This window comes from Pedobacter sp. AK013 (assembly GCF_014205835.1).
GTDB lineage: Bacteria > Bacteroidota > Bacteroidia > Sphingobacteriales > Sphingobacteriaceae > Pedobacter.
Window position 1 is genome coordinate 1 of sequence record NZ_JACHCQ010000002.1, and the last position, 57,671, is coordinate 57,671.

The 57,671-nt window shown below is 36.4% G+C and carries 56 protein-coding genes (1 of these 56 running past the window's edge); 27 read left to right on the plus strand and 29 right to left on the minus strand.

Going from position 1 to position 57,671, the window contains the following annotated elements:
• Positions 1-219 precede the first annotated feature (219 nt).
• From HDC90_RS01260 to HDC90_RS01270, 3 genes are all read left to right on the plus strand, one after another.
• Complete coding sequence (locus tag HDC90_RS01260; protein WP_184463075.1) at positions 220-918, plus strand: DUF1826 domain-containing protein; 699 nt, start codon at positions 220-222, stop codon at positions 916-918.
• Between the two features lie 133 nt (positions 919-1,051).
• Positions 1,052-1,768: a DUF92 domain-containing protein gene (locus HDC90_RS01265; protein ID WP_184463078.1), complete on the plus strand. Its 717-nt coding sequence runs from the start codon at positions 1,052-1,054 to the stop codon at positions 1,766-1,768.
• Between the two features lie 118 nt (positions 1,769-1,886).
• Entirely contained in the window at positions 1,887-2,273 is a 387-nt protein-coding gene (locus tag HDC90_RS01270) for a hypothetical protein (RefSeq protein ID WP_184463080.1), read from the plus strand.
• A 211-nt stretch (positions 2,274-2,484) separates the two neighbouring features.
• Here HDC90_RS01270 and HDC90_RS01275 read toward each other — a convergent pair whose 3' ends face one another.
• From HDC90_RS01275 to HDC90_RS01285, 3 genes are all read right to left on the minus strand, one after another.
• The gene (locus HDC90_RS01275; RefSeq protein ID WP_184463082.1) at positions 2,485-2,847 is read right to left on the minus strand and encodes a nuclear transport factor 2 family protein; all 363 of its coding nucleotides are present in this window, start codon (positions 2,845-2,847) and stop codon (positions 2,485-2,487) included.
• Positions 2,848-3,049: 202 nt separating this feature from the next.
• A complete protein-coding gene (locus HDC90_RS01280) occupies positions 3,050-3,739 on the minus strand; it encodes a phosphonatase-like hydrolase (protein WP_221451771.1) in 690 nt (229 codons plus the stop codon).
• 349 nt (positions 3,740-4,088) lie between these two features.
• Positions 4,089-4,547 carry a MaoC family dehydratase gene (locus HDC90_RS01285; RefSeq protein ID WP_184463084.1) on the minus strand — a complete coding sequence of 153 codons (459 nt, stop codon included), beginning with the start codon at positions 4,545-4,547 and terminating at the stop codon, positions 4,089-4,091.
• Positions 4,548-5,082: 535 nt separating this feature from the next.
• Between HDC90_RS01285 and HDC90_RS01290 the strand changes: the two genes are divergently transcribed.
• The 5 genes from HDC90_RS01290 to HDC90_RS01310 all read left to right on the plus strand — a co-directional run bounded on the left by HDC90_RS01290 (position 5,083) and on the right by HDC90_RS01310 (position 13,924).
• A complete protein-coding gene (locus HDC90_RS01290) occupies positions 5,083-7,539 on the plus strand; it encodes a TonB-dependent receptor (RefSeq protein ID WP_184463086.1) in 2,457 nt (818 codons plus the stop codon).
• A 768-nt stretch (positions 7,540-8,307) separates the two neighbouring features.
• On the plus strand, positions 8,308-8,748 hold the full coding sequence (locus tag HDC90_RS01295; protein ID WP_184463088.1) for a PaaI family thioesterase: 441 nt from the start codon (positions 8,308-8,310) through the stop codon (positions 8,746-8,748).
• Between the two features lie 163 nt (positions 8,749-8,911).
• A complete protein-coding gene (locus HDC90_RS01300) occupies positions 8,912-9,091 on the plus strand; it encodes a hypothetical protein (RefSeq protein ID WP_184463090.1) in 180 nt (59 codons plus the stop codon).
• Between the two features lie 187 nt (positions 9,092-9,278).
• Positions 9,279-12,449, plus strand: a complete 3,171-nt coding sequence (locus HDC90_RS01305) for a TonB-dependent receptor (protein WP_184463092.1) — start codon at positions 9,279-9,281, stop codon at positions 12,447-12,449.
• Between the two features lie 17 nt (positions 12,450-12,466).
• Positions 12,467-13,924: a RagB/SusD family nutrient uptake outer membrane protein gene (locus tag HDC90_RS01310; RefSeq protein ID WP_184463094.1), complete on the plus strand. Its 1,458-nt coding sequence runs from the start codon at positions 12,467-12,469 to the stop codon at positions 13,922-13,924.
• A 242-nt stretch (positions 13,925-14,166) separates the two neighbouring features.
• Here the strand turns inward: HDC90_RS01310 and HDC90_RS01315 are convergent, their stop codons facing one another.
• The 8 genes from HDC90_RS01315 to HDC90_RS01350 form a co-directional block, all read right to left on the minus strand.
• Positions 14,167-15,438: a nucleoside recognition domain-containing protein gene (locus HDC90_RS01315; protein WP_184463096.1), complete on the minus strand. Its 1,272-nt coding sequence runs from the start codon at positions 15,436-15,438 to the stop codon at positions 14,167-14,169.
• A gap of 219 nt (positions 15,439-15,657) precedes the next feature.
• Positions 15,658-18,516 (minus strand): prolyl oligopeptidase family serine peptidase, encoded by a 2,859-nt coding sequence (locus HDC90_RS01320; RefSeq protein ID WP_184463098.1) that lies wholly within the window; start codon positions 18,514-18,516, stop codon positions 15,658-15,660.
• Positions 18,517-18,737: 221 nt separating this feature from the next.
• Positions 18,738-20,528, minus strand: coding sequence for a membrane protein insertase YidC (gene yidC / locus HDC90_RS01325; protein WP_184463100.1), 1,791 nt, complete (start codon positions 20,526-20,528; stop codon positions 18,738-18,740).
• A gap of 20 nt (positions 20,529-20,548) precedes the next feature.
• Complete coding sequence (locus tag HDC90_RS01330; protein WP_184463101.1) at positions 20,549-22,165, minus strand: CTP synthase; 1,617 nt, start codon at positions 22,163-22,165, stop codon at positions 20,549-20,551.
• A 162-nt stretch (positions 22,166-22,327) separates the two neighbouring features.
• On the minus strand, positions 22,328-23,092 hold the full coding sequence (locus tag HDC90_RS01335) for a GLPGLI family protein (protein ID WP_255497439.1): 765 nt from the start codon (positions 23,090-23,092) through the stop codon (positions 22,328-22,330).
• Positions 23,093-23,095: 3 nt separating this feature from the next.
• On the minus strand, positions 23,096-25,873 hold the full coding sequence (locus HDC90_RS01340) for an outer membrane beta-barrel protein (protein WP_184463103.1): 2,778 nt from the start codon (positions 25,871-25,873) through the stop codon (positions 23,096-23,098).
• Positions 25,874-26,220: 347 nt separating this feature from the next.
• Positions 26,221-26,697, minus strand: coding sequence for a DinB family protein (locus HDC90_RS01345; protein WP_184463105.1), 477 nt, complete (start codon positions 26,695-26,697; stop codon positions 26,221-26,223).
• Positions 26,698-26,719: 22 nt separating this feature from the next.
• Entirely contained in the window at positions 26,720-27,262 is a 543-nt protein-coding gene (locus tag HDC90_RS01350) for a hypothetical protein (RefSeq protein WP_184463107.1), read from the minus strand.
• Positions 27,263-27,514: 252 nt separating this feature from the next.
• Between HDC90_RS01350 and HDC90_RS01355 the strand changes: the two genes are divergently transcribed.
• Positions 27,515-29,707 (plus strand): S41 family peptidase, encoded by a 2,193-nt coding sequence (locus HDC90_RS01355; protein ID WP_184463109.1) that lies wholly within the window; start codon positions 27,515-27,517, stop codon positions 29,705-29,707.
• Positions 29,708-29,744: 37 nt separating this feature from the next.
• On the opposite strand, the gene kdsB is transcribed toward HDC90_RS01355, so the two are convergent.
• From kdsB to trpS, 4 genes are all read right to left on the minus strand, one after another.
• On the minus strand, positions 29,745-30,533 hold the full coding sequence (kdsB, locus tag HDC90_RS01360; protein ID WP_184463112.1) for a 3-deoxy-manno-octulosonate cytidylyltransferase: 789 nt from the start codon (positions 30,531-30,533) through the stop codon (positions 29,745-29,747).
• Positions 30,530-30,733, minus strand: a complete 204-nt coding sequence (locus tag HDC90_RS25290) for a DUF5808 domain-containing protein (RefSeq protein WP_221451772.1) — start codon at positions 30,731-30,733, stop codon at positions 30,530-30,532. Before HDC90_RS25290 ends, kdsB begins: the two co-directional genes overlap by 4 nt.
• A gap of 62 nt (positions 30,734-30,795) precedes the next feature.
• On the minus strand, positions 30,796-31,410 hold the full coding sequence (locus HDC90_RS01365) for a deoxynucleoside kinase (protein WP_025144984.1): 615 nt from the start codon (positions 31,408-31,410) through the stop codon (positions 30,796-30,798).
• 90 nt (positions 31,411-31,500) lie between these two features.
• Positions 31,501-32,499, minus strand: a complete 999-nt coding sequence (gene trpS, locus HDC90_RS01370) for a tryptophan--tRNA ligase (protein ID WP_184463114.1) — start codon at positions 32,497-32,499, stop codon at positions 31,501-31,503.
• A 240-nt stretch (positions 32,500-32,739) separates the two neighbouring features.
• Here trpS and HDC90_RS01375 point away from each other — a divergent pair, with 240 nt between their 5' ends.
• The 6 genes from HDC90_RS01375 to HDC90_RS01400 all read left to right on the plus strand — a co-directional run bounded on the left by HDC90_RS01375 (position 32,740) and on the right by HDC90_RS01400 (position 35,854).
• Positions 32,740-33,435, plus strand: coding sequence for a lysophospholipid acyltransferase family protein (locus HDC90_RS01375; protein WP_370576563.1), 696 nt, complete (start codon positions 32,740-32,742; stop codon positions 33,433-33,435).
• A 3-nt stretch (positions 33,436-33,438) separates the two neighbouring features.
• Positions 33,439-33,729 (plus strand): Asp-tRNA(Asn)/Glu-tRNA(Gln) amidotransferase subunit GatC, encoded by a 291-nt coding sequence (gene gatC / locus HDC90_RS01380; RefSeq protein ID WP_121283301.1) that lies wholly within the window; start codon positions 33,439-33,441, stop codon positions 33,727-33,729.
• A gap of 126 nt (positions 33,730-33,855) precedes the next feature.
• Positions 33,856-34,614, plus strand: coding sequence for an ABC transporter ATP-binding protein (locus HDC90_RS01385; protein ID WP_184463118.1), 759 nt, complete (start codon positions 33,856-33,858; stop codon positions 34,612-34,614).
• Positions 34,615-34,678: 64 nt separating this feature from the next.
• A complete protein-coding gene (locus tag HDC90_RS01390; protein ID WP_184463120.1) occupies positions 34,679-35,227 on the plus strand; it encodes a cob(I)yrinic acid a,c-diamide adenosyltransferase in 549 nt (182 codons plus the stop codon).
• Positions 35,228-35,312: 85 nt separating this feature from the next.
• Positions 35,313-35,534, plus strand: coding sequence for a DUF2795 domain-containing protein (locus HDC90_RS01395; RefSeq protein ID WP_010603503.1), 222 nt, complete (start codon positions 35,313-35,315; stop codon positions 35,532-35,534).
• A 161-nt stretch (positions 35,535-35,695) separates the two neighbouring features.
• Positions 35,696-35,854: a lmo0937 family membrane protein gene (locus HDC90_RS01400; protein WP_139180130.1), complete on the plus strand. Its 159-nt coding sequence runs from the start codon at positions 35,696-35,698 to the stop codon at positions 35,852-35,854.
• Between the two features lie 321 nt (positions 35,855-36,175).
• Here HDC90_RS01400 and HDC90_RS01405 read toward each other — a convergent pair whose 3' ends face one another.
• Together HDC90_RS01405 and queA are read right to left on the minus strand one after the other, a co-directional pair.
• On the minus strand, positions 36,176-36,841 hold the full coding sequence (locus tag HDC90_RS01405; protein ID WP_184463122.1) for a 2-C-methyl-D-erythritol 4-phosphate cytidylyltransferase: 666 nt from the start codon (positions 36,839-36,841) through the stop codon (positions 36,176-36,178).
• A 58-nt stretch (positions 36,842-36,899) separates the two neighbouring features.
• Positions 36,900-37,949 carry a tRNA preQ1(34) S-adenosylmethionine ribosyltransferase-isomerase QueA gene (gene queA, locus HDC90_RS01410; protein WP_167294072.1) on the minus strand — a complete coding sequence of 350 codons (1,050 nt, stop codon included), beginning with the start codon at positions 37,947-37,949 and terminating at the stop codon, positions 36,900-36,902.
• A 200-nt stretch (positions 37,950-38,149) separates the two neighbouring features.
• On the opposite strand from queA, the gene HDC90_RS01415 reads away from it, so the two are divergent.
• Positions 38,150-39,394 carry an ABC transporter permease gene (locus HDC90_RS01415; RefSeq protein ID WP_184463124.1) on the plus strand — a complete coding sequence of 415 codons (1,245 nt, stop codon included), beginning with the start codon at positions 38,150-38,152 and terminating at the stop codon, positions 39,392-39,394.
• Positions 39,395-39,728: 334 nt separating this feature from the next.
• Here HDC90_RS01415 and HDC90_RS01420 read toward each other — a convergent pair whose 3' ends face one another.
• On the minus strand, positions 39,729-40,925 hold the full coding sequence (locus HDC90_RS01420) for a pyridoxal phosphate-dependent aminotransferase (RefSeq protein ID WP_184463127.1): 1,197 nt from the start codon (positions 40,923-40,925) through the stop codon (positions 39,729-39,731).
• Positions 40,926-41,039: 114 nt separating this feature from the next.
• Here HDC90_RS01420 and HDC90_RS01425 point away from each other — a divergent pair, with 114 nt between their 5' ends.
• Genes HDC90_RS01425 through bioA form a run of 3 tightly spaced genes read left to right on the plus strand, consistent with a single transcriptional unit; the run spans position 41,040 to position 43,772 of the window.
• On the plus strand, positions 41,040-42,026 hold the full coding sequence (locus HDC90_RS01425; protein ID WP_184463582.1) for a cation diffusion facilitator family transporter: 987 nt from the start codon (positions 41,040-41,042) through the stop codon (positions 42,024-42,026).
• Positions 42,013-42,465: an NUDIX domain-containing protein gene (locus tag HDC90_RS01430; protein WP_184463130.1), complete on the plus strand. Its 453-nt coding sequence runs from the start codon at positions 42,013-42,015 to the stop codon at positions 42,463-42,465. Before HDC90_RS01425 ends, HDC90_RS01430 begins: the two co-directional genes overlap by 14 nt.
• A gap of 2 nt (positions 42,466-42,467) precedes the next feature.
• Complete coding sequence (gene bioA / locus HDC90_RS01435) at positions 42,468-43,772, plus strand: adenosylmethionine--8-amino-7-oxononanoate transaminase (RefSeq protein WP_255497440.1); 1,305 nt, start codon at positions 42,468-42,470, stop codon at positions 43,770-43,772.
• A 206-nt stretch (positions 43,773-43,978) separates the two neighbouring features.
• On the opposite strand, the gene HDC90_RS01440 is transcribed toward bioA, so the two are convergent.
• The 9 genes from HDC90_RS01440 to HDC90_RS01480 form a co-directional block, all read right to left on the minus strand.
• Positions 43,979-44,413 (minus strand): SRPBCC domain-containing protein, encoded by a 435-nt coding sequence (locus HDC90_RS01440; protein ID WP_184463132.1) that lies wholly within the window; start codon positions 44,411-44,413, stop codon positions 43,979-43,981.
• A gap of 2 nt (positions 44,414-44,415) precedes the next feature.
• Positions 44,416-44,727 carry a helix-turn-helix transcriptional regulator gene (locus HDC90_RS01445; RefSeq protein WP_184463133.1) on the minus strand — a complete coding sequence of 104 codons (312 nt, stop codon included), beginning with the start codon at positions 44,725-44,727 and terminating at the stop codon, positions 44,416-44,418.
• A 119-nt stretch (positions 44,728-44,846) separates the two neighbouring features.
• Positions 44,847-45,185 carry an MmcQ/YjbR family DNA-binding protein gene (locus HDC90_RS01450; protein ID WP_184463135.1) on the minus strand — a complete coding sequence of 113 codons (339 nt, stop codon included), beginning with the start codon at positions 45,183-45,185 and terminating at the stop codon, positions 44,847-44,849.
• A 16-nt stretch (positions 45,186-45,201) separates the two neighbouring features.
• Positions 45,202-46,575: an exonuclease domain-containing protein gene (locus HDC90_RS01455; protein WP_184463137.1), complete on the minus strand. Its 1,374-nt coding sequence runs from the start codon at positions 46,573-46,575 to the stop codon at positions 45,202-45,204.
• Between the two features lie 126 nt (positions 46,576-46,701).
• Positions 46,702-47,331 (minus strand): hypothetical protein, encoded by a 630-nt coding sequence (locus tag HDC90_RS01460; protein ID WP_184463139.1) that lies wholly within the window; start codon positions 47,329-47,331, stop codon positions 46,702-46,704.
• Between the two features lie 10 nt (positions 47,332-47,341).
• On the minus strand, positions 47,342-47,695 hold the full coding sequence (locus tag HDC90_RS01465) for a PleD family two-component system response regulator (protein ID WP_370576565.1): 354 nt from the start codon (positions 47,693-47,695) through the stop codon (positions 47,342-47,344).
• Between the two features lie 128 nt (positions 47,696-47,823).
• The gene (locus HDC90_RS01470) at positions 47,824-48,582 is read right to left on the minus strand and encodes a LytTR family DNA-binding domain-containing protein (RefSeq protein ID WP_184463143.1); all 759 of its coding nucleotides are present in this window, start codon (positions 48,580-48,582) and stop codon (positions 47,824-47,826) included.
• Positions 48,583-48,743: 161 nt separating this feature from the next.
• Positions 48,744-49,652 carry a histidine kinase gene (locus HDC90_RS01475; RefSeq protein ID WP_184463145.1) on the minus strand — a complete coding sequence of 303 codons (909 nt, stop codon included), beginning with the start codon at positions 49,650-49,652 and terminating at the stop codon, positions 48,744-48,746.
• Positions 49,653-49,919: 267 nt separating this feature from the next.
• Positions 49,920-50,660: a LytTR family DNA-binding domain-containing protein gene (locus tag HDC90_RS01480; RefSeq protein WP_184463146.1), complete on the minus strand. Its 741-nt coding sequence runs from the start codon at positions 50,658-50,660 to the stop codon at positions 49,920-49,922.
• A gap of 288 nt (positions 50,661-50,948) precedes the next feature.
• Here HDC90_RS01480 and HDC90_RS01485 point away from each other — a divergent pair, with 288 nt between their 5' ends.
• The 4 genes from HDC90_RS01485 (at position 50,949) to idi (ending at position 53,668) form a co-directional block, all read left to right on the plus strand.
• A complete protein-coding gene (locus HDC90_RS01485) occupies positions 50,949-51,209 on the plus strand; it encodes a hypothetical protein (RefSeq protein WP_184463148.1) in 261 nt (86 codons plus the stop codon).
• Positions 51,210-51,399: 190 nt separating this feature from the next.
• Positions 51,400-52,305 (plus strand): MerR family transcriptional regulator, encoded by a 906-nt coding sequence (locus HDC90_RS01490; protein ID WP_184463150.1) that lies wholly within the window; start codon positions 51,400-51,402, stop codon positions 52,303-52,305.
• On the plus strand, positions 52,289-53,125 hold the full coding sequence (locus HDC90_RS01495; protein WP_184463152.1) for a phytoene/squalene synthase family protein: 837 nt from the start codon (positions 52,289-52,291) through the stop codon (positions 53,123-53,125). Before HDC90_RS01490 ends, HDC90_RS01495 begins: the two co-directional genes overlap by 17 nt.
• Positions 53,126-53,668 carry an isopentenyl-diphosphate Delta-isomerase gene (gene idi, locus HDC90_RS01500; protein ID WP_184463154.1) on the plus strand — a complete coding sequence of 181 codons (543 nt, stop codon included), beginning with the start codon at positions 53,126-53,128 and terminating at the stop codon, positions 53,666-53,668. It abuts the gene before it with no gap.
• A 284-nt stretch (positions 53,669-53,952) separates the two neighbouring features.
• On the opposite strand, the gene HDC90_RS01505 is transcribed toward idi, so the two are convergent.
• Both HDC90_RS01505 and HDC90_RS01510 read right to left on the minus strand, forming a co-directional pair.
• Positions 53,953-54,156 (minus strand): KTSC domain-containing protein, encoded by a 204-nt coding sequence (locus HDC90_RS01505; protein ID WP_184463156.1) that lies wholly within the window; start codon positions 54,154-54,156, stop codon positions 53,953-53,955.
• A 49-nt stretch (positions 54,157-54,205) separates the two neighbouring features.
• Positions 54,206-54,586, minus strand: a complete 381-nt coding sequence (locus HDC90_RS01510; RefSeq protein ID WP_184463158.1) for a hypothetical protein — start codon at positions 54,584-54,586, stop codon at positions 54,206-54,208.
• 112 nt (positions 54,587-54,698) lie between these two features.
• Here HDC90_RS01510 and HDC90_RS01515 point away from each other — a divergent pair, with 112 nt between their 5' ends.
• From HDC90_RS01515 to HDC90_RS01530, 4 genes are all read left to right on the plus strand, one after another.
• Positions 54,699-54,887: a hypothetical protein gene (locus tag HDC90_RS01515; RefSeq protein ID WP_167294090.1), complete on the plus strand. Its 189-nt coding sequence runs from the start codon at positions 54,699-54,701 to the stop codon at positions 54,885-54,887.
• 504 nt (positions 54,888-55,391) lie between these two features.
• On the plus strand, positions 55,392-56,204 hold the full coding sequence (locus HDC90_RS01520; RefSeq protein ID WP_370576564.1) for a HipA family kinase: 813 nt from the start codon (positions 55,392-55,394) through the stop codon (positions 56,202-56,204).
• Positions 56,182-56,565, plus strand: coding sequence for a DUF3037 domain-containing protein (locus HDC90_RS01525; protein ID WP_184463159.1), 384 nt, complete (start codon positions 56,182-56,184; stop codon positions 56,563-56,565). The genes HDC90_RS01520 and HDC90_RS01525 overlap by 23 nt, the downstream gene beginning before the upstream one ends.
• 83 nt (positions 56,566-56,648) lie before the next feature.
• Positions 56,649-57,671: the 5' portion of an AAA domain-containing protein gene (locus tag HDC90_RS01530; RefSeq protein WP_184463161.1), read on the plus strand. Its footprint extends 891 nt past the window's final position; 1,023 of the gene's 1,914 nt are visible here — the first part of the coding sequence; it begins with the start codon at positions 56,649-56,651; the stop codon falls past the right edge of the window.

Here is a 57,671-nt window from a genome sequence, read left to right on the forward strand (position 1 = left end):
AAGATCAAAGCTTTTAGGGCAACCTCAAGAGGTGTAAGGGATATTAAATTCTTCTTATTCAGATTGTCGAAAATATATGCTTAAAACATCCCCCCAACTTTTCCGCTTGATCCATCTTTTGCAGCAAATTAGTAATTTACGATAGCACGTGTTTTTACTTATTCTTTCAGTTAATCCTTATTTTTGCAGTGAATGATGGTTAAAAGGTTCAATTAAGAAATGCATAATAGATTTTTTGATAGCACACAGATTGCGGTGGTTTCTACTTTTTCTCATCTTTTGGGTACAGATTTTAAAGGAGATATGAATGCAGTTTGCTGGCATAGAGAGCTGTTGGGAGATTTTGAGGAAATCGTATCCAAACTTGAATTGAAAGAGGATCTGACAGAAATTTCTATAGAAGATCTTCAGTCACTCAAGCTCTCAGAAAAAGGGGATATAGCAAGGGCGGTTATCTTGAGTGATTTTCGGCTGTTAACAGATTCCGGAGCATCACCTTCACTCAATTTGATCAAAAGTTATGACCGGGATGAGGAGTTCGATTTCATTTCAACAGATGTATATTCTTTTCATGTAGACCGTTCGCCCATTGGTACCGATACTTTTTTATGTACCTACTATGGTGCAGCCAGTGAAATCTTAGCCAATAATCAGGTTGAACAAAAAGTTCTGGTACCAGAGATCAGGCAAAAGCTCAAAGAATTGCATAACGGTACGGAAGAAGAATTTGAAAGCTTTTTGACTGAACATTATTTTGATCTGCATTACCAGGCTAAATCAGGTGCCATACCAATAAATTTGGGATTGGGTCATTTGTGGAGACTGGCAGTAGATCATCCTGAAAAACAGTGTTTGCCTTGTGTTCACCGGGCACCTATTGAAAAAGATGGAGCGTATAGATTGTTGCTCATATGCTAATTGGCCTGGTTATTTTTTTAGGAGCTATAAAGATAAACCTATCTTTTTTTCTCAGTTACTAGGTAATAGTTAATCATCTCGTAAATATTTCCCATGTGTTTTTTCATCAATATAATTCAAATATATTTGTGATATGTTCAATAGCGGCATCTTTTTGCCTGTCATCATTATTACTGGCATCGCTTATAGTATTCTGGCCAAAAAGCTGACAGTTCTGGCTGCTCTTACAGGCGGCATAATAGCCTGTTTTGTTTATATCGCTGCTGGTTATGCAGGTGTTGCAATGATGAGTATGTTTTTTATTATGGCTTCTGCAGCTACCTCTTGGAAAAAGCATAAAAAACAGGCCTTTGCCATAAGAGAAGAAACTAAAAGTGGCCGCAGTGTACTGCAAGTACTGGCTAATGCCGGTGCTGCTGGTATTTCGGGTGTAGTGATCCTATTTTATCCCCAGTTTGCCTATTTAATGTTTCTCGCATTGGCGGCAGCTTTTGCTTCAGCTACTGCAGATACCCTGTCATCCGAGCTTGGGATGGTTTATGGGAAGCGGTTTTTTAATATTATTTCTTTCAGGCCCGACCGTTGTGGAATGGATGGTGTGATCAGTATGGAAGGGACGTTGATCGGTATCGGCGGTAGCTGTATCATCGCTGCTATTTATGCACTGGGATACGGATGGGACATGAACTTTTACATTATCGTTATCGCAGGGACGGTGGGAAACCTGACTGATTCTATACTGGGAGCTGTACTTGAACGTAAAGGGATAATTGGCAATGATCTGGTCAATTTTTTGAATACGCTGACAGCTGTGCTGGTGGTGTTAATATTAGAAGGAATATTAGATTAAAAGTATCTTATTAGCTTCTTTCTGCATCTCCTTATTTTTGTATCATCAATTTTGCTTTTGGTCAATTTATAATAAGCTTTTTGCGATATTTATGCTATTGTTTATTCCTTATAAGATTATGAAAAAAATCGTTTTTGTTTTACTGCTGGTGGCCTGTGGATTTTCAGGTTATGGGCAAACCTATCAAAGTATTACCAGCAAGAATAAAACCTATCTGGAAACGTTGAAAGGAGTAAGTTATACTTATAAACAGGGCATTATTACGCTGAAGAATAATGGCAACTATGCTTTGGGCACAGTGAGTATTGTGGCCTCGTCGAAAATAGACAGTACGCTATTTGGAATTGCTTTATTTGAGGACGGGCTTAAAAAAGGGGAGACTGCTAAAGCTGAAGTTTATTTTACTACGGGCCTCGGTAAAAAGGTACATGAGGTATCTTTAAAGCAGGTTGATCAGAAGAATCTGGTGTTGTCTTTTGACAAGGCAACCAGGGCTGTAAAATAATCGTTTACTAATTGACTATGAGAATATAAGCTTTACCAATCTGTATCAATAATAGTTGATTGGGCGGGTTTCACCAGATAACATATGATAAATATTTAACACTGAATTAATAATCGGTAATTAGTTTTGTGGTATAAATATTTGGTTAGTATTTATAAGTTTAGGTTAGTTGATTATAAAAGCCCAGATGGATATCGGGGCTTTTTATATTTTAACCCATTCGATAGAAAAACTCATCAGCTACAATTTTTCCGTCTTTAACCTCATAAACGCAGATCTCACTCATTGCCATTCTTCCATGGGTTTTATAAGTGGCATCAATGTTCATTACAATAGAAAAATGATTGTCGGCAACAATTGGGTCTGAGCACGAAGAGCTATGTATCTCTTCAACACTTTCTTCCCACTGTATAGTTTTCTTTTTAACAGCATCCTTACCTTCTGTTAATTCCATTGGTGAACCTTTTGGCTCTTTGCTTACCACATTGTCCGCGTAAAGCTCATCAATGGCCTGCTCGTGTTTGCCTTCGCGGCAAAGCTGCACTAGTTTGTCAGCTACTTCCTGAGTATTCATATGCTTATATTTAGTTATGATCTAAGTTATTAAAAATAAACATTTTACCTGTTTAAAAGGTTTTAAGTTTAGGTTAACTTGCTGCACCAGACTCAATAACTCAATACAAGAGGGGCTGATTTTATGTAAATTGCAATCGTTTGTCTCCAATTGACCCATGTCGCTGTTAAAGCGCCAAGAAGCTTATGCGATTAGAAATTATTTAGTTCTGCTTGGTTACCATGGCCAATACTTCCATTAAATTGTCTATTACCGCATCAGGTTTAGCTTCTTCTAATTGTTTCTTCGTATGTGCACCTGTGGTAATACCAATGCTTAGGCTGCAACCTGCATTTTTACCTTCTTCAATATCAATACTCGAATCTCCAACTTTAACAACCGATTTACTGTTGGTAATACCATGATGCCGCATTGCTAACAAAATCATATCAGGTTCTGGTCTGTTTTGGCCAACTTCTGATGCAGTAACAAGTGTATCAAAATCAGAACCTGCCTTCCAGCCGAGCCTGTTAAGGATAGCCTCGGCAGTTCTCCTGTCGTAACCGGTGTTAAGTACTGAGATTATCCCTGCTTTTCGAAGTTTTTCAAAAAGTTCGACTGAACCAGGCTGAGGTAATATTTCTTCATTTTCATAGGCTAGCTTCAACTTGCCAATAAATTCTTCATATATATCGAATACCATTGCTTCATCAAAAGAAGCTTTGTAAGTTTTAAGTACCGATCTGATGGCTTCTTTCTTTTCTTTTCCGGCTGCAACAGCAAGAATCTGATTAAGCGTATAAGAAAAACCAGCGGCATTTATAGCATTCATTAGCGTCTTGTAAACCAGGTTATTTTCGTTCACTGTGGTGCCAGCCATATCGAATACTACCATCTTAATTTCAGGGTACATTTGCTTTCTATTAAATTAGATAAGTTAATTTTTAAACTATTGTCGCCAAATATACTGCCAGTAATTTTGCTAAACAAATGTTTAGCAATAGTTAACATTTATATTAACATTTGTTTACTTAAGCTAAACATTAAAAATCTGGTCTTGCTTAATTTTTATTTATTTAGAAAGGATATTTTTAACGAAATAAGTAGCTGGTAATTAATGTTTTGTTATATTTTATATGAAGTTGTTTGCAATAATCTAAAAGTGAGCAAGCTAAATCAGATTCAACAAAATCGATTTGCCAGATATTAAGCTTATTGGTATGAAAACCAACAGGTAATTATGCTGCTGAAATTGGACGATATTAGATAAAATGATACAAGAATACTACATCGCCAACGTATGCTGGCTTGGGTTGGTCTTTAATCACAAGTGTAGCCTGAATGGTAACTTTAGTTATTCCCCTTAAATTGCTAATGCAATTTAATTTTGCTTTTAACTGCACTTCGCTATTCACCAAAACTGCCTGACCGAACTTAAAGCGTTCAATGCCATAATTGATTTCCATTTTAATATTGCGCACATCGGCAATCTGCTTCCATAAATAAGGAATTAAGGATAAGGTAAGGTAACCATGCGCAATTGTTGCCTTAAATGGCCCCTCGTTTTTAGCTTTTTCTGCATCGGTATGTATCCATTGATGATCCAAGGTTGCATCGGCAAATTTATTGATCTGTTCTTGATCTATAGTATGCCATTGCGAAACCCCTAGTTCTTTGCCTAGATACGATTCATATTCTTCGAAATTATTGATTACCAACATATATTCTGTTTAATAGGATTAGTCTTTAACAATCCTTTAGGTACAACAATCCTTCAGGTATTATAGTTTCAGTCACTCTTCTGTTCCAATGATAGTCATAATAACGATGTGTTTAGCGGGAAACAGATAAAAATATTCAAAAGATTTTACTGCCAATTTTGTGTTGACTAAGAATATTGTATGCAGGTTGTTTATAATCAGTTAGATAAGTGTCGTTGCTATTCATTCAAAATCGATGAGTTTTTAAAAAAAGAAGCAACTGGAAACGATAGATACTAACCTCACCAATGGACTAACAAATGGTACTGGAGGAAATGTTGTATGAGGTGGAGGGTGTAAGATGGGAGAATGTCTTCCTAAATATTATTCTAGTTCGAAAAAAAAAATATGCCCGTAATTCAATATTAAATGCTTTTTTTTTGTTTAAACGATTTGGTTTTAAGGTTGTTAAATATTATCTAAATATTTTATTTGATATATTTAAATTAAAATTTAGATTTGTCTAAAATTATATTTAGACAAATCATTTATATTCATGAAACCCTTCTTACTATACTGCTTCTGTTTCTTTATATCGCTAAATGCCATTGCGCAAAAAGTTATGGTTAAGGGTTTGGTCACCTCTCGAAATGAACCTTTAGAAAATATTACTATTAAAATTTTAGGATCCAATGGCTCCACCAAATCAGATGCTTCTGGTACTTATCAATTAAATGGCATTCCGTCTGGAAGTTATGACCTCATTTTTTCAGGCATAGGTTATCAATCCAAAAGAATTAAAGTAACGCTGAAAGGAGATACGGCACTAGTTAACGCTGATCTGTTAAGCTTAGCATCTGATTTAGGCGATGTGGTAATTACAGGGGTTAACCGGGCCACACAGTTACGTAAAAGCCCTGTACCTATTGCCGTACTTTCTAAAAAAACAATGGACCAAAATGTAAATACAAATCTAATCGAAGCTATTGTTAAGGGCGTGCCTGGAATTACAGCTGTTACCACCGGTCCAAATGTTTCTAAACCTTTCATAAGAGGATTAGGTTATAACCGCGTACTAACTTTATATGATGGTTTAAGGCAAGAGGGACAACAATGGGGCGATGAACATGGAATTGAGGTAGATGAATATGCCATTACCAGAGCAGAAGTAGTAAAAGGTCCGGCCAGCTTAACCTATGGTTCTGATGCATTGGCCGGGGTAATTAATATGATTCCTTATACACCGAATTTCGAAGATGGAAAATTGAAAGGCGATTTTACGGCAAATTATCAAAGTAATAACGGCATGATCGGTTCGTCGATTGGATTGGCCTATATTAAAAACGATTGGAAATACACGTTTAGGGCAAGCGGGAAAACAGCACATAATTACAGAAACAAAATTGATGGATTGGTTTATGGAACAGCTTTTAGAGAATACAATTTATCTGCCAGCGCTAGGGTAGATAAGCCCTGGGGTTTTTCTAAAACAGCGATTACTTATTACGATAATTTAATGGAAATTCCCGATGGTAGCAGAGATTCTTTATCGCGACGGTTTACCAGGCAGGTTTTGGATGACGGAGATGATATTAAAAACAGACCTATTGTGCCTGAAAGTGATTTGAATACCTACTCCATTAATCCCTTGCATCAGCACATTCAACATTACCGGTTTTATAACACCAGCCAGTTTAAATTTGGAACGAGCGATTTAAATTTATTAATTGGTGGACAACAAAGTGTAAGGAGAGAATATAACCACCCAACATTACCAAGCCAGGCGGGGCTTTATGTGGTATTGAACACTTTTAACTACGATCTTAAATATAACCTGCCAGATTTTGCGGGTATCGAAAGTACCATTGGGGTAAATGGCATGTACCAAGGAAACAGGAGCAAAGCTGCTACCGATTTTCCTATTCCGGATTATGATCTCTTTGATATTGGAGCTTTTTACTTCGCTAAGAAATCGATTGGTAAGGTAGATGTTTCCGGAGGGATTAGGATCGATAGAAGAAATATACACTGGAGTGATTTTTATGTAGGTACCGATATGCAAACCGGTTTCGGCAAACAAGTGAATTCAACCGATGCCAGCGGAAAATTGCAGTTCCCTTCTTTTGATAAAAATTATTATGGTTTATCGGGAAGTTTGGGCTTAACTTACAATATTTCCGAAAAATTATTAATTAAAGCCAATATTGCGAGAGGATACAGAGCCCCAAACATTACAGAAATCGGTTCTAACGGATTAGATCCTGGTGCACATATTGTGTACTTGGGTAACAGAACCTTTAAACCTGAGTTTAACCTTCAGGAAGATATTGGCATTGTTGCCTATTTGAAAGATGCCGATATAAGCGTGGAGCTGTTTAATAACAACATTCAGAACTATATTTATCAATCGCGCTTAACTGATGCCAGCGGAAATCCAATTGTTATTGTTCCTGGTAACTTAACCTATCAGTATCAGCAATCCAAAGCGAGATTGTATGGTGCAGAAATTTCGATAAATCTACATCCTGCAGATTTAAAGTGGCTAAGTTTCAATAATAGTCTTGCTTATATAGTTGGATTAAACCAGAATCGGGAACTTTTAGATAAACATGGCAAGGAAGCCAAATATTTGCCTTTTATTCCGCCATTGCAGGTGAGAACAGAGATCAAGGCGACTGTTCAAAAGGCTATAGGTATTTTTGATAAGCCTTATATTAAAATTGATGCTGCTTTTTTTGCTGATCAGAATAGATTTTATGCTTTAGATAATACCGAAACCTTTACCGCTGGTTATACTTTAATTAATGGAGGCATAGGCTCTGCATTAAAAACCAAAAAAGGGAAAACTTTGTGTGATATTTTTTTCCAGGCCGATAATATTTTCAATATCGCCTATCAGTCAAATTTAAACAGGTTAAAGTATTTCGAATATTATAACCGCCCGCTCAATGGCAGGTCGGGCATTTACAACATGGGTAGAAACTTAAGTTTTAAAGTGATTATTCCGATTTAAAACCAGAATGTTACTGGCCATTAATAACCTTTCTTTTTTTGTTGTTGCTGCGGGGAGGAATGACGAAGCAATATTTTAATTGAATTCAGGTTATTTGGAAATGAGCGGCTTGTGGTTCATGGAAGGCGCTAGTCCCACTGTCGCTCTTAGTCCTCGCTGCGCTCAGGGTTTAGAAACAAGGGCTTGCACACCCTGTAACCCCACAAATGAAATACTGTTTTTGCTAATTAGCCCCGGTTTCAGCGTTACCCTGCAGCAACGAGGAACGAGGAAGCGAAGCGTATAAGCGGAAAACGGGAAGAAATTTCATGTTTTGTACAAGCCTTGCGCTCCAAATGTGAAAATTATCTTAGTTTTAGCCCAAATAATAATTGAATTCAGGTTATTTGGAAATGAGCGGCTTGTGGTTCATGGAAGACGCTAGTCCCGCTGTCGCTCATAGTCCTTGCTGCGCTCCGGGCCATTCCGCTCGGTCCGGGTTTAGAAACAAGGGCTTGTGCACCCTGTAAAACCCACAAATGAAATACTGTTTTTGCTAATTAGCCCCGGTTGCAGCATTACCCTGCAGCAACGAGGAAGCGAAGCGTATAAGCGGAAAACGGGAAGAAATTTCATGTTTTGTACAAGCCTTGCGCTCCAAATGTGAAAATTACTTTAGTGTTAACCCATATAAATAATCGACACCAGGGTATCAGCCTTCCATTCTAGAGACTGTCCCTCATTTTTACTACTTTTACTTCAATCACCATACATTAAACATTTACATTAATGGAATCCTCTTTAAGCGAACAGCGTTTAACTTTTTTAAGGCAATCAATTGGCAAGGTAATTACCGATTCGCCTTCTAACTTTATGAACTGGCTTGCTCCTGTTTTAGTTAAAGCAGAATATGGCCTATTGGTTTGCCAGTATACCATCCGTAAAGAAATGACCAATCCTTATCAGATTTTACATGGCGGCGTAACGGCAGGTATTATCGATGATTTAATTGGCGCAACTGTTTTTACGATGGGATTAAACGAACGGTATACTACTGTAAATAATTACATCGATTATTTTGCCACGGCGAGCGAAGGCGATGAAGTTATTGCGGAAACAGCTATTGTAAAAAGAGGGCGCACAATATTAAATCTGCAATGTGAGATATTTTTACCTTCAAAAAAGCGTTTAATAGCTAAAGGCTACTCGAACATGTTAAACATAGGTTAAGTCTTTTTTCGTAGCTTAAGAATTAATTGTTAATTCCTTTAAATTAACGAAACATTCTCATTTATAATTTGTTGTAAATTAACCTAAAATATAATGAGCCATGTTAGAAAATTATTCCACCCTGCAATTCATCGTGAGAGGCAAAATTTTTAAGGGATTTTGCATGCGTATTCAAGATGATTTTCACGAAACTTATGCCGTTGTTTTAGACGGTTACCACTCTTTCTGTATCTGGTTAGATAACAAAACAGAAAAATGGTGCGCTTCCAAAAATGTAGCGATTGATCCTGATGCTATTGATGAAATCATTAACAGGATATCTATTCCCCAAACGTCTTACTAATATTAAGTAATAAAAATGTTGCAGCATAAATTCTGTCACTAAGTTGCAGGATTTTGCTGTTTTATGCGGTGTTTTCTCTTTTTTCGTTTAACATTCCTTTTAAAACGAAGTTCATAATGGGTTTTGGTGCGTTAAATTGTGTATTTTAACAACAACTTAACTAATAAATTAACCTAAATCTTTCATTATGAACAAAAAATTACTAATACTATTAGGAATTTTAACTTGTTACGTGGTTTCGTATGCCCAAACGACAGTAAAAGGCAAAGTAACCGACGCAAATAACGTTGGCATTCCGGGCGTAAGTGTACTGGTTAAGGGCAGTACAACTGGAGCTTCGACAAATGGCGATGGTACTTATAGTATTGCCATTCCATCAAATAATGCTACGTTGGTATTTAAATCAATAGGCTTTGTTACCAGAGAAGTAGTTGTTGACGGGCGTTCGCAGCTGGATATTTCCTTATCCAGCGATGAAAATAAGCTTGATGAGGTAATGGTTGTAGCTTATGGTACTGCCAAGCGTGGTAGCTATACAGGTTCTGCAGCTGTAATTGATCAAGATAAAATAAAAGATGCCCCCTTTACTTCTTTTCAAAATGCTTTAAATGGTAGGGCAGCAGGCGTGCAGGTTACGGCGTCTTCGGGACAGGCGGGATCAACACCTAGCATACGTATAAGGGGGATTGGTTCTATAAATGCATCTAACGATCCATTATATGTTGTAGATGGTGTTCCTGTTGTTTCAGGAAATATTGGGCAAGGAAGTGACTATACTTACTCGACCAATAATATCATGAATACGATTAATCCTGCCGATATTGAGAGTATTACTATATTAAAAGATGCAGCTGCGTCTTCTTTATACGGATCGAGGGCAGCTAATGGAGTTGTGCTGATTAATACAAAACGTGGTAAATTAGGGAAGCCCAAAATTGAGTTCAGAACATCTCTGGGACTAACACCTACCTGGGCTACGGATAATTATGAAGCCGCTAATGTACAGGATCAGGTAAATATGTTGTACCGTATTTTTCATGATGTACGTACTTCTGCAGGACAGAGTGAGGCGGCGGGAAATACCTATGCTTTATCTCAACTAAATAGCAAGTTTAACAGACATGGTTATCGCTTTACTACTGATGGAACAGGCTTAAATGCTAATGTAAATATTCTTGGCATGACAGACGGGATAGAAAATCGAGAAGGGAAGTATTTCGATTGGGATGATGCGCTATTTAGAACGGCAAAATACCAAACTAATGACCTGGCAGTAAGTGGTGGCGATGAAAAAACAAAGTATTATTCTTCCTTTTCGTACACTAGAGACCAAAGCCGTATCAAGGTAAATGATTTTGATCGCTATTCGGGAAGGATCAACTTAAATCAGAAAGTAGGCAGATATGTAGAAATTGGTTCGAATGTAAGTATTACCAGATCTGCGCAGAGTGGTTATAACGATACCAGAAATACAGGTTCTAACAGCTACTTCCAAACGAGAAATTTGCTGTGGCCGCTTTACTGGCCAACTGATTATAAAACGGGTTTGCCATTTACCGCCAGATATGGAAGTTTAGCACAGAATAATATCTATTATGATAATCAATGGGATAATAAATCAGTTACAAAAAGATTTGTAGCCAACCCTTATATTCAGGTGAACATATTACCTGAGTTAATTTTGAAGTCTGTATTTTCTTATGATAATTCTCAGGTTAACGACCATATTTATTATAGTGCGCTTCATTTTAATGGCTTAACCAATAATGGAAGTGTAAATGAAATTACAACCAATTACAATAAAATGGTTTCTTCAAGTACAATTAACTATAGCAAACAATTTGGATTGCATGCAATAAGTTTTCTGGCAGGTTTTGAAGCCGAAAAGAATGTTAACGATTTCCAAAGAGCAACAGGTGTAGATTTAGGAAGTAGTAAACTACAGAGTGTTTCTACCGCAGGAACTACTTCAGCATCTGCTTATAATTGGGGTAATTCTATTGTTTCCGGCCTTTCCCGTTTAGAATATAATTTTAATCAAAAATACTTTATTACCACTTCTTTGAGAAGAGATGGATCATCAAAGCTAGGCGATATCAATAGATGGGGAACATTTTGGTCTGTTGGTGCCTCATGGAAAATTAATAGTGAAGATTTTTTAAAAGAAGTATCATTTCTTGATAATTTAAGATTGAGGGGATCATACGGAACAAATGGAACATTACCATCAAATAACTACGACTGGCGCGAACTGACTTCATTTTCTAACAAATACCTGGGCCAACCTGCAGCATTATATGCTTCGCTTTCCAACCCTTTATTAACCTGGGAAAATAGTTACTCAACAAACATAGCCCTGGAGTTTGGTCTTTTTAAAAAAATTACGGGTACACTAGAGTTTTTTAATAGAGATACCAAAAATCTGTTATTGGGAGTTCCTGTATCAATGACTACAGGTTTTAGCTCAACACTGAGAAACATTGGGGAAATTAATAACAGGGGTATTGAATTCGATCTGAATGCTAATTTGATTAATAAAAAAGGATTTAAATGGGACTTAGGTCTTAATGGGTCCTTTACAAGATCAAAAGTAACCAAATTGTATAAAGCTGAAGGATCGGTGCGCGGAAATGATATTATTTGGACCGATCCAACTGGTGGAGATACAAGGGCACAATTTTTATACAGTGAAGGTTTATCAATGCTTAGTTTTTATGGTTTTGAATGGGCTGGTGTAAATCCTGCAAATGGTAAAAATGTTTGGTACTTAAATGGTAATACCCCTGCTACGGGTAGTTTTGATTTTAATGGCAGGCCTGCGACTTATAATTATAATGATGCAAATAGGGTAGTGATTGGCGATGGTAATCCTGATGTTTTTGGTGGAATTAATACTGATGTAGAATATAAAGGTTTTAGTTTAGGTTTAAATTTTATCTATAAATTGGGCGGGCAAATTTACGATGGAGCTTATAAAGACGTAGCAGATGACGGTTACTACTGGGAAAGGATTAGGGCACAAAGCTACTATGATAATATGTGGACTCCGCAAAATACTTCAGGCACTCAGCCAAAACTTGATGGTAATGACCTTACTGATGCCATGCAATACAGTTCCCGTCAATTACATAATGCCAGTTTTTTACGCTTGAAAAACGTCTTATTTGCTTATCGATTTCCAGAGAAGATAACATCTAAACTTGGCGCTTCAAATATCAGAGCATATTTTAACGGTTCAAATCTACTTACATTTTCTAAATACAAAGAGGCAGATCCTGAAGTAGGAAATTACAGTACAAGAGGTTGGGAAACCCCATTCGGGAAGACCTATACTTTTGGTTTAGAAGTTAGTTTTTAATATAGGAGATTCAAAATATGAAAAGAATAAATATACTACTGATCAGTATCTTCGTGTTAAGCATACTATCATGTAAAAAGTTTTTAGATATGACGCCGAGTAATTCGGCAGATTCAAATAAATCAATCCAAACACCAAGAGATGCGCAGATTGTAATTAACGGTGTAATGAGCCAAATGACCGATGCAGCCTACTACGGAAGAAATTTTTTCCTTTATGGCGATGTTAAAGGAGGAGATATGACGGTTTATTCTCAAGGCCGTGGTTTAGATGCTTTATATAATTATAATCAAAATGCCACAACCAGTAGTTTTTCAGGCTATTGGTCGCAGATTTATTTTTGCATATTACAAACCAATTACCTACTGGAAGAAATAGCGAAGCAGGAGGCTTTAGGTACAGCTGGTTTCGGTTCGTACAAAGGGCAGGCCTTAACAGCCAGGGCATTAATGTATTTTGATTTAGTTAGGTTGTATGGAAAAGCTTATACTGATAACAAACAAGCTTTTGGAGTTCCTTTAATATTAACCAGACAAGGCTACGAGGCACAGCCTTTGCGCTCAACAGTCGAACAGGTATACAGTCAGATTATTAAGGATTTAAATGATGCTGCACCGTTGTTGCCAAAAACAAAAACTAATGGTTACATTAATTATTATGCTAATAAAGCAATCCAGGCTAGAGTATACTTATATATGAATGATATGCCAAATTCACTTTTAGCCGCGGAAGAAGTTATCGGAGCTTCTGCTTTATATACGTTGTATACTAATGCGAATTGGGTAGATTCATGGAAAAGTCAGTATGGATCGGAATCTATCTTTGAATTGGGTGTTAACCCCTTGGAGAACGATCTTGGAGCAGCGTCATTAGGAGTTTACCAACGAAACAAGGGAGTGGGTACTACAGCAGCATTAGGTTTTTTCTATTCCAGTACCGACTTTTTAGCCCGTTTAAATCAAGGATCCAGCGATATACGCCGTGGAATAATGGGCAGGGATGAAAGTTCGGCTACAAGATTAGGCGCCTTGTATAAATATAGTGGTAGCACAACTTTAGCCGGCGATAAAAGTATAGCGAATAATACAGCAGTTAACATTAAACTAATCCGCTTATCTGAAGTTTATTTAATTGCAGCAGAGGCCGCCCTTTCTGCGAACACAACAAAGGCAGCTAACTATTTAAATGCAATACGTCAAAGAAATCCTTCTTCAGTACTGGCTACACCAGCTACCGTTACACTTGACATGATTTTAGATGAAAAAAGTAAAGAGTTATATGGTGAAGGCCAACGTTTCTTTGATTTGATACGGACCAATAAATCAATTACCTACAATGATGAATTTGGTGGGTTAACGATTACCACCCGACCAAAAACAATTGATAGAACCTTTAATAAAACACTTCTTCCGATTCCACAAACAGAGATAAATGCAAACCCGGGAATAAAGGCACAACAGAACCCAGGTTATTAATTATTAGGTTATTTATTGAAAAATCCCTGTCAGATATTTTCTAACAGGGATTTTTTGTATTTATTTAACTCTTTCTTTTTGTCATTCTGAATGCAATGAAGAATCTTTAAAAGAAGGGGAGTGGAACTGTATCCGAAGTTAATAAGCTTAATAGCCATTCGCCTATCAAATAGATTGCTTCCTCGTTCTCCTCTTCGCAATGAATGAAGCTTTATGTACTTATCAATGACTAATGAACCACTTTACGCAAAAAACATATAACTAAGCGCTATGGCGGTGCAAACCCCAACTAAATCAGCCAATAACATCGAACCGATGGCATAACGTGTGTTTTTTATTCCAACAGAACCAAAGTAAACCGCTACTACGTAAAAAGTGGTATCAGAAGCACCCTGAAAAACCCCCGATAATTTACTGGCAAATGAATCTGGTCCGCTGGAAATCATGGTACTTACCATCATTCCGCGCGCAGCACCACCACTTAAAGGCCTGATTAAAGCTGTAGGTAATGCATCAACAAATTTGGTGTCGGCTCCAAAAAATAGAAAAACATTTCTAATGCCATTCATCACCACATCGAAAGTTCCACTGGTTCTCAGCATGCTTACAGCAACTAAAATCCCAACCAGATAAGGGATGATTTTCAACGCAGTTTCAAATCCACCTTTGGCTCCATCAATAAACGCATCAAAAACATCTATTTTTTTATACAGTGCACCGAGTACGATCAATAAAAATATCAGCAAAATTATCCCACCGCTTAATAAGCCTGAAAATGATTTTATACTGTCTGCATTTAATTTGCTTACATACCAAACCAGTAAACCCACTACAGCCGAAATGCTGAGTACCCAGGTAATAATAACAGGTTGAAGTAAGTTTATCTTTTGTTTAAAGGATACAATGAGCATGGCGGCCATGGTACCAACAAAGGTTACAATTAAACAAGGAATGAAAATATCAGTGGGATCTTGCGCATTTTGCGTTGACCTAATGGCGATTACACTAACTGGAATTAAACATAAACCAGCAGCGTGTAAGCATAAAAACATAATCTGCGAGTTGCTGGCAACATCTTTATTTGGATTTAGTTCTTGCAAACTTTCCATGGCCTTTATACCAAAAGGAGTGGCTGCATTGTCTAAACCTAATAAATTGGCCGAGAAATTCATAATCATATGGCCCATAGATGGGTGCCCTTTAGGGATTTCTGGAAAAAGTTTCGAAAAGAAAGGACCAATAATTCTGGATAATAAACGGATACCGCCTGCTTTTTCAGCAATGCTCATTAACCCCATGAATAAAGCCAGTGTCCCGATTAATTTAATGCAAAGGTCAACCGCAATCCAGCAGGTTTCAATAATACCATCTAATTTTAAAGGGTTTAAGGGGTCGGATGATTTACCAATCACCATCCAGTTAAAAATATCGCTATGTCCGAAAAAGAAACATTTAATACTGGCTACTACAATAGCTACGATAATAAATGCCGACCAGATTCTGCTTAATGCCATTAGGGTTGTTTAGTTTTATTTGAAGGGGTTAAAATACCTTTTTTAGTCGAAAGTTCATAGTTTAGTCTAAAGTCCGTAGTCTATAGCCCTGAGTCGCTTTGCGCATATCAATCAATTGCCAGCTATTTGCCGTAACCATCAATAAAAAGTCCATAGCCAATAGTTTCTATACTATCAGTTATGGACTATTTTGACTTAGGACTTTTGACTCCTGACTAACTAAGGTTTATCGTCTGTTAGTTCAAAACCCCAGGTTTTCCCTTTTTCAGTGGCAGGAATCCCACTTGTCATCCAAGCTGGAGCCTTAGCACCTTTTAAATAATAATCGAAAAATTGCTGTTCGCGGATTTGAATATCCTTACGGTTCTGGCGTTGAACCAGGTTATGTGCCTCACCGTTATAGTTTAACATCCAAACTGGCTTGCCTAAACGGCGCAGCGCGGTAAACATTTCAATACCCTGATACCAAGGCACAGCGCCATCTGCATCATTAGCCATCACCACAACAGGAGTATTTACTTTTGGGAACATAAATAATGGTGAGTTCTCGATATATAATTCTGGTTTTTCCCAAAGTGTTGCGCCGATACGGCTTTGTGTTTTTTCGTACTGGAACTGACGGTTCATACCAGTTTCCCAACGGATACCGCCGTATGCAGAAGTCATGTTAGCTACGGGTGCGCCGGCCCAAGCGGCAGCATACATGTTATTTTGTGTAATGAGGTATGCTACTTGATAACCACCCCAGCTTTGACCCTGGATGCCTATTTTGCTGCCATCTACCCAACTATTTTTCTTAAGGCTTTCTACACCTGAATTGATAAATTCAACAGCAGACTTACCTGGATGACCGATTTCATAGCTAATATCTGGTGCAAAAACCAAATATCCGTTACTCACAAAATAAGAAATATTTAAGCGCGACGGAGTGGGAGCTGGCGCTTGATAGGTATATAAACCATCTGTTAGTTTTTCATAGAAATAAGCAATCATTGGATACTTCTTATTTGGATCGAAATTTTCGGGTTTGTACAAAATACCTTCTGCTTTATAACCTTTTGGAGTGGTCCATTTTACCAGCTCGGCTGTACCCCAATTGTAGTTTTTTTGCTGAGGGTTGGTATTGCTTAATTTAGTTTCGGTTTTGAAATCGGTTGTGATATAAACATTTGGCGATTCTACATAATTGGCTTTATCGTAAATGTAAACATCAGCGTCTTTAGCTTTTACCAGGTTGGAGTATTTAACTTTAGCCATTACTACTAGTTCAGGTGCCTTAGACGAACCTACATTGGTGCGGTAAAAACCATTTTCTTTAGTTAAATTGTTAAAACCATCTAACCAAACTGTTTCATTCGCTTTTACAAATTTGCTGTCTGCATTGCGTTCAAACCTGTTATCCTGTTGTACCCTTTCGTAACGAAAAGTAAGATTATTTGCTCTTCCAAAACCGGCAGTAATATTTTTTGGCGCCGATTTTCCATCTGGTGAAAACGACCAGATATCGTATTTATCGTAAATTAAAACAGCTTTATCACCTTCCGTCCAGGTAGCTAAACCATAAGCAGAAGGTAAATCTGGTACATCATTCTCTTCGTCAACAAATTTTTCGCTTAAACCAGCTGTTAGTACGGTTACTTTTCCAGTAGTTACACTATAAGTATTCCAGTTACCTGCCTTTCTATCAAAATATAAAACATAGTTTCCGCCAGGAGAAGCCATTGCATAACCGCTTAAATTATCAATAATTTTCTTTTTCTGGCCATTTTTAGTATCAACTAAATAATAATCTTTTGTGGTAGAGCCACTCCACTGCGATTCGATCCTGCGTCCATAGTCTGTAGATGCTAAAACCTGATTCGCATCTCCTTCAGCAATTAGATTGGCATCAGGCAACTTTAAATCCGTTAATGGAATTACTTTTGGATCACTGCTGTAAACGTCAATCACCGATAAATAACTTTTCTTGCTGTCTCTATCAACATTTTTAAGCTGCATAGGCTGTAAGTAATCGTCTTTGTAATTCCAAACATCAACTTTAGCCACTTCGAAATCTACAATAGTGGTGTCTTTTGGCTTCTTAATAGGAGAGATGCCAAAAAATAATTTTTTACCATCTTTACTAAAAGTTAACTTTCCATCACCATTAACCGACCATTTTGCAGGTAGCCCTGGCATATCAAAATCAACCAGTATCTGTGCCGTATCAAGTGTTAAGGAGTTGTAATAAATATTGTAATCTTTTATTTCCTGTTTCTCCGGACTTTGCTCACCCACAAAAGCCACATGTTCACTTTCCTCATCAAAAGTGAAGTTTTTAAAACTTCCTTTACCTTTAATAAGGGTTTTTAGCGTGCCTTTTTCTGTGTTTAGCAAGAATACGCCTTGTGGAGCTGTTTTATCCTTTTTAGACCCGCTACAAGCAAAAACCAACTGTTTGCCGTCTTTACTGAAATAATAATCGGTAACGAATTTATAGGTTTTATCTGTGCCCGTTAAAAGGTTTTTTACTACTAAATCGGTTCCTTCTTCGGTTTTACCTTTTCCGGTTGGTTCATCATCTGCAAAATCAGTTTCGCCATCTTTTTTCTCAGCTGGTTTTACTGTTTTCTTTGCTGTATCGGGCTTTTCAGTTAAATAAGCTATTACACCAGCACCTTCTTCAGGAAATTTGAAAGATTTTACCCTTGCTACTTTCGTAACGGCACTGGTAGTAAGGTTGGCAATGCCCAATGAATCCTTTGGCAATTCATCTGGCTTTTTCTTTTTAATTTTAGCCTGACGTAAATCTTTATTTAATGGACGGATATTAAAAGCTGCAAACTTAGAATCGTTACTAAACTGCGAGTTCATCCCTCTTGGGATATTAATCTTCGCATTTGTTTTAATATTGGTAAGGTACAATTGTGCATCTCCTTCTTGCTGTAAGATGCTGTACATGGCCCATTGACCATTATTTGATAACTGCTTTGTACCTACTGATTCCCAAGTATCATATACCGAATGATCCAAAGGTTTCTTTTGTGCGTAAGCAAAGCTGACAATGAAAAACAGAATAATAGTTAGTCTTTTTTGCATTTTTAAATTAATTAATTTGTTGGTTGAGATTTAATCTTCTAAAATTGGATTTTTTTAGCTTATTAGGAAACTTGTATGCCAAATATTACAATTGTAAGCGAAATACGGGGAGTCAGAAGTTAATCTTCTCCATATCCCATACCCTTTGCTTCAAGCTCCCCAAACTAAAAATCCCCGATTACTTTAAGTAACCGGGGATTCTGTATACTATAAAAGTAGGATTACTTTTTAGCTTGTTGCTGCTGACGCATATAGTCATCTAAACGTTGTTGGAATTTAGATTTTTTCTTTTTCTCATCAGCCGGTCTGGCTTTGTTTTGCTGGATTAGCGCATGGATTTTCTCATCATCAACCATTCTACGGATCAAAAACTGTTGTCCGAAAGTCATTAAGTTGGCTAAGAAATAATAATAGTTTAATCCGGCAGGATAGCTATTTAATACCCCTAAGAAAATGATAGGCATAATATAACCAATGTATTTCATCTGCCCGGTGGCTCCAGAAACCTGGTTGTTGAAATAAGTCATAATCAAGGTAGAGATGGTCATCAATACACACATTAAACTTAAGTGGTCGCCAATGAAAGGAATTTTTACGCCAAATTTGATAAACTCGTCATAAGTAGACAAATCTTTCATCCATAAGAAACTCTCACCACGGAGCTCAAACAAGTTCGGGAAGAAGAAGAAGAAGGCCATTACCAAAGGCAACTGTAACACCATTGGCAAACATCCACCCAGTGGGTTTACACCGGCTTTCTTATATAGTTTTAAATATTCCTGTTGAACCAATGTTGGATTATCTTCGCCTACTTTAGCTTTAATTTCGTCCATTTCTGGTTTTAACACGCGCATTTTAGCCATTGATAGGTATGACTTGTAGGTAAGCGGTGATAAAGCAACTTTTAACAAGATGGTTAATACCAGAATAATTAAACCGTAGTTCCAGCCAAAGCTGTTTAAGAAATTAAATACGGGTAATACAATAAAACGGTTAATGTATTTTAATGGCCAGTAGCCCATATCAACCTGCTGCTCTAAATCATAACCCTGTGCTTTTAAGGTAGAGAATTTGTTGGTTCCGAAATAAAATTCCATTTCATAAACCTGGTTTGCTGTATGCGCATATGGTAATTGCATATTGGCATCGTAAAACTTCACCTGGCCAGGAGCTGTTGGGATTTTAACTTCTAAACTTCCTTTTTCGAAAGCCTGTTTCGAGATTAAAGAAGCCGAGAAAAAGTGTTGTTTAAATGAGAACCATTGGATTTTACCTTTCGATAAATCTTCTTTCTCATCTTTCGAAACGCTTAAGTGGTTTACATCACCATCTAAATATTTATAGTATGGTGCAGAGTAACGGTGTTCGCTTTCAATCGATTTTTCTTGCTGTAATAAAGTAGTCTGCCAGTTTAAGCCAATGGTATTACCTGCAATTACCTGTTGTAAACCAACTAAATTAATGTTGAAAGCTACTTTATTGCTTAATGCTTTTAAATCGTATACATATTCTACATAGGCATTAGCACCATAATTGGCACGCATGGTAACCGTATTTCCGGTTTTTGTTGGTGTAAAGTATAAATCGTTGGTATTAATTACTTTACCAGCAGCATTAAGGTTTAAACCGAATTTATTCTCGTTACCGTCAAATAAAATAAGTGGTTTGCCGGTAAAGGTTTTCTGCCCTTTAACTTCAACTGATGTAATTTTACCTCCTTTATTGCTTAAAGTGATCAGTAAATTCTCGTTTTCCAGAACTGTATTCGCTTCTGTACCAGTTATAGCAGTACCAAAAGGACCTTTTAAGGCTAAAGAATCTACCGCTGGGTTAACAACTGCAGTTTTTGTGGTATCTTTTTGTACTGGCGTAGCACCAGATTTTTTTGCCAATTCTATACTGTCTCTTTCTTTGGCTTTTTTAATTTCCACCTCGTTCGGCTTCAAAAAGTAGAATGATCCAGCCAAAATGATCATAATCAGGAACAATCCTGTAAAGGTATTTCTATCCATTATTTATGTATGTACTGCTTTTAATTCGTTTTCTTTTTTGCAAACTCCATCGCAGCGGCGACAAATTTAACAAAAAGTGGGTGAGGATTAGCAACTGTTGATTTTAATTCTGGGTGAAACTGTCCGCCAACGAAAAATGGATGATTTTTAAGCTCCACAATTTCAACTAAATTGGTTTGTGGATTCATACCCGAAGCAATCATTCCTGCCTCTTCGTATTGCTTTAAATATTCATTGTTAAATTCGTAACGGTGACGGTGGCGTTCATTAATATGCGATTTACCATAAATAGAAAAAGCTTTGGTTCCTTTTTTAATATCGCAAGGATAAGAGCCTAAACGCATTGTTCCACCTTTGTTGGTTATTTTTTTCTGCTCTTCCATCATGTTGATTACTGGATTTGCAGCATTTTCTTCAATTTCTGTAGTATGTGCATCTTTTAAACCTAAAACGTTACGTCCGAATTCGATAACAGCACATTGCATACCCAAACAGATTCCGAAGAAGGGAACATTGTTCTCGCGAACGTATTTTATGGCATCAATTTTACCTTCAATACCACGGCTACCAAAACCTGGAGCAACTAAAACACCTTGTAAATGGCCTAATTTCTCTTTTACGTTATCTGGGAAAAGACCCTCAGAGTGGATATATTCTACCTTAACCTTACATTCGTTTTTCGAACCTGCGTGTACAAAAGATTCGATAATCGATTTATAAGCATCTGGCAACTCTACATATTTACCAATCAAGCCAATTTTTACTTCAGCAGTTGGGTTTTTTAAACGGCCTAAGAAATCTTTCCAGCTTTCCATATCTGGATCGTTTTTGGTAGGCAGTTTTAATTTAGATAAAACAGTTTTATCCAATTGTTCTTTTAACATCAACAATGGCACATCATAAATAGTAGATGCATCCATCGATTCGACTACCGCATTGATGTTAACGTTACAAAATAGTGCAATTTTTTTTCTTAAGTCGGCGCTGAGGTGGTGTTCGGTACGGCAAACCAATATATCTGGTTGTATTCCGTATTCCAATAAAGCTTTAACAGAGTGTTGAGTTGGTTTAGTTTTTAGTTCACCTGCAGCGGCTAAATAAGGAACCAGGGTTAAATGGATTACAATAGCATTGGTGCTACCTTCTTCCCATTTAAACTGACGAACAGCTTCGATAAATGGTAAAGATTCGATATCGCCAACTGTTCCACCAAGCTCAGTAATCACAATATCGTATTCACCACTATCACCTAAAATACGCATGTTGTGCTTAATCTCATCAGTAATATGTGGAACAACCTGTACCGTTTTACCTAAATATTCGCCTTTACGTTCTTTGTTAATTACGTTTTGGTAAATACGGCCGGTAGTAATGTTATTTGCCTGCGAAGTTGGAACGTTAAGGAAACGTTCGTAATGACCAAGATCCAAGTCGGTTTCAGCGCCATCTTCAGTTACAAAACATTCGCCATGCTCGTATGGGTTTAAAGTTCCTGGATCGATATTAATGTACGGATCGAATTTTTGAATGGTTACACGGTAGCCACGTGCTTGTAAAAGTTTAGCTAAAGATGCGGAAATGATGCCCTTACCTAAAGAGGAAGTTACACCGCCCGTAACAAAAATATACTTTGTCATGATTGATAATTTGTGAAATTAACCAAGCTTTTTAGACCTGGTTAATTGTTTTTGTACGGGATACAAAGGTACAAAAAATTATCGCTCGTTTAGATACTTGCCTGAATATTTTTTAATTGTATTATATCTCTGATATTGACTGTTTTAAGGAAAAATGTTGATTTAAAGTATCAGTGTGTAAAGTTCTTTTTTAATATCTTCTATCTTTCTGGGATTCTTTTTATCATCGTAACGCGTATAAAGGTCGAGCATTTTCTTGAAATCTTTTTCCGTATCGGTTCTCTTTCCCTTTGCCGGTGGTGCGATGGTTAAGATCGGAACATTCTTCGCTTCAACCTTGGTTGCAAACCAGGTGGTGTTATAGCGTGGTATAGCCAACCCCAATATCATTCCCGGTAAACCGGTAAATCCCTCCGGACCACCTTTTAATAAAATCTCATCGGTATAAAAGGCCACTACAGTAACAGAATCGTTTATTATTGCTGTTGCTTTACGGCATTCGTAACCTGCAATTTGGCGCACATCGTTCATGATTTTCCAATGGAGATGGGGGATAGTGTCTTTTAAAATAAAATCTTCACCCCTTATTGGTTTTCTTATTACCCTTGCATTTTTGTTAAAGTCTGTATACAGTTCATTCGTATTCTCACCGGCAATAAAGAAGAAATTATTGTCGTTTAAGGTTTCCTTCGGTTTAATTTTATAAATGGAGCTACTATCATTAAAGCTGTAATCCCAATTGGAAATCCTGTATTTGCTCATTTTATCCCTGGCATCGTCTGATATCCAGGTATTAGATGCCAATTGCTGCTTTTGATTGATCTTTTTCTCGAAAGTTATTTTAGCACTTTTGATGAAAACAGTTTGTGCTTTAATCATTGTAACCGTAAAGAACAGCATTACTATCAATCCTAAATGTTTCATCATCAGTTATTTTTTGTCTTGTTTAATGAAGTTTCCCGTTAAATTATAGGTAAGCCCAATTAGCACATACCGCGGTATAAAGCTATTAGTGTATTCGCTAATATTATTGCCGCCAACATAACGGTTATAGCCATTTTTTTCGGCCAAAATATCAGAAATTGATACTTTTAGTTCTAATTCTTGTGCTTTAAGCATCTTTTTTGATAAATAAGCATTCCAAATTGCAATGTTTACAGGCCTGCTAAAAGAAGCGTTGGCAGGCTGATATGATAATGATATGGAGGTATTAAATTCGGTATTATAAGGGAGTTCTATATTACCAGAAATATCGTGGTTGTGATAAAAGTTTCTGCCATTATTAATAGAACCGATTGATGATTGGCTATTTGAAAAAGTAATTGATGGATTATACTGAATTTGAACCTTATCGCCATAATAGCTAAATCGAGGTCGTATATTAATGCTATTGTTTACATTTTCATTCAGTTTATTGTTTAAAATGGAAACCGAATTCGAATGGTTAAAATTGGCGTTCAAACCTATATTAAAATGGATTTTACTAAAACTTTTATAAAAACTCGCACCTCCGTAAAAATTGTTATTACCGTTTAAATTAATATAACTGCTAATCGTTTTGTTTACATCATCTACCGTTCTCACGTTTACAACAGCATTTTTGGTAAAGCTATAGCCTCCATAAATAAATGCAGACATCTGCGATTTTTGCTGGTAGGTGTTAAAATTAAAGCCAAAATTATTGCTAAACGATGGTTTTAAATTTGGATTGCCCTTTATTTCGTAAAGCGGATTGTTTATTTGCCTAATAGGTTGTAGTTGATCTAAGCTCGGCTGTCGGGTATTTCCGCTGTAGCTTAAGGATGCACTAGTATTCTTACCAAGTTTATAGTTAAAGTTACTTTGTGGAGCCCAGTTTAAATAATTGCGGTTAAATTTATTATTTCGGTCCAGATCATTCAGGTCGAATGTAGTTTCGGTAGCCTCTGCACCACCAGATAGCGTGAACTTCTTTGATCTGTATTGCAGCACCATTTTACCAATATTCGAAAAATTGTTGAAATCGAAATTATTACTTAACGAATCAACCCGTTTGTTATTCAATAATTTATCGAATACTAATTTATGGCTATTTGAGCTTACCGTTTTAAAACTATAGGCTGTTTGTAGTGAAAATTGCTTACCTAATGGCTCAGTATAGGCTATTCTTGCACCAAGAGAGCTTTCACGACCCGAGTTATCGTTAAGGAAATTTTGATTAATGGTCTGGTTAATCGCTCCGCTAGCGTCATAATAATTGGTAACACTTAAACTGTTGCCCAAACTGGTGCTGTTCTTAGTTTCAGGCTGTAAATCAATAGAGAGTGTTCTCCCTTTCTTTACAAACTTTTTGGAGTAATTAATATTCCCATTAAATAGGTCATTGTCGCCATTGCTATCATTAGATTGATTACTATTATTTACAAATATCCCCTCACCATTTTTAGTTTCATTCGTACTTATATATTGGCTGCTGTTTTTACGTTTACTGCCCGCAAATGAAATTTTCAAAGTAGAAAGTGAATCTAATTTAAGGTCAACACTTCCTTTTAAACTCTGTCCGGTATTTCGGGTTTCACTATTTGAATTGCTTTCGCTAAAGAAATTCGTTCCATTGGGCAGTAACGATTGGTTTTTTGATGTTGTGCGATCTAATACGTTTCTGTCACTGCCTTTATAATTAAGTTTTAAACCTATTTTATTTTCGTTCCACTTGTCAGAAAAATGTGCCCCATATCCTGTTACATCAGGTAATCCGCTTGAGGGTGAAAAATCGTCCTCATCACGGCCACTGCCATAACTGATCATCACCGTACTGCCATCGTCACCAACTTCAATTACATCGTAATCATTACCTTTTAGCTTGCTCATGGCAGCACTTGCTTTCGAATCCTGATTGGTGTTGGAATTGGATCCAAATACAGCGGTTTTTAATTTATTTTTATAAATACCAGCCATGCCACCAATATTTTTGTAGTGCTTAAGGTCGCTATTGGCATCCAGCGTGCTGAGGTAACCATTTTTAGCATTTTCCTTAAGCTTGATGTTCATTACCTTTTCCTTGGCCTCACTTTCCTTAATGCCCGATAGTTCTTCTGTTTTTGTTTTTTTATCATAAATCTGAACTTCACTAACCGCATTGGCTTTCAGGTATTTTTGAGCCAGAAGCGGATCGTCGCCAAAAAATTCCTCTCCATCAACCAAGAGCGTGTTTACATCTTTTCCGCCGGCTTTTATTGCACCATCTTTATCAACCTCAACTCCGGGCAAACGTCTTAGCAGATCCTGGAGGTTAGCATGCGGCTTAACGGCAAAGCTATCTGCCTGGTAGGTAATGGTATCGCCTTTTATGCTAATGGCTTGTTTTTGGGCTTTAATTACAACTTCATTCAAAAGGGTAGCTTTACTGTCCATCGCAATATGGCCGAGGTTAAATTTTGATGAATCAGACAGTTGGATATCTCTGATATAATCGGCCATTTTTGGGAAAGTAACCACCAGGGTGTAATTGCCCTTTTTTAAATTTGATAGCTCAAATTCACCGTTAGCTTTTGCGCGGGTATCTTTTACCAAGATAGAATCTTTACTTCTAATGAGCAGGATAGTGCTGTTTTGTAATTTGGTTTTCTCAGCTGTATCTACCACAATACCTTTTATACTTGCGTTTTGCGCCAAGGCAGGGAAAAATAGCAATGAAAAAATAATAACCGAGAAAAGTTGTTTAAGCATGTATGTTGTTGAAGAAGCGTTATTAAATAGTGCATTTGGTTAAATGCCTGAAATTATAACTATTTATTTAGTTTTAAAAATAAACCAGAATATTTTTTCAAAATGAAGTATATCGCTTTGTTTGTGGAGAACAGTCCTGATAATATACGCATACTGTACATGGATTTATTTGGTTATTCAAACAATTTGTTTAATATATTAATTATCAGTTAATTATGCGCTTGTATGATAAGAGGTATCACAGATTAATAACGACAATATCCTTAAAAAAGAGGCGAGGAGAGATGTACCGATTATGTTTTTATGAAATATTTTAACTTATTGTGTTTCGTTATCAGCGCCAATAGTTATTTTCTAGCTGCCAGAATTAATTTTTTGATCAATACTATCTGACCAAAATGGTAATAGCTATGTTCAATTACAGCTTCTATATTACGTAAATAGGTGCCGTACTTTTCATTTACAAATACCTGATCTAATTTTTCATCCGGCATTTGTGCTACCTCGTTGGCGAAAGCTGTCGAATTAGCTAAAAACTCTTTTACTAATTTTTCCCAATCCGCTTCCGAATGTATAGGTGGAAGATCGAAACTGTATTGATCTTTAATTTCCAGCAGACCGCCATTAAATACATTTAAAATTCCCGACAAATAGTAATTGATGTGGTAGGTTAATGCAGCAATCGTATTTAAGTCTTCTATTTGGTGAATGGCCTGCTCCCATCTGATGTTTTCCAGTTGATCTTTATAGTTGGTATTGGCAATCCAATACCCATTTAGAAAAATCTCCCTTAAGCGATTTGCAATTAAATCTGATCTTTTCATCACTAACTTTTCATCATTCGGATTAGCAGCAATTATAGTAAATCTTCACTTTTTGTTCTTTTTGGCTCCAGGCAATGTAAATGTTATTTTCCTTTCCTAAACGATACTTAAAGCCATTTAATCCTGATTTCTTTAATTCTTCATAAAGGGCTTTATCAGGGGTGTAATTATCAGCCTTATCTTCGGGCATTACCGCAGGCTCTAGAAAATTCTCTTCGCTAAAAAAATCGTCAGCAATGGTTTTTAAGAAAATAATCTGGTCTTTTTCCTTTGAAAGATCTACATTTGGATCGGTACTGCCCAATAATTCGGTCCCTTTAATTTGGGTGTTGTAAATCTCTTTTCCATCAGCATTTTTGATCGTAAAATTCAACACCATTTCTTCAGGTTTTCTGCCGGTAAGTTCAATCTTAAAAGTGTCCAGACGTTTTAAATCTGAAAAAGATTTAGCGATACGCTGGTTAACATTTTTAAACTCAATGGTATTGGTTTCCTTTTTGCCGTTAGAATTACAGGCAACAAGCGCTAATAAACAGATCACAACGAAGAGCGGTATATTTCTCATATTCAAAACTACAAATTTTATGTTTTAGTTTATGACCATATTTTATGATTTACCTAAAGCCAGGTCATTAGAACCCTCTAAAATTTATTTAGAAAGCAACACCATTTTAAAATTAGTCATAAATTCTTACCATAAGTTAGGCTTAGGTAAACCTTACTTCAACGCTTCAATATTTATTAATTATTGCTTATCTGCCTCTGTTAAAAAGTGTTAAAGGTTTAATCGTGTTTTAAATTATTACTAGTATTGTTAATGAATATTGTTAGAAATCAGAGATTAATCGTATTCTTATTATTATCATTAATGTCATTTAGTGTAATAGCTCAAGAGCCGAGTATTAATCGAAAGGAAACAAACATTAAAGCTTTCGCTTCATTATATGGCTATGTTAGATTTTTTCACCCTTCTGATTTTTCAAAAAACACAGACTGGATTAGATTTGCTGCATATGGTGCAGGAAGTGTATTAGAGGCTAAAGATGATGATGAATTGCTTATCAGACTTAAAGAGATATTTTCTGATTTTCTTCCCTATATATCTATAACAAAAGAAACTTTAAATAAATCAGCTTTATTATTAAAATTAACGCCGAGCAACATCAGTAACTATCGAATAACTAGATATAAAAACTTTGGTCTCGGATTACCCTATGGCTCAAAAGTTTATAAAAGCCTTAGATCTAAGATAGATTCTGTTGAAAATGATTTCGATTCTTATCCTTTAGTGAAAGGATTAGATATACAACAATTTAAAAATTCAAAATTCATTTTAAGTTTCGAAGCAGAAGGAGACTCCACTCTCTGTGATAGAAATTCACTGGAAATTGGTATGACTAGTAATAAAAAAATAGTGACCAAACATAAATCAGAAACTTTTCAAGGGAAAAAACAGAAAATTACATTTGAAGGTCAGTTCGACGAAAATAGTAATATATTGACTTTGGATCTACGTATTTATACAAGAAGTTTATTTAAAATAGACAACATAAAACTGACAATCTTTAAAGGTTCGAAACCACAAATAATTGACTTAAAAACAGCTCTACAAGTTAATAAAAACTCCGATTTAAACTTTCATCTTAATCTGGTTGAAAAAAATAAAAATAATATTAATTCAAAAAGTGATAACGAAATAAGTTTTATCGCTACAGATCTTACAGAAAATATAAAATGTTTAGTTCCAAAAGCTTTATATAGTACTTCAACATATACTTACCCAAAACAAGACACTTTTCTTATTAATAACTTTAATGCCAAAATTAAAACTACACTCAGGAAAGATCCTAATTACGATTTAAACATAAGACTAGGGTCATCAGTTATTATCTGGAATATTTTAAAATATGCTTACCCATACTGGGAGGATGCTAATATTTCGCAGGACAGCTTACTTCACTATCTATTCACTAGATCGTTAATTGATAGAAACGCTAAAGAATTCTATACATCATTACTGGTAATGTCTTCAAAGATAAATGATGGACACATGTTTATTAGTTATTCTGGATTGGACCGAGATATTGAGAAAGGATTACCTTTAGATTTAATAAAAATTGGAGACAAAATCCTCATTAAAAATGTATTAGATTCATCGTTGTCCAAATTGATAAAAAAAGGAAGTGTTATTGATTCAATTAATGGAAAGCCTGCATTAATAACCTATAATAAAAAATATAATTTGATATCCGGTTCCCCTCAATGGCGAAACTTCAAAACACTTTTAAATCTATTTAATGGAAAAATTACAGATAGTGTTACCTTAAGTTTAAGCGATAATTCTACTCCAAAGCTTAAACTCCCCCTGTTTTCAGACCTTGTGGAATATCGGTCTTTTGCATCTCAACCATTCGTACCGAAAAATGGATTAATTTCAAAAGGCATCTATTATTTTAACCTATCTACCCCAGTACTTAAAGAAATAGAGTCAAATATGCAGAATTTATTATCTGCAAAGGCAATAATTTTCGATATGAGGGGCTATCCAGTTGAAGATGTCAGGGATGTACTTCGCCACTTAATAAAATGTAGTGAAAACAATAGGTGGATGAAAACACCGATTATCGATGACCCTTTCGAAATAAATTATAACTTTAAAACTTCTGGATGGAATCTATCTCCAAAAGCCCCTTATTTAGCTTCCAAAATGATATTTCTTTCCGATGCCAGTGCCCAGAGTTATGCGGAAAGCATACTCGGTTATGTAAAGGGATTGAAATTAGGTACAATAATCGGTCAACGATCGAGCGGAACGAATGGAGATATTCAAACCATTCAACTACAACAAGATACTAGGGTTTTTTATACCGGCACCAGGGTTCTAAACCTTGATGGAAGTAAGCATCACTTTTCTGGAATTATTCCCGACATTATAGTATCTCCTACTATACCTGCAATAAGAGAAGGGAGAGACGAAGTATTTGAAAAAGCTTTATTGTTAGCGCAATAGAAAATATGAAATAAATTTAGTTTCAAGAGAACAGTCACTACTCCAACTTTAAAGCCTTAAGCAATTTATTTAGTTTCAATAAATCCTCTGGCGTGTCTATTGCAACTGTCTCTAAATCAGTTACTTTGGTTTGGATGTAAAATCCATTTTCGATCCAGCGAAGCTGCTCCAGGCTTTCGGCAATTTCTAAAGAAGAGGGTGGAAGTTGCGTAATGGCTTTTAATGATTTGGTACGGTAACCATAAATGCCGATGTGTTTATAAAACTGGTGCTTCTCTGCCCATACACCTGGTTCGCCATTTCTGATAAAGGGGATAGGACTCCGGCTAAAGTACATGGCCCGGCCATTAACATCAATTACCACTTTAGGGCTATTAGGGTTATGAATACTTTCCTGACTTTGTATCGGTTTAATCAAGGTGGCCAGTTGTACTTTTTCTTCAGTAAAGCAACTTACCAATAATTCTATCTGTACGGGTTCAATAAAAGGTTCGTCGCCCTGGATATTGATCGCAATATCGTATCCTGGTAAGTTTTTAATTACTTCGGCACACCTGTCGGTACCGCTCTGGTGATCAGTTGAAGTAAGGATAAATTCTCCACCAAACCGCTTTACATCGTCAGCAATGCGTACGTCATCTGTAGCCACAACTACTTTAGATAAGCTTTTAGCCTTTGATGCCTGTTCATAAACCCTCTGGATCATGGTTTTCCCGGCAATATCTACCAAAGGCTTGCCCGGAAAGCGGGTAGAGTCATAACGTGCAGGAATAATTCCAATGATTTTTAGATTACGTAGAGCTGAATTTGATTTTTTATCGCTCATATATTATGTTTATAAAACTGATAAAAAACAAATAGAAAGATTATTGCAATAAAAATATAAGATATAGGATGCGCAAAGTTAAGTGTCCAGCCCAGCAATTTTATACGCTTAGCGACAATTATTCTGGAGTCTTTTCTATTAAAATAAAATACCCCCCATTTCCAGTTTTCTGGTTTGTCATGCTCAAAATCCTTTTCCATGTTTATCACACTAAATATTAAACCGTTTATTATAGATTCACCCTTTCTTTAAGAACAGTAGGCTAAAATAACCCGTTTATTTCTGCCTCAATAGACTGGATGACTGTACCTAAATCTTCTGGATTATTGGTGAAATCCAGCTTGTCTTTATCTAAAATCAGCAATTTACCCAGGTTATAACCTTTTATCCAGGCTTCGTATTTTTCGTTCAGTTTAGAAAGGTAATCGATACGAATACCAGCTTCATACTCACGGCCACGACGCTGGATATTATTCACCAATGTAGGTACCGACGCACGCAGGTAAACCAATAAATCGGGCGGTTTAATAAAAGAGGTAATATTGTCAAAAATAGCTCTGTAATTATCATGATCGCGGGTAGTCATTAAAGCCATATCGTGCAGGTTTTCTGCAAAAATATGTGCATCCTCGTAAATGGTTCTATCTTGGATTACGTTGCGTTTATTTACTTCAATATCAGTAATTTGCTGAAAACGGCTGTTCAGGAAATAAATCTGAAGGTTAAAGCTCCAGCGTTTCATGTCGCTATAAAAATCTTCCAGGTAAGGGTTATTGTCCACAGCCTCGTATAAAGCTTCCCAACCATAATTTTTGGCCAATAAACCTGTTAAGGTAGTTTTACCGGCACCAATATTTCCTACAATTGCTATGTGCATCTTCTTTAGATTGGAGATGTGAGATTGGAGATAGGAGACCGAGAAATAATCTCAAATCTAATGTCTCGTTTCTCAAATCTATTAAAATTATTAAAAACTTTTAAACCCGATTAAACTGCGAACTTCTCTGAGGGTTTTTTGCGCGCTTTCGCGTGCCTTTAATGCGCCATGTTTAGACACTTGCCTTAAATAAGCATCATCTTTAGCAATATCCAAAATACGCTCGCGCATAGGTGCAGTTGTAATAATCATATCTTCTGCCAGCTGTTTTTTAAAATCGCCATAGCGGATCTGCATTTTGCTATACAAATCTTCAAAATGCGCAAGTGTATCTGTACTCGATACGACTTTCATTAAATCGAAAAGATTCTGGATAGGCTCAGGCTTCGGTTGGTTTTCTTCCGTTGGTCCACCGTCACTAACCGCTTTCATTACTTTTTTACGAATGGTTTCAGGATCATCAGACAGGTAAACTGCATTGGCTTCGCCTTCTGATTTGCCCATTTTACCTTTACCATCTAAACCAGGTACTTTAACCAATTTGTCTGAGTAGCTAAATGCGTATGGTTCAGGAAAATATTCTGTATTGTATAACCTGTTAAAACGGTTTCCGAAAGTACGGGCCATTTCCAGATGTTGCTCCTGATCTTTTCCAACAGGTACTTTGGTAGCCTTATGGATTAAAATATCGGCAGCCATTAATACCGGGTAGGTTAATAAACCTGCATTTATGTTATCAGGGTTAGCACGTACTTTATCTTTAAAAGAAGTACTACGTTCCAACTCACCCATGTAAGCATTCATATTTAGGTATAAATAAAGTTCCGCAATTTCGGGAACATCGCTTTGTATATAAATGGTGCTATTTTCTGGATCAATTCCACTAGCCAGATATTCAACCAGAACATGTTTAATATTTCCATGTAAATCGGCTGGAGTAGGGTGTGTAGTTAAAGAGTGTAAATCGGCGATAAAAAAGTAGCAGTTATAGTCGTTCTGCATTTGAACAAAGTTTTTAACTGCACCATAATAATTACCCAAATGTAATTTTCCTGTTGAGCGAATGCCGCTCACCACTGTTTCTTTCATAATGGCACGAAATTAAAAATAAAATACAAGCAAATCATAAATCGCTTCAATTTTAATGGTAAGATTTTTTTGAGACCATTGTCTTATCAGGGCTTCCATCCAGCGATAGTCCTCTCGACCGTAATGGAGAAACCTATATACTACCTAATCTTATGGGCCAATGCAATCAGTTGTTTGAAATATCAAACTATTTTATATTTTTGATTATCTATGATTTATTCTCTAAGACAAGTGCACCGGATGTGGTTTCTATTCTGGATACTGTTTTTTTTCGCGCTGTTCTATCCTCTATATTACATTACTTCACGTAATGAGAAATATTATAGCATTCTGAATTTTTGCAGGAAAGCCAATAGCTTTTTATGTAGTCTGTTTTCAGGTGTTTTTTTTCGTTATCAATACGAAGAAAAGCTTGATCGCGAGCAAACTTACATCTATTGTGCTAATCATACTTCTAACCTGGATATTATGATTTTCTGTATCATGGGGCATGGTAAATTCCACTTTATGGGAAAAGATGAGCTACTGAGTAACCCGGTATTGGGCATTTTCTTTAAAACCATTGATATTTCCGTAAACCGCGACAGTAAGATTTCGGCTTTTAAAGCCTTTAAAAAGGCCGGCGAGAACCTTGAAAAAGGGATGAGCCTGATTATTTTTCCGGAGGGTAAAATTGATGACCATTATCCACCAAAATTAGGCGAATTTAAAAATGGCCCGTTCCGTTTAGCCATCGATAAAAATGTTCCTCTGGTACCGGTTAGTATTACCGATGTTTGGAAAATTAATTGGGATGACGGTGCAAAATATGGAAGTAAGCCAGGAATTTGCGATATTTACGTCCACAAACCTATCAATACCTCAACTTTGGCTGATATTGATTCTGATGTATTAAAAGAAAAGGTTTACAAATTGATTGATAGTAAGTTAGTATAAGATATGAATTTAGACGCAAAAACCATCCATAAAATAGCCGATCTGGCCCGAATTCATATTGATGAAAAACAGGTGGACACTTTGATTCCTGAAATGAACAAAATTTTATCGTTCATGGAAAAGCTAAATGAATTGGATACCTCAGATGTAAAACCACTGGTTTACATGAACGAATCAGTAAATGTTTGGAGAGAGGATGTCGTTAAGCAGGAAATAACTACTGCTGATGGCTTGAAAAACGCAGCAAAGCATACCGACCAATTTTTTATGGTTCCAAAAATTATTGAAAAATAATGGTATAATCGCTATGCTTAAATGTTGTCTCTCAGATGCTGAACTGAATTCAGCAGGACGAGTTTCAGTAATTTTTAACCCTCTTGTAACATCTTACCTGCTATGCTTGTCTAAAAAATAAAAAACATGGAGAAACCACTCATCACTATAAAAGAAATTGGCCGTAAATATGTTATTGGATCTGAAGTGATTCACGCTTTAAAATCAGTTTCTTTAGATATTAATAAAGGCGAATTTGTAGCGTTGATGGGCCCATCTGGTTCAGGTAAATCAACCCTAATGAATATTTTAGGCTGTTTGGATACACCTTCAAGTGGAACGTATGTTTTAAATGGAACAAATGTGAGCCACATGAGTGATGATGCCCTGGCAGAAGTACGCAACAAGGAAATCGGTTTCGTTTTTCAAACCTTTAACTTATTGCCGCGCTCAACATCTTTGGATAATGTTGCTTTACCTTTAATTTATGCAGGTACAAGTAAAAAGGATAGGGACGCGAGGGCAGCTACAGCATTAGAAAATGTAGGTTTAGGCAATCGTATGGACCATAAACCCAACGAGCTTTCGGGTGGTCAACGTCAGCGTGTGGCTGTAGCCAGGGCTTTGATCAATAATCCCTCTATTATTTTGGCCGATGAGCCAACGGGTAACTTAGATACCAAAACATCAATTGAAATAATGGGTTTACTGGAAGAAATTCACAGTAAAGGGAACACCATTATTCTGGTTACACATGAGGAGGATATTGCGCAGCACGCGCACCGTATTGTACGTATGCGCGATGGTTTGATCGAAAATGATTATTTAAATACAGATATAAAAAATGTATCGCCACGTTTGCAAGCTTTGAAAGAAGCTGGTAGCGATTGGGAGAAAATTAATTAGCCCCTAAATTCCCTAAAGGGGACTTAGGATTCAAAAAACGTTTCCCCTTAAAGGGGTAAGGGGTATGAAAATCTACACTAAAACCGGCGATAAGGGCCAAACATCACTCATTGGTGGTACCCGTGTACCTAAATATCATTTACGCATTGAAACCTATGGAACTGTAGACGAATTGAATTCGTACATCGGTTTAATCATGTGTCAGGATATTGATACGTACGATCAGAAACTACTAAAAGAAATTCAGGACAGGTTATTTACTGTTGGTTCATCACTTGCAGCCGACCCAGAGAGGTCTAAAATGAAGATCCCCGATCTGCATGATGCTGATATTATCTTGTTAGAAAACGAGATGGATCTGATGAACGAAAAGCTGCCTGCTTTAAAACATTTTGTTTTACCTGGTGGAAACACTGTAGTTTCTTACTGCCATATTGCGCGATGCGTTTGCAGAAGAGCAGAGCGTTTAACAGTAGCGCTTGCAGAAAATAGCTTTGTAGATGAGCGTGTAACAGTTTATTTGAACCGTTTAAGTGATTATTTATTCGTTTTGGCACGAAAACTGACCGTGTATTTTAAAGCGGAAGAAAACATTTGGATTCCTAGGGTTTAATAGTGGAAAAATAAGTTTGTTTTGCTCAGAAATTTTAATATACTTTGCGCAATAATAAGAACAAGAATTTAATTGAATTGACGATATGTATTGGACATTAGAATTAGCATCGCACTTGGAAGACGCACCATGGCCTGCAACTAAAGACGAATTAATTGATTATGGTATCCGTTCTGGTGCCCCGGTTGAAGTAATTGAAAACTTACAGGCATTAGAAGATGATGGCGAACCTTATGAAACGATTGAGGAAATTTGGCCTGACTATCCAACTAAAGAAGATTTCTTCTTTAATGAGGACGAATACTAAACATTAGAAATGACAAAAAAGAACCTTCCAACAAAATTGGGAGGTTTTTTTTATCTCCATATTATTCAGTCATATAAATAAAATAATTACATTTTTTAAACAAAACCAAAAAGCCAAGTGTTAATACATCAATAATATAACATTGCTAAAAAATTAACACTATGGGAAATTTATTGTATTTAGTCGCAGTAGTATTGGTAATACTATGGGTGATCGGATTTATATTTCACGGCTTCGGCGACGTTGGCGGTATAATCCACGTTTTATTGGTAATCGCAGTTATTGCAATTCTGCTTAAAGTAATTGGCCGGGCTGCGTAAAAAATATATCGCACCTATATTCATTAATTTAGAATTAGGAAACACTTTGAAATTGATGCATTAAAAAAGGAGTTCCGTTTTTGGAACTCCTTTTTTAATATTATAATCGGCGTTAATTAATTTTTTACTCCTTTAACCAGTGCGATCGTTATGCAGAATTTATTTTACAAGCATAAGTTGCATTTTCAGTTGCCTTGTAGCTACTACCTGGTCAGTATCTTTCCTGTTATTAAAACCCTGAAATGAATTCAGGGTAACGACGCTGTGTTTAAATCGTCGGAAATCTTTGTATAGTGTTATTATCTAGATGAAGCTAAGCTTTTAATTCTTCAGTAATAGCTCTGCTAGCTCGAGATCAATAGGATAGGTAATTTTAATATTTCCTCTTTCTCCTTCAATAATATTAATCTCATAACCGATAGATTCTACCACGCTTGCATCATCTGTAAAATGAGTGTTAAACTCTTGGTTATAAGCTTCTTTAAGGATATTAAGGCTAAAAGTCTGGGGCGTTTGTACCAAATAAATTTCATCACGTTTTAATGCCGTTGTTTTATCGTTTCTAAGCATACGTACACTATCGCTTGATTGTACAGCTGCAATAACGTTTCCCTGTAACTCTGCTTCTTTAAAACAGTTGTCGATAAGGGATTTTGAAACGAGCGGACGAACAGCATCATGAATGGCAACATAACTTTCTTCTTCAATAACATGGATTGCATTTTTTACCGAGTGAAAACGCTCTGTGCCGCCATCGATAACCTGATGCGGTATATGAAAATTAAATTCTTCACATAACCTAGTCCAGTAAGCCTGTTGATCTTTGTTTAAAACTAATAAAATTTTAGGCTGTGTATTGCTTTGTGCAAAAGCTTTTATGGTGTGCATTAAAACCGGAAGGTTTTTGAGCAATAGAAATTGTTTTGGGGTTTCCGTTTGCATCCGATTTCCAGAACCGCCTGCTACAATTATAGCGTAGTATTTCATAGTTGAGCGTTTAGGGTAAGGCGTTTAGCGCTAAACCGCCAAACGCCAACCGCAAAACTTATATAATTAGCATGGCATCGCCATAGCTGTAAAATTTATATTTTTCTTTTACTGCAACTTCGTAAGCATTCATTACGTTTTCATATCCACCAAATGCACTTACCATCATCAATAAAGTAGATTCTGGTGTGTGGAAATTGGTAATCATTGAGTTAGCGATACTGAAATCGTAAGGAGGGAAGATAAATTTACTGGTCCAGTCGTTAGCAGCTTTTAATGTTCTGTTAGCAGAAACAGCCGATTCGATAGCCCGCATTGAGGTAGTTCCTACCGCACAGATTTTTCTCTTATTCTCTAAAGCTTTGTTTACAATGTTTGCATCTTTCTGCTCGATGATAAATTGCTCAGAATCCATTTTGTGTTTGGTTAAGTCTTCAACCTCAACAGTTCTGAAAGTTCCTAAACCAACGTGCAAAGTTACTTCTGCAAATTCTACACCTTTAAGTTCAAGACGTTTCATTAGCTCGCGACTGAAGTGTAGGCCTGCAGTTGGAGCAGCTACTGCACCTTCGTGTTTAGCGAAAATAGTTTGATAACGTTCTTTATCCTCGGCGGTAGCTTTACGTTTAATATACTTAGGTAGAGGAGTTTCGCCTAAAATTTCAACGTTTTTCCTGAATTCTTCATCGCTGCCTTCAAATAAGAAACGGATGGTACGGCCACGTGATGTGGTGTTATCTACAACCTCGGCAACCAATAAATCGTCGTCGCCAAAGTATAATTTATTACCTACACGGATTTTACGTGCCGGATCTACCAAAACATCCCACAAACGTAATTCCTTGTTTAATTCACGTAGCAAGAAAACCTCTATGGTTGCACCAGTTTTTTCTTTGTTGCCATATAAACGGGCAGGAAAAACCTTAGTGTTGTTTAATATCATTACGTCTTTGTCGTCGAAATAACTTAAAACGTCTTTGAAAATTTTATGTTCAATTTTACCGCTGTCTTTGTGTAAAACCATTAGACGAGCTTCGTCGCGTTGTTCTGCCGGATTGTTGGCTACTAATGATTCGGGTAAGTTGAATTTGAATTGTGATAATTTCATTCTTGATGAATTTTTTGAGGTGCAAAAATACGAATTTAATTTTTCTTTTTCGTATTTTATCAAACGCAATTTATGTATATTATGTTTTAACCATTTTAAATCAAATAATACAGCGCGATTAATGCATTGTAGACATAAAATTAATTAGTTTTGAAGATAAGCTGTAACCTTTTGAAAGGCTTTGCATCTAATCTCTAATTATGATAATCTTTAGGCTAATAGGCGAGAGTTTCCGTTTTGCATTTGATGCGTTGCGCCAGAATAAATTACGCACCATGTTATCGCTTCTGGCGATAACAATCGGTATTTTTACCATTATTGCTGTATTTTCTGCAGTTGATACCTTTCGCGGTAAATTGCAAGCCAGCGTAGATAAACTCGGCTCTAATACTATTTATATTCAGAAATGGCCCTGGAGCTTTGGTGATAATTATCCTTGGTGGAAATATATGAACCGCCCTCAGCCTTCATTGCGCGATTTTGAAGCGCTCCGCGAGAGAATCGAAAATGCACAAGGCGTTACATTCGAAATATCAACTAACGACAGAACGATCAAATACAGAAGTAGCTCGGTTGAAGGGATTTCGATATGGGCAGCATCACACGATTTTAATAAGACCTGGAATTTTGAGCTTCAGGATGGCCGGTATTTTACGGAAAGTGAAAGTAAAAATGGTTCGCCTGTTTGTATTCTAGGCTCTGATATTGCGGACGGACTTTTTGACGGCGATGCACCCGTGGGTAAACAGGTACAGATTTTAGGAAGAAGATTAACTGTGGTTGGCGTTTTCAAAAAAGAAGGAGAAGATATGTTAGGTACCTCTCTTGATAAAAACGTAAATATTCCAATTGCCTTTGCAAAAGGTGTGTTAGATATCCAAAGTGAGCGTTATGGTCCGCAAATTACTGTTCGTGGCAAGGATAATGTAAGCTTAGAGGAGGTAGAAAGCGAATTGAAGGGTTTAATGCGTTCGATCCATAGGATCAGACCAGGCCAGGAAGAAGATTTTGCGCTAAATAAAACCACTATTATTTCTAACCAGTTAGATTCTATGTTTAAGATGGTAAATATTGCCGGTTGGGTAATTGGTGGATTTTCGATTTTGGTGGGCGGATTTAGTATTGCCAATATCATGTTTGTGTCGGTAAAAGAACGTACCAATATTATCGGTATCCAAAAATCGTTAGGTGCAAAAAATTATTTTATATTGCTTCAGTTCATTTTCGAATCGATCTCACTTTGTATTTTAGGTGGTTTGCTGGGCTTATTACTGGTCTTTCTGCTCGCCTTGGTCATTGGTGCGGCGACTGATTTCCATATTATATTGGGCTTGAATAATATTGCCTTAGGAATTGGAATATCGATCATTATAGGTACCATCTCTGGTTTTTGGCCAGCATATTCTGCTTCAAGACTAGATCCGGTAGAGGCGATTAGAAGTTAATTCAGTTGTGCAATTGACAGTTTGCGGCGCTTACCGGAGTTAAAAAAACTGATTGCAGCGGATAGCCCACAGCGAGGACTAGTAACGAAAAGAAGGACTGGATTCTCCGATGAAATGCTTGCTTCATTTTCAAACACCATATCGTCATTTCAAACAGAGTGTAACGCAGTCGAGAAATCTATTGCAATAGATCTCTCCATTTCGCTGGGCTTAAGTCGAGATGACGAACTTTTTTTTGAGATAACGGTGATATAAATAAAAAACCCATGTTAAACTTAATTAACATGGGTTTTTATATGCTATTGCTAACTGCAAGCGGTTAACTGAAAACAGTCTAAGCTAATTTCCCTAAAGCTTCTTTTATTCTTCTCAATGCTTCAACTAAACTTTCGTCAGATGCTGCATAAGATAAACGGATGTAGTTGTTGTTACCAAACGAATCGCCACCTACAGTTGCCACATGCCCAACGTTTAATAAGTACAATGCCAAATCTGATGAATCTTTAATTACGTTTCCATCAGCATCTTTCTTACCGAAGAAAGAACTGATTTCAGGGAAAAAGTAAAATGCTCCATCTGGAAGATTTGTTTTTACACCTGGAATTTCATTTAGCAAATTATAAACCAATTCTCTGCGGCGTAAAAATGCTTCTTTCATTTCTAAAACACTTGCTAAACCTTGTTCGTAAGCGGCAATTCCAGCTCTTTGTGCAATAGAACATGTTCCAGAAGTGGTTTGTCCTTGTAGCTTATCGTTTGCGGCAGCAATTTCTTTGTTAGCGGCAATGTAACCTAATCTCCAGCCCGTCATGGCAAAAGCTTTAGAGAAACCGTTAACAATGATTACACGATCTTTAATGCTGTCGAATTGAGCAATAGATTCGTGTTTATCAATGAAGTTAATGTGCTCATAAATCTCGTCAGATAAGATATAGATATTAGGATGTTTTTCGAAAACAGCAACCAGGGCAGCTAATTCTTCTTTGCTATAAACCGAACCTGTTGGGTTACATGGCGAAGAAAACATAAATAATTTCGATTTCGGCGTAATGGCTGCTTCTAACTGCGCAGGTGTGATTTTGAAATCACTTTCTATATCTGTATCGATAAAAACAGATTTTCCTTCTGCCAGGGTTACCATTTCTGAGTATGAAACCCAATAAGGCGTTGGGATGATTACCTCATCGTCCGGATCGATCAAAGTTAAGATAACATTCGATAAAGATTGTTTTGCACCTGTTGAAACAACGATCTGGGAAATATCATAATCCAGGTTGTTCTCTGTTTTTAGTTTGTTTACAATCGCCTGGCGCAGGTCAGGATAGCCCGGTACCGGCGAATAGCGTGTATAGTTTTCATCTAATGCCTTTTTAGCAGCATTTTTTACGTGATCGGGCGTATTGAAATCGGGTTCACCAACGCTTAAACTAATGATGTTAATGCCCTTAGACGCTAATTCGCGGCCAAGTTTGGTCATTTTAAGGGTTGCAGATTCAGATAAACTGTTGATTCTTTTAGATAAGGTGCTCATGGTTAATTACTTTGAGCGCAAATATATAAACCAAATATTATTCTGCACTAAAAAAGACATAGTTTTTCTCATTTAATTTATTCGATAAGCGTATTTTTGAAAAAAAATATCCTTGTGTCGGTAAAAAAGAAAGCAATAATAATTTCTCTGGTGGTGAGTGTGGTGCTGATGTTAGCTAAGTTTGTTGCGTATTTTATTACGGGTTCAAATGCAATCTTAACCGATGCGGCAGAAAGTATTGTAAACGTAATAGCAGGCAGCTTTGCTTTTTATAGCATTTACCTGAGTACGCAACCGCGGGACGAAAATCATCCTTATGGACATGGAAAAGTGGAGTTTTTCTCGGCTTTTGTTGAAGGGATATTGATTTTGATTGCAGGAGTAGTTATTATTTTTAAATCATCGTACAACCTTATCTACCCTCACGTGGTGGTGGAGCTATTAACCGGAACATTAATTATTGGTATTACAGGTTTAATTAATCTGATTGTTGGTCTATACCTTATAAACGTGGGTAAAGATGAACATTCAATTACGTTGCAAGCCGATGGCAAACATTTATTAACTGATACTTATACCAGTGGAGCGATTGTTATTGGTTTAATATTAATTCAGTTAACAAATATTATTTGGCTAGATAGCTTACTTTCTTTTTTAGTAGGCTTTTATATTGTTTATTCTGGGTATAAACTTACCCGAGGTTCGGTAGGCGGCTTAATGGATGAAAGCGATTTTACACTTGTTGAAGAAGTAGTTGAGGTGTTGCAAAAGAACAGACACAACCCCTGGATCGATGTTCATAATCTGCGCACTCAGCAATATGGCCCCGAATTCCATATCGATTGTCACGTGACATTGCCTTATTATTTTGATTTAAATAAGGTTCACCGCGAAATATCGCAGATTGATGAACTGATCAATAAAAATGGCGTTCGTAAAGCAGAGCTCTTTATTCACGCAGATCCTTGTTTGCCCGAATGCTGTCATTATTGCCACATGAGCGAATGCCCTGTTAGAACTGAGGCCTTTAAAAAAGAAATTGTATGGACACCTGAAATAGTAATCAAAAATAAAAAGCATTTCGAAAATGAGCTACTTTAATGTTAGGGTTTATGGATTGTTAATTAACCAGAATAATGAGGTTTTGGTAAGTGATGAAGAAGAATATGGTTTTCGTTTCAGTAAGTTTCCTGGGGGTGGATTAGAGTTTGGCGAAGGCTTAATTGATGGATTAAAACGTGAGTTTGTGGAAGAGTGCAACGCTGAAATTGAAGTATTATCACATTTTTATACTACAGATTTTTTTGAAAAATCGTCATTTAACGATAGCCAGGTAATTAGTGTTTATTACATCGTTAAAGAAAAAGCCCCTTTGCAGTTGGCCTTTAAAGATATCATCTACGATTTTGATGGAGAAGGTGAAATTCTTCAGGCTTTCAGATGGGTAAAAATTGAAGATTTAAACATTGAGGATATCACCTTTAAAACAGATAAAACTGTAGGCCAGCTTTTAAAAAATCAATATTCAGTTAAATTATAATCATGATGCCCGATTTGTCCAAACTCCAAACTACAAGCGCTCAACTAAGTTTAACTGAACGTGATCAAAAGGTAATCTGGCATCCTTATACCCAAATGAAAAATGCATTGCCCCATATCCCGATTGTAAGGGGAGAGGGGGTGTGCGTTTTTGATGAAAACGGTAAACGGTATATCGATGCAGTTTCATCCTGGTGGGTGAATATCCATGGTCATTCTCATCCTTATATTGCACAAAAAGTAGCAGAACAACTCAATGTGCTGGAACACGTAATTTTTGCTGGCTTTACACACGAGCCTGCGGTATTGCTGGCAGAAAGGCTGTTGCCCATATTGCCAGGTAAACAAGATAAAGTTTTTTATACCGATAACGGATCAACAGCGGTAGAAGTGGCCTTAAAAATGTGTTTGCAGTACTGGGACAATAAAGGCACAGCAAAAACGAAGATCTTAGCCTTTAAAAATGCTTATCATGGCGATACTTTTGGCGCCATGTCTGTTAGTGGCCGTAGTGTTTTTACAGATGCTTTTAATAGTTTATTGTTTGATGTCGAGTTTATCGATCTCCCTGATGAGAGAAATATCTCAAATCTGACGTCTCATATCTTAAATCTTAAGGATACCGCTTGTTTCATTTTCGAACCACTCATTTTAGGATCTGGTGGGATGCTCATGTACGAGGCTAAATATTTGGATCAACTTTTATCAGCTTGCAAAGAAGCAGGAATCTTAACTATTGCTGATGAGGTAATGACAGGTTTTGGTAGAACAGGAACTTACTTTGCCTGCGATAAACTAACTAATAAGCCCGACATTATTTGTTTAAGTAAAGGTTTAACAGGTGGAACAATGCCACTAGGAGTAACCACCTGCACCAATGAGATTTTTGAAGCTTTTTTAAGTGATGATAAATTAAAGACGCTTTACCATGGGCATTCTTTTACTGCAAACCCGATTGCTTGCGTAGCTTCTTTAGCAAGTTTGGATATATTGCTAAAAAGCGAAACACTTCAGAATATCAAACGTATAGAAGCCAAACATGCCGTTTTTCTAGAAGAAATTAAAGCACATCCTAAAGTTAAAGCCATTAGGCAAACGGGAACAATTATTGCAGTGGAGTGGGAGACCGGAAATGAAACCTCTTATTTAAGTAACCTCCGTAATTTGTTGTATGCCTACTTTTTAAATAAGGGAATTATATTAAGACCACTGGGCAATATTATCTATATACTCCCGCCATATATAATCAGCAATGAAGATCTGGATTATATTTATACGGCGATAAAAACGGCTTTAGAAGAAGTATAAGTGCTTTTAGGTCGTAACGAGACGCTACGGCCGGTATTGAATTTAAAGAAATCGGGTATCGTTTCGACTGAAGCGTAGCGAAACAGAGAAATTATCTGTGCTGTAAGATGTTACCATCTTCCACTTTATCAAATTTTTAGATATGTGCTAAGTCAGGTGGCAACACCTGACTTCTCTATAAATTTAGAATGGCGAAACGCGTGAAATTACGCTCCAGGTTCCAGATAATTCTTAAGTGCATCATTAACGAAATAAGTCCAACCGCCGTTAAAACTTGTTTTGGCGAAGTCAGGTCCATTTGATGCAAAGCTTTCTACGCCGCTATGTGTTAATTTCAACTTGGTTTGCCCCCCTTGCTCAAATAACTCCCAGCTTACTAACGAATTGCCAGGATAGCCATCATATCGCCAGGTATAAGCGAGTTTTCTGCCTACAACAATTTCTGTTATTTCGCAGAGATGTAAATATTGTGGCCCGTCATCCGGTCCACCAGAAAACTCAAATTTAAAACCTACCTCTGGTTTAAAGTCTTCTAATTGAAAATACCACTGCTTAATTTCATTATTATCGGTTAAAGCTTTCCAAACTTTTTCGATAGGGGCGTTATACACCCGTTCTACAATAACTGGTTCGTTTTCCATTTTTATTTAGTATCTTTTGATAAATGTATTTCTAAAGCATCTAATTTACTTGTCCAAAAAGTACGGTATTGTTCTACCCATTTAGATACTTCTGCAAGTTTTTGAAATTGTATGTTACAGTAACGGTCACGGCCTTGTTGTGTAATTTCTACTAAACCGCATTCTGTTAAAAGTTTAATATGCTGCGAAATGGCAGGGCGGCTCATATCGAAATTTTCGGCTATGGCGTTTAGGTTTAAAGTACGATGAGCAATCAGATTGATGATTTCTCTTCGGGTAGGATCGGCAATGGCCTGAAATACATCTCTTCTCATAAAATTAATTGCGTAAGTAATTGCTTACAAATATAAATGTAAGTAATTACTTACGCAAATATTTATTGCATTTTATATTAAGCTACTCGCAATAAGTAATTGGAGGAGGCTAAACAAGATTACTCCCTGCTATATTTTGCTGCCAATTTTGATGGAGCCACATTACAATAGGAAAGGGTAAGGGCATCGATAAGCATTTCATCAGCAAGATCTGTTATTTTAAAAATAGTCCAGCCTTGTTTACCCCAGGCTCCGGTAGCTGGCCATATTCTGCCTGAATCAAAATCACAGAAAACAGACTGATCAACTACTGATAACTTGAATGTTGCCTGTTTTTTCTTCAGATTCAGCACTGCAAAGATCTTTTTATTTACCCGGAAAGAAGTTTTTTCGAAATGTGGCAATTCAACAGCTTCATCAAAAGACAAATAATGCAGTATAAAAATTGATGAATCCATGGCGTGTAATTAATCATTACAATTTATACAATTTCTGTGGATGTTGTTCTGCGTAATTCAGAATTAAATTGAGAATATAACTGTTGGATTGATAAATAGACAAATCATTTTTAATTGACGCCAGGCCATCAGCCAGATAATTCTTATCAGTAAAATAGCCCATTCCATAAAATTTTCCATTTTCAACAACCAGACAGCTAAATTCTTCTTCTTTTCTACCTTCATCTACTAAAGCAAAACTTGGCTGTTGGTTTCGAACGTGGTTTAATGCTGCATTTAGCTTTTTGTTATAAACGGCCACGGTTTCTATTCCACTGCATGCACCAAAACATTGGCCATTTTCGTGAGCATAACATTTGGTTGCTGTTTTTTGCAGGTAACAGAGTTTTGCGCAAAGTTGGTATTTATTAACCAGCTGGTTTAAGAAATTATAACCTTCTAATAGGCTATTAAAACTTTGCAGGGCGTTATTGTTCTTTTTATGCTTATCTATCGCCAAACGCAAATAACCATTTTGATCTTCAAATACATATAAATCATATTTATGCTCATAGCGTTTCATTGCCCGGTTGTTTTCAGGCCAAAGGCGCTTAATTTCATTGGCTTCCAAAATTAAGGCCATCAGTTCGGTACCACAAATGACATGGTCTACGTGATGAATAGTGCGTAGAAAATCCTGCCGCTGCCGGTTGGGGGTATTGCCACTAAAGTGACTGGTTACACGTTTTTTAAGGTCTTTCGCTTTTCCAACATATATAATTTTGCCCTTACTATCCTTAAAATAATATACGCCAGGTCGGTTGGGTAACCTCAAAATAGATGCTTTATCTAAGTGGGGTGGTAAAACCTGTTCTTTTGATGTTTTCTTCAGCATTTCTGCTATTATGCCTTCCTGATCGTATTCTAGCAATAAATTGAAAAGGATACTGGTTGCATCTGCATCTCCCGCTGCCCGATGTCGATTTTGAATCGGTATCTGTAAGGCTGTACAAAGTTTTCCTAAACTGTAAGAAGATTTGCCTGGAATTAGTTTTCTGCTTAACCTAACCGTACACAGCTTTTTGCATTGTAAATCATATCCTGCAGCGGCAAGATGATGCTTCAAAAAGGAATAATCGAAGTTTACATTGTGCGCCACAAAAATTTTATCGTTTAGTAGTTGATAAATCTGTAAAGCAACATCCTCAAAAGTTGGAGCATCCAATAACATGTTATCACTAATACCTGTAAGTGCCGTAATGTGAACGGGGATAGGCTGCTTCGGATTAATCAGGGTAGTATAAGATTCGACTATTTTATTGCCATTATGGATGTTAATGGCAACCTCGGTAATACCATTTGCTGAGGCATGACCGCCAGTGGTTTCAATATCTACAACTGCGTATAACATTAAATTAATTTGAAATACAAATCTATGCTAAAATAATTAGTATAAAAATAATTTTGATTATTTCTTTAGCATAAAAAAGTGGCTATGCATTTAACGTAACCGCTCCATTATTTTGTATGTTAGCAGTTATTTAAGTTTACTGAGCAGTTTGCTTAAATTAGGTTTAATGCCTACAGAGATTGGTACCGTGTTAAAGGCTCTGTTCTGGATTTTACTGAAACCGTACATGTAACTGGTCTCCACAAATAAATTAGCGCCACCGATATTGTATTCGATACCTAAACCACCTTCGGCAATGCCTAAGCCATTTGATTTATTATCTTGGGTTACCTGTAAAGTTGATGTATTAACCGTTGCCTGCGGAGTAAGGATAAATCCACCACCTGCACCCGCAAAGCCGTAAAAAGCCCATTTATTTACAATCTTGCGATAACCTAATGCCACATTTAATAAATAGGTGGTTGCTCTTCCTTTTTGCAGGGTATAAGTATATCCTGCACTGGGTGTTATTTGGTTATAAGTGAAAGCATGTAAGCTTGCTTTGGGGTATAAAAATAAACCACCGTTGCCCAAGCCTAAATTTAAGCCTAATGATGTTGAAAATTTTGGCTTAAAATAATCTGAGGTTTTACCCATAGGGAATGCAAATCCAATTCCGCTCATTGAGTAGAGTTTATCGGGCCTGTTTTGTGCTTTCATTTTGATTGACACCATTATAAATAGCAAAAGAAGAGGTGCTAATAATTTAAATTTCATATCTGATTTTTTAATTTTCGATTAAAGCATCTACTTTTTGAAGTAAATCTGCTATGTTAAAAGGTTTTTCTAAATAATCGTTGGGATGATATCTTTGTGATGCAATGTAATTTTCATCATATCTGGCTGATGCCATAATAATGGGTATGTGCGCTGTTTCAGCATTTAACCTTAGCTCTTTAAACACAGCACGTCCATCCATTCCATTCAACATAATGTCTAGAATAATCAGATCGGGACTAAAATCTTTTATCGTTTTAAAAATATACCGTGGCGACAGTAACGGATAAACCTTATAATGTTCAGTTTCTAATACGTCCTGGAAAACTTCTAATACATCTGGATCATCATCCACAACCAACACTCTTTTCAAAACAGATAAATCAATTAATTTAATAATAAATAGACTATCCTAAATACAAAGTTTTAGATGTAATGTTTTTAATAATGGGTTAAAATTGATTGGAAAAGCAGATATTGAGCGATTAAAGGCTACATGATAGTGCCTGGACGGGGTTTTTCTTGTAGCAAATTGTTCTTAATAAAATTTGCGAAAAGTTCTATGTATGTGCCTGAAACAGTAAAAGAGGTTTCGCCAGAAAGCAGTATTTTGTTACCTAGCACACTTTTGATATGTTGTTTTGCTATAAAAACAGTAGGATTAACCTGAATAAATGCAGAATGTTCTTTTAGCATTTTCAAAGTCTTAATAAAATTAGATTTCGGACTTAAAAAAGCATTTTTTGTGGTTTTAAACTGGATATCTTCTCCCATTTCTTCAACTGCAATCAATTCATTCAGATCTATTCTTACCAGGTCGCTATTTTCTCCTTGTAAAGGGATGTAAAAGAAATGATCGTCGAAAAAGGAAAAAGGATGCTGTGCTTTTTTTCCAGTTGGGTAAAGGTTGTTTATTGTTTTTGCGAAATGTAAAATAGAGTAGGGCTTAAGTAAATAAGCATCTGCATCAACCTTAAAGGCATCTATGGCATACCTTGGGTGTGCAGTGGTAAAAACCAGGTGTTTTGTTTTTTGCCGTAACAGGCCTGCCAGTTCGATGCCGGAAAGCGAGGGCATTTCAATATCCATAAAAATAATGTCGACAGGGTTAGATGCCGATATTTCTGCTAAGGCTTGGAGCGGTTCAGTAAAAGTTTGGATAAGCTTTAAATCAGGTAGCTTGTCCATATACGCTATCAAGCTCTCTAGGGAATGAGGATCATCATCAATAACAATACAACTTATTGACATTTTTTATAGGTTTAGTTAATGCAAATTACAATTTCAACCAATAAAATGAAAAAAAAATACATTCGAAACGGATTTTTATGTATTCGGCAAGGAAATTCAGCTTTTTTTAGAGATTATTGTGTGATTTGAAGTTTTTGGCTAAAATTATCAAAATAGCTTTCTCATCTAATTTTAATAACTAGCATTACTTTGAAATACTGGTTTGAATCAGCAAAGTAGTCGAATTTGGCATTTTTGCCATAAGTGTAAGCTAAACGCTTTTTTATGTTTTCCATGCCAGAACTTAAACCTGAGCTATCTTTAACGGCTTTTATTAAGTTTGAAGTTTCTATTATAAGTTGATTATTTTCAATTCTCAAACTCACTTCGGCAGGGTGTGATGGTGTAAGCAATTCGCCATGCTTAAACATGTTTTCTACCAAAGTGGTTAATACTAAAGGAATGATTTTAGTACTGCGTATTTCGTCATCGTACCAAAAACGGAGCTGTATATGGTGATCTTTACGGAGTTGGTGCAAATTGATGAGGTTTTCTACCTGATTAATTTCCTCGTCAAGCAAAATAAATTCTTTATCCTTATTGCTATCAACCGAATAGCGCATCATCTCTGCAAGAGAATGTATGGCTTCTGCTGCAACCGGAGAAGAATCTTTGGCATTTTGGTAAATAAAATCCAATGTATTAAATAACAAATGGGGCTGTATCTGGGCCTTGAGAAAAGCATTCTCTGATTTTGCGATTTGAATGATGTTATTTAAGCGTTGCTTTTCCAAATCCTCGATTTTTTTTCGCTCTTTCAGGAAATTAAGCAGAAAGTAATAACTGGTAGAGAAACTCATAAAATAAATAGCACGATAAATTGGACCGGCAAAAAACGATGCCGTAAATTCAATCTTAAATGGGCCACTATAGGACGTATAGTTTATAACGATATAATCTAAAATGACAATTAATATCAGGTAAGCAACCAGCTCCAGCAAGATAAATAATGGCAATCTCCACCATCGGCCGCTCAGCTTTTTTAATGCGGCTGATAATACCACGTGGGCATGAAAATAAAAGGTTGCCACGTTGAAACTATAAAAAATAATATAATTACTGATTGGTTGAAATTTTCCTATAAAAATGCCAATGATAACGGCCTCGTAAAATATAAATATAGTCCAACTTAAAATGTGGATTCTTTTATCTGATATCCAGCTTAGAATTTTGTGAAATTTATTTTTCCTACTTATTAAGTTCATCTGGCAAGTTAATTGGGGAACGGCTGCATAGGGTTAACAAAGAAACTTTTGTAGTTTGCTTCTTTTGATAACTAAAATACTAAAAAATTAGTTTTAAGATCGATTTGTTTTAATTGTTTTCTCCTTAATATAGTCGTGTATGCTTTCACGGTAACTATTCCCTATATTAATAGTTAGATTATTAATCATTTTTAAGGTATTGCCCTCTACCTTTTCGATATAATTCTTGGCTATAATAAATGACCGATGCGCCTGGGCAAAATTCTGATAGTCTTTTAAAATGATTTTTATCTCTGATAACGCAATGTATGATACGATCGTTTCGTTTAAGGTAAAAATACGTATATAGTTTTGAAGACTTTCTACGGCAACAATGTCGGTGTACCTTACTTTAATTAAGTTGTTTTTTTCGCTTTTATTCCTGACAAAAAAATAATCGCCATCTTGCCTAACTGTTAAGTTTGGTACACTTGGGCTATGTGGGAATAATCTGTTTATGGTTTCAGCAAAACGGGCAAAAGTGTATGGTTTTAATAAATAAGCACTTGCATACATTTCAAAAGCGTCGTAAGCGTATTTAGAGTGGGAGGTAGTAAATATTAATTTATCTGTTTTATGCCTAATTGCCTTTGATAATTCTAATCCTGATATCATAGGCATATCAACATCTATAAAAACAATGTCAACATCATCTCCGGCTGTAATTTCGTTTAATGCCTGTAAAGGATCTGTATAGGATTTTATTAAATGAATGTTGGTGAGATTGTTGATGTATGATTTTATACCGTTGACGGCGTGAATGTCGTCATCAATTACGATACATGTTAATTTCATTAGGTATGTTTTAAGGTTATGCGAAATTATAGCATGCTTTTTAAATATGGAAATTATTTTAGTCCTGTAACGATGTTTGCTTAGTTTTTGTAGTAAATATGATACGTATATGTTTTTTCTATTCAAGAAACATGATGGAGCAAAAATAGGAAATGAAGATTTTTATAACGAACAAAATAAATTGATTTAATTGCTTGTACAACAATATATTGTATTTGGAAACGTAGTTATTAATAGATATATTTAATAACCGTAATAATCATTATTAATTATCTAAAACAATATCCCATGAAAAATAGAATCCGCACCACCAATATTACAAAAAAGGTTATTGAACTGCAAGAGCAAGGTTACGACTGTGATTTTCTGCTGTTGGCTAACGGTAGTTTGCAATGCATGCAAACTAACTTAAATTATCCGGTGAGTACGGTGGCCATTAAAGAGAGAGAACATGGCTATGATTTTTTTAGTCATTCGTACAAACACGTGCATACGATAGAAACAGGGAATGGAGAGCGGGGAGTATTACTTACCGAAAAGGTATTTTAACTAACCACTTCATGCCCTTCTAACTTGAATCGTGTTCTACGGTTCAGATTTGCTGTATTCTAATAAGACCATTTATCCACATGGTCCAAATTAAACGATCAATATTGGTGTTACTTTTTACTGACCTCTGGTGAAAACTTTTCTTTCTTCTTTTTGTTTAGATTTTATTAGATATATTTAAACAAAAATAATGATTTACGCTATTTCAGATCTTGAACAGCTTTCTGGCATTCGTTCCCATACCATTAGGGTTTGGGAGCAACGGTATAATGCGCTGTGTCCGACGCGATCTCAAGGCAATACGCGTTTATATGATGATAAGCAGCTTAGAAGACTATTAAACATTGTAAGTTTAAATAAAAGTGGTTTAAAAATTTCTAAACTTTGCCGTCTCTCAGATGAGGCGATTGATAAACTCCTTGATCAACAGTTTTCTTACCCTGCTGATGATGAGCAGGCAGATTATTATGTTTCTCAACTGATCAGGCATGGTTTGGCTTTTGATGAGTACGCCTTTAATCATTTAATTGATCAGGGCATTGATCAGTTGGGTCTTTCTGACTGCTATCGGAAAATTATGTATCCATTGCTGGTACGTTTGGGATTAATGTGGCGAAAAGACGATATTTGTCCGGCTCACGAGCATTTTTTATCAAATATTATCCGTCAAAAAATATTTACCCATATCAATAATCTTCCATCAACAAGGCATTCAGGCAAAAGCTGGTTGCTTTTTTTACCAGAAGACGAGGATCATGATATTGGGCTGCTTTTTGCTAGTTACATGCTGAGGATGCATCATCATCAAGTTATTTTCTTAGGTAGCAAAGTTCCGTTGGATTCAATTAAGCGCATATTTTCCACATTAAATGTAGGTCATGTTTTGCTTTTTATGATAAAATCCAGATTGGCGGCCGAAGCACAAAAATATATCGATCAATTGTCAGAAATATGCTCGTCCACTAAAATCCATCTCGCCGGAAATAGCCAGGTTATCGGTAAACTAAACCGTATCGATCACATCAACTGGATTAAAACGCTTGATGAATTTGAAAAAATAATACATTACCCTGTTTTACATGAAAGAAATTTTTGATCAATTATCTGCCGATTGTAGCCGGCTTACCACTAAGTTGTATAGTACCAGCTTTTCTTTTGGTATTTATTTTCTTGGTAAAGAATTACGCCAACCTATACACGCTATTTACGGGTTTGTACGTTTAGCAGATGAAATTGTGGATAGCTTTCATCATTATGACAAGAAATTGTTATTAGAGAAATTTAAGGAGGACACTTTCGAAGCTATTGAGTTGGGCATCAGTTTAAACCCTATTTTAAATTCATTTCAGAAAGTTGTAAATAAATACCAGATAGATCAGGAACTGATCGTTCTTTTTCTTAACAGTATGGAAATGGATCTCTCAATACAAAAATATACTTCCGAGCTTTACAACGAATACATTTTAGGTTCTGCAGAAGTAGTAGGACTGATGTGCTTAAAAGTTTTTACCCATGGTAGCGATGCAGATTATGAGCAATTGAAGCCTTACGCCATGAAACTGGGCGCTGCATTTCAAAAGGTTAATTTTTTAAGAGATGTTAAGGCAGATCATCAAACACTTAGCCGAAATTATTTTCCCAATGTTAATTTGGCCTTATTCTGCGATCGTCAAAAAAAAGAAATAGAAGCAGAAATCGAGGCAGAATTTGATATTGCATTAGCGGGTATCAAGCTGTTACCTGCGGCTTCCAGAAATGGCGTATATTTGTCTTATATCTATTATAAAAAATTATTTACGAAGATAAAGCGCTTAAGTGCTGAAAAAATTATGACTGAACGGATAAGAATTTCGAACACCCATAAAGTTGGTTTAATGTTTGATTCGATTATCCGCAATAAGTTAAATGTAATTTAGATGGAAGAGCAAGTTATTCTGGTTGATCAGGAGGATGTACCGAAAGGGCAGATGAATAAAATGGAAGCACACGAAAAGGGTATATTACACCGTGCCTTTTCTGTTTTCATTTTTAATTCTAAGCGCGAATTGTTACTACAACAAAGAGCAATAAGCAAATACCATTCGGGGGGCTTATGGACAAATACCTGTTGCAGTCATCCTCGGATTGGAGAAAGTAATATTCATGCAGCTAAAAGGAGATTAATGGAAGAAATGGGGATGGAATGCGAATTAAACTATCTCTTTAAATTTACCTATAAAGCAATATTTGAAGATGGCTTAACGGAACACGAGATAGACCATGTTTTTTTTGGTATGAGTGATAAATTACCTGTTATAAACCCTGATGAAGTGGAAACCTTTAAGTATATGGATTTGGAAACGTTGGCGCAAGATATTGCTGTTAATCCGAGTGCCTATACACCATGGTTAAGAATCTGTTTAGATAAAGTTGTTATGCATGCATCAACCGCTAAAACAAAAAACGGGCATACAGCCTAAGCCGTATACCCGTATCTAAATTAACGCTCTCGAGGACAAATATAGGACTTGTTTAGATAATTCCTAAAAGTTTAACATTTCTTTTACTTTAAGATTATAGTTTGAACTTTGAGATTATGTTGGCCTTTAAAGTAAGAGATTAGTATATAGGTGTTTATGGGTTTTGACTGAAATAAATACCAAGAATATTTTTTTTTCTTAGTCGTATCGTTTTATGATATGTGTTATAGTTTTATGTTGATCAACTTGTTCTTTCGATACCAAAAGTTGGTGGAACGAGCTTATTAGTCTTCCTCCAGTTTCTGGAATTCAAATTTATCTTTAATGTGGCGGTTAAAGTATCTTCCCTTCGACCTGGCAGCCTTTAACATCTTGTAAATCTTTTCGGGAACATTTTTGTATAGGTAAATTGTATTAGTTAAGAAAATGATTTTCAGTGCTTTATATACTACATCATAACTGAAATATTTAATTACCGATGATGGCATAACCTTCAAGTTTGTGTGTTAAAAAAAACACCTGCTGCCTAAAATAGTTTCAATCATTTTTTAGTTCTGATTCTTCCCTGGCTACCTTAATTTTTTCTTTTTTAAGATCAATCCTGATGATATTGTACAAACTCATGTAAACATTAGCAATCCAGACAATTGAAAAGAAAGAAATAATGTAACCGCGCCAGTCTGGATAAATTAAAGTGAATTTGGTAAAGAAAAGCAGTAGTGCGGTTACATAATGGCTGAAACAATATTCGCAGGTGAAAACATAGAAAAACTTACGTTTAACCAGCTTATTACAATTTTTTGAACGGTCAATACAGAATTCGCGCGCCTCTCTAAATATTTCCTCTTTTGTAACTGTCCATGCAATACAGGCTACAGGCAGTGCCATTATGAAGAGATAATATATGTGTGCTTCCATTTTGATCAAATTCTGGTATAAGTACAACCTTAAAGCCTTGAAAATGTTTAACTAAGCAATAAACATTTTGATTATATTTATGTTAGTTAAAGTATAGGTAATTATTTGTTTTATGGAAAGATCAGAAATCATATCTCTACTTGAGGTAATCAATCAACAGGTTAGTTCTTCGGTTTTAGGTGGGATGGAAGAAGAGTACGAAGAATTAGAAAGTATGGGCCTAATTAAAATTAACCGCGATTCGGTACAATGGTCATCATCTATGACTCCTGCCGGAAATGCTTATTTGGGGCACGATTAGTTACGCTAACGTATGCGTAGAAGTAGCTAACTATAATCATCACCTCTCATGACTTTGAAATCAGTTGGAGTGGTTATTCGCTTAATGTAGTCTCGCCCCGGTTTCTGCCCCGATGAGGAATGGTGTCATTTCACTATGGTCGGGTTTAGGTTATTTGGGTCTTTTGCTAATAAGTCCGTTTTCTTTGAAATGGTTCGGCAATGGACTACAGATTTTTGACTAAACGGTTTTGAGCTAAGTAGCTCTGATAGAAATGAAGATCCCTTTTGCACGCCCGTTGGATTGTTTACTTTGGATTTTAACCAAAAGGATTGGAATGGACAGCAGGATTGAACCCTTCCTAATGGTTACAGGTATTCGCTCCAAAAAAAAGATTATTACGACTTAATTTTAACGGTTGCTTAGTAGAGTCTATCAGGCTCTTTAAGACTAAACTTTGACCAATTTATTGTTGGAATTCTGCTAAATTTGCAGCAAGTTTGGAATTGTGCCTAAATTAAATAAATGGCCATTCTAGCTGCAGATATGAACGATTTACAACTTAGAACCGTAAATGTAACCAGATACGTTACGCCCTTGCGCGAAGGTGGCTCTATGCCCGCCATTGCAGAGGCTGATGATAACTTTTTATATGTACTGAAATTTAGAGGAGCAGGACAGGGTACCCGGGCTTTAATAGCTGAACTAATTGGAGGTGAAATAGCCCGATATTTAGGTTTGCGTGTACCTGAGTTGGTTTTTGCCAATCTGGATGAAGCTTTTGGGAGAACAGAGCCCGACGAAGAAATTCAAGATCTGCTAAAAGCCAGTGTAGGTTTAAATTTGGCATTGCATTATTTATCAGGAGCGATAACATTCGACCCGACAGTAACTACTGTAGATGCTAAACTTGCATCGCAGATTGTATGGCTTGATTGTTTTTTAACCAATATGGACCGTACCTGCAGAAATACCAATATGTTGTTGTGGCATAAAGAGCTTTGGTTAATAGACCATGGTGCTGCATTATATTTTCATCATTCCTGGCAAAATTGGGAGGAGCAGGCTATTAAACCTTTCTTTTTGGTAAAAGACCACGTATTATTGCCATGGGCATCTGAACTGGAAAGTGTAAATGAAGAATTTAATAAACTGCTCACTCCTGAAAAGATAGCAGCAGTAATTAATTTAATCCCTGATGACTGGCTGGAAGGTGAAACAAATTTTGAAAGCAAAACGGAGCATCGGAATGCCTATACACATTTCCTTACTACTAGGTTAACTCATTCAACTATATTTTTAAAAGAGGCACAGCATGCAAGGGAAATTCTTATTTGAGTACGCTGTGATTCGCGTAATGCCCAGGGTAGAACGTGAGGAATTTATTAATGTGGGCATTATTTTGTTTTGTGCCAAGCAAAAGTTTTTAAAAAGTGTTTTTGCACTTGATGAAAAAAGAATAAAGGCTTTTTCTACTGAAGTAGATTTAGTTGAATTAAAAGAAAATCTATGTGCTTTTGAAAGAATAAGTACAGCCGCAAAAGGATCAGGCCCTATTGGTCAATACGATCAGGCTTCTCGGTTTAGGTGGCTTACCGCAACAAGAAGCACTGTAGTGCAATGCTCAAAAGTACACCCTGGTTTTTGTGATGATGCAGAAGAGACACTGTTAAGGCTGCATAACGAGCTTGTTTTATAGTAAACAGTTTTCAGTTAACAATTCTCAGTTTGCATTAGTCAAATAACCAGTTAAACAATTTATACAGTTAACCAATCTTTCCGTTGTCAAAAGAATATTTTAAAAAACTTCAAGATTTGCTCGATACCGAGCGCAATGAAGATTTACAATCGTACTTAAAACTTACTGAAAATACTTCGGCTGCTGATAGGAGGGCATTGGGTTTAACCTGGTACCCGATAGCCATCAGGAATACTGAAATAGGCCGCGGCGATTATTTAACGGTAGAATTGGAAAGAACTACCCACCAGGATTTTTCTCATCAGTTCCGTTTTGGTTCTGCTGTGGTATTGTTTTCCAATCATGACCCCAAAGAAGACCGCATAGAGGGAATTATAAACCATCAGAGTGGTAGCAGGATGAAAATTAGCTTCCGAGTTGATGAATTACCAGATTGGACAAGGGATGGCAAACTCGGCGTAGACTTACTTTTTGATAATAACAGTTACGACGAAATGCAGAATGCCCTGAAACAGGCTACGCATTTGGCAGAAAATGAATCAGAAAATAAATTGATCCGTATTTTAACAAAAGGTGAAAAACCTTCATTTCAGAGAGAAGAGAAATTTATCATTCCGAATACGCTAAACGATTCACAGCAATTAGCGGTGAATAAAATTATTGCAGCCGATCACCTGGCTGTGGTTCATGGTCCGCCGGGTACCGGAAAAACAACCACATTGGTGCATGCTATAAAATCGTTGGTTAAACACAGCGATCAACAAATTCTGGTAGTAGCACCGAGTAATACCGCTGTTGATTTACTTACAGAGAAGTTAGCTGCAGAAGGGCTAAAAGTAATCCGCGTGGGTAACCCGGCAAGGGTTTCTGAAAAGTTGCTTGCGGCAACTCTTGATCATCAAATGGCGGATCATCCGGAGATGAAAACGATTAAAGCTTTAAAAAAACAGGCCAGTGAGTATAAAAACATGGCCCACAAATACAAACGCAGTTTTGGTAAAGCAGAACGCGACCAACGTAAGGCACTGTTTGATGAAGCACACAAAATAGGAAAAGAAGTAGAAAAGATCGAGCAGTATATTATGGATAATCTGTTTACCAAAGCA

What these genes read in the sequence shown, in the direction of transcription:
- HDC90_RS01260 (WP_184463075.1), top strand. Translation starts at nt 220, where the DNA reads ATGCATAATAGATTTTTTGATAGCACACAGATTGCGGTGGTTTCTACT.
- HDC90_RS01265 (WP_184463078.1), top strand. Translation starts at nt 1,052, where the DNA reads ATGTTCAATAGCGGCATCTTTTTGCCTGTCATCATTATTACTGGCATC.
- HDC90_RS01270 (WP_184463080.1), top strand. Translation starts at nt 1,887, where the DNA reads ATGAAAAAAATCGTTTTTGTTTTACTGCTGGTGGCCTGTGGATTTTCA.
- HDC90_RS01275 (WP_184463082.1), bottom strand. Translation starts at nt 2,847, where the DNA reads ATGAATACTCAGGAAGTAGCTGACAAACTAGTGCAGCTTTGCCGCGAA.
- HDC90_RS01280 (WP_221451771.1), bottom strand. Translation starts at nt 3,739, where the DNA reads ATGTACCCTGAAATTAAGATGGTAGTATTCGATATGGCTGGCACCACA.
- HDC90_RS01285 (WP_184463084.1), bottom strand. Translation starts at nt 4,547, where the DNA reads ATGTTGGTAATCAATAATTTCGAAGAATATGAATCGTATCTAGGCAAA.
- HDC90_RS01290 (WP_184463086.1), top strand. Translation starts at nt 5,083, where the DNA reads ATGAAACCCTTCTTACTATACTGCTTCTGTTTCTTTATATCGCTAAAT.
- HDC90_RS01295 (WP_184463088.1), top strand. Translation starts at nt 8,308, where the DNA reads ATGGAATCCTCTTTAAGCGAACAGCGTTTAACTTTTTTAAGGCAATCA.
- HDC90_RS01300 (WP_184463090.1), top strand. Translation starts at nt 8,912, where the DNA reads ATGCGTATTCAAGATGATTTTCACGAAACTTATGCCGTTGTTTTAGAC.
- HDC90_RS01305 (WP_184463092.1), top strand. Translation starts at nt 9,279, where the DNA reads ATGAACAAAAAATTACTAATACTATTAGGAATTTTAACTTGTTACGTG.
- HDC90_RS01310 (WP_184463094.1), top strand. Translation starts at nt 12,467, where the DNA reads ATGAAAAGAATAAATATACTACTGATCAGTATCTTCGTGTTAAGCATA.
- HDC90_RS01315 (WP_184463096.1), bottom strand. Translation starts at nt 15,438, where the DNA reads ATGGCATTAAGCAGAATCTGGTCGGCATTTATTATCGTAGCTATTGTA.
- HDC90_RS01320 (WP_184463098.1), bottom strand. Translation starts at nt 18,516, where the DNA reads ATGCAAAAAAGACTAACTATTATTCTGTTTTTCATTGTCAGCTTTGCT.
- yidC (WP_184463100.1), bottom strand. Translation starts at nt 20,528, where the DNA reads ATGGATAGAAATACCTTTACAGGATTGTTCCTGATTATGATCATTTTG.
- HDC90_RS01330 (WP_184463101.1), bottom strand. Translation starts at nt 22,165, where the DNA reads ATGACAAAGTATATTTTTGTTACGGGCGGTGTAACTTCCTCTTTAGGT.
- HDC90_RS01335 (WP_255497439.1), bottom strand. Translation starts at nt 23,092, where the DNA reads ATGATGAAACATTTAGGATTGATAGTAATGCTGTTCTTTACGGTTACA.
- HDC90_RS01340 (WP_184463103.1), bottom strand. Translation starts at nt 25,873, where the DNA reads ATGCTTAAACAACTTTTCTCGGTTATTATTTTTTCATTGCTATTTTTC.
- HDC90_RS01345 (WP_184463105.1), bottom strand. Translation starts at nt 26,697, where the DNA reads ATGAAAAGATCAGATTTAATTGCAAATCGCTTAAGGGAGATTTTTCTA.
- HDC90_RS01350 (WP_184463107.1), bottom strand. Translation starts at nt 27,262, where the DNA reads ATGAGAAATATACCGCTCTTCGTTGTGATCTGTTTATTAGCGCTTGTT.
- HDC90_RS01355 (WP_184463109.1), top strand. Translation starts at nt 27,515, where the DNA reads ATGAATATTGTTAGAAATCAGAGATTAATCGTATTCTTATTATTATCA.
- kdsB (WP_184463112.1), bottom strand. Translation starts at nt 30,533, where the DNA reads ATGAGCGATAAAAAATCAAATTCAGCTCTACGTAATCTAAAAATCATT.
- HDC90_RS25290 (WP_221451772.1), bottom strand. Translation starts at nt 30,733, where the DNA reads ATGGAAAAGGATTTTGAGCATGACAAACCAGAAAACTGGAAATGGGGG.
- HDC90_RS01365 (WP_025144984.1), bottom strand. Translation starts at nt 31,410, where the DNA reads ATGCACATAGCAATTGTAGGAAATATTGGTGCCGGTAAAACTACCTTA.
- trpS (WP_184463114.1), bottom strand. Translation starts at nt 32,499, where the DNA reads ATGAAAGAAACAGTGGTGAGCGGCATTCGCTCAACAGGAAAATTACAT.
- HDC90_RS01375 (WP_370576563.1), top strand. Translation starts at nt 32,740, where the DNA reads ATGTGGTTTCTATTCTGGATACTGTTTTTTTTCGCGCTGTTCTATCCT.
- gatC (WP_121283301.1), top strand. Translation starts at nt 33,439, where the DNA reads ATGAATTTAGACGCAAAAACCATCCATAAAATAGCCGATCTGGCCCGA.
- HDC90_RS01385 (WP_184463118.1), top strand. Translation starts at nt 33,856, where the DNA reads ATGGAGAAACCACTCATCACTATAAAAGAAATTGGCCGTAAATATGTT.
- HDC90_RS01390 (WP_184463120.1), top strand. Translation starts at nt 34,679, where the DNA reads ATGAAAATCTACACTAAAACCGGCGATAAGGGCCAAACATCACTCATT.
- HDC90_RS01395 (WP_010603503.1), top strand. Translation starts at nt 35,313, where the DNA reads ATGTATTGGACATTAGAATTAGCATCGCACTTGGAAGACGCACCATGG.
- HDC90_RS01400 (WP_139180130.1), top strand. Translation starts at nt 35,696, where the DNA reads ATGGGAAATTTATTGTATTTAGTCGCAGTAGTATTGGTAATACTATGG.
- HDC90_RS01405 (WP_184463122.1), bottom strand. Translation starts at nt 36,841, where the DNA reads ATGAAATACTACGCTATAATTGTAGCAGGCGGTTCTGGAAATCGGATG.
- queA (WP_167294072.1), bottom strand. Translation starts at nt 37,949, where the DNA reads ATGAAATTATCACAATTCAAATTCAACTTACCCGAATCATTAGTAGCC.
- HDC90_RS01415 (WP_184463124.1), top strand. Translation starts at nt 38,150, where the DNA reads ATGATAATCTTTAGGCTAATAGGCGAGAGTTTCCGTTTTGCATTTGAT.
- HDC90_RS01420 (WP_184463127.1), bottom strand. Translation starts at nt 40,925, where the DNA reads ATGAGCACCTTATCTAAAAGAATCAACAGTTTATCTGAATCTGCAACC.
- HDC90_RS01430 (WP_184463130.1), top strand. Translation starts at nt 42,013, where the DNA reads ATGAGCTACTTTAATGTTAGGGTTTATGGATTGTTAATTAACCAGAAT.
- bioA (WP_255497440.1), top strand. Translation starts at nt 42,468, where the DNA reads ATGATGCCCGATTTGTCCAAACTCCAAACTACAAGCGCTCAACTAAGT.
- HDC90_RS01440 (WP_184463132.1), bottom strand. Translation starts at nt 44,413, where the DNA reads ATGGAAAACGAACCAGTTATTGTAGAACGGGTGTATAACGCCCCTATC.
- HDC90_RS01445 (WP_184463133.1), bottom strand. Translation starts at nt 44,727, where the DNA reads ATGAGAAGAGATGTATTTCAGGCCATTGCCGATCCTACCCGAAGAGAA.
- HDC90_RS01450 (WP_184463135.1), bottom strand. Translation starts at nt 45,185, where the DNA reads ATGGATTCATCAATTTTTATACTGCATTATTTGTCTTTTGATGAAGCT.
- HDC90_RS01455 (WP_184463137.1), bottom strand. Translation starts at nt 46,575, where the DNA reads ATGTTATACGCAGTTGTAGATATTGAAACCACTGGCGGTCATGCCTCA.
- HDC90_RS01460 (WP_184463139.1), bottom strand. Translation starts at nt 47,331, where the DNA reads ATGAAATTTAAATTATTAGCACCTCTTCTTTTGCTATTTATAATGGTG.
- HDC90_RS01470 (WP_184463143.1), bottom strand. Translation starts at nt 48,582, where the DNA reads ATGTCAATAAGTTGTATTGTTATTGATGATGATCCTCATTCCCTAGAG.
- HDC90_RS01480 (WP_184463146.1), bottom strand. Translation starts at nt 50,660, where the DNA reads ATGAAATTAACATGTATCGTAATTGATGACGACATTCACGCCGTCAAC.
- HDC90_RS01485 (WP_184463148.1), top strand. Translation starts at nt 50,949, where the DNA reads ATGAAAAATAGAATCCGCACCACCAATATTACAAAAAAGGTTATTGAA.
- HDC90_RS01490 (WP_184463150.1), top strand. Translation starts at nt 51,400, where the DNA reads ATGATTTACGCTATTTCAGATCTTGAACAGCTTTCTGGCATTCGTTCC.
- HDC90_RS01495 (WP_184463152.1), top strand. Translation starts at nt 52,289, where the DNA reads ATGAAAGAAATTTTTGATCAATTATCTGCCGATTGTAGCCGGCTTACC.
- idi (WP_184463154.1), top strand. Translation starts at nt 53,126, where the DNA reads ATGGAAGAGCAAGTTATTCTGGTTGATCAGGAGGATGTACCGAAAGGG.
- HDC90_RS01505 (WP_184463156.1), bottom strand. Translation starts at nt 54,156, where the DNA reads ATGCCATCATCGGTAATTAAATATTTCAGTTATGATGTAGTATATAAA.
- HDC90_RS01510 (WP_184463158.1), bottom strand. Translation starts at nt 54,586, where the DNA reads ATGGAAGCACACATATATTATCTCTTCATAATGGCACTGCCTGTAGCC.
- HDC90_RS01515 (WP_167294090.1), top strand. Translation starts at nt 54,699, where the DNA reads ATGGAAAGATCAGAAATCATATCTCTACTTGAGGTAATCAATCAACAG.
- HDC90_RS01520 (WP_370576564.1), top strand. Translation starts at nt 55,392, where the DNA reads ATGGCCATTCTAGCTGCAGATATGAACGATTTACAACTTAGAACCGTA.
- HDC90_RS01525 (WP_184463159.1), top strand. Translation starts at nt 56,182, where the DNA reads ATGCAAGGGAAATTCTTATTTGAGTACGCTGTGATTCGCGTAATGCCC.